General features: G+C 74.7%; 41 protein-coding genes, 1 pseudogene and 1 riboswitch (1 of these 43 only partly in view). Of the genes and pseudogenes, 21 read left to right on the top strand and 21 right to left on the bottom strand.

All coding sequences use genetic code 11. The annotated features are described in order from the left end of the window. The 4 genes from hypF to hypE all read left to right on the top strand — a co-directional run. Positions 1 to 386, top strand: the 3' portion of a protein-coding gene (gene hypF / locus ACFV9M_RS24910) for a carbamoyltransferase HypF (RefSeq protein ID WP_385069184.1). The gene continues 1,999 nt to the left of window position 1, outside the view; 386 of the gene's 2,385 nt are visible here — the last part of the coding sequence; its start codon lies off the left edge, out of view; its stop codon occupies positions 384 to 386. Further along, positions 386 to 688, top strand: a complete 303-nt coding sequence (locus tag ACFV9M_RS24915) for a HypC/HybG/HupF family hydrogenase formation chaperone (RefSeq protein WP_385069182.1) — start codon at positions 386 to 388, stop codon at positions 686 to 688. Before hypF ends, ACFV9M_RS24915 begins: the two co-directional genes overlap by 1 nt. Beyond that, on the top strand, positions 685 to 1,788 hold the full coding sequence (hypD, locus tag ACFV9M_RS24920; protein ID WP_385069180.1) for a hydrogenase formation protein HypD: 1,104 nt from the start codon (positions 685 to 687) through the stop codon (positions 1,786 to 1,788). Before ACFV9M_RS24915 ends, hypD begins: the two co-directional genes overlap by 4 nt. 64 nt (positions 1,789 to 1,852) lie before the next feature. Then, positions 1,853 to 2,842 carry a hydrogenase expression/formation protein HypE gene (gene hypE, locus ACFV9M_RS24925; protein ID WP_385069251.1) on the top strand — a complete coding sequence of 330 codons (990 nt, stop codon included), beginning with the start codon at positions 1,853 to 1,855 and terminating at the stop codon, positions 2,840 to 2,842. A gap of 274 nt (positions 2,843 to 3,116) precedes the next feature. On the opposite strand, the gene ACFV9M_RS24930 is transcribed toward hypE, so the two are convergent. Continuing rightward, the gene (locus tag ACFV9M_RS24930; RefSeq protein WP_385069178.1) at positions 3,117 to 3,428 is read right to left on the bottom strand and encodes a hypothetical protein; all 312 of its coding nucleotides are present in this window, start codon (positions 3,426 to 3,428) and stop codon (positions 3,117 to 3,119) included. Positions 3,429 to 3,602: 174 nt separating this feature from the next. Between ACFV9M_RS24930 and ACFV9M_RS24935 the strand changes: the two genes are divergently transcribed. The 4 genes from ACFV9M_RS24935 to ACFV9M_RS24950 all read left to right on the top strand — a co-directional run bounded on the left by ACFV9M_RS24935 (position 3,603) and on the right by ACFV9M_RS24950 (position 7,540). Beyond that, complete coding sequence (locus ACFV9M_RS24935; RefSeq protein WP_385069177.1) at positions 3,603 to 4,295, top strand: nucleotidyltransferase domain-containing protein; 693 nt, start codon at positions 3,603 to 3,605, stop codon at positions 4,293 to 4,295. Next, the gene (locus ACFV9M_RS24940; protein ID WP_385069176.1) at positions 4,292 to 4,615 is read left to right on the top strand and encodes a BON domain-containing protein; all 324 of its coding nucleotides are present in this window, start codon (positions 4,292 to 4,294) and stop codon (positions 4,613 to 4,615) included. Before ACFV9M_RS24935 ends, ACFV9M_RS24940 begins: the two co-directional genes overlap by 4 nt. Further along, positions 4,612 to 5,337 (top strand): metallophosphoesterase, encoded by a 726-nt coding sequence (locus ACFV9M_RS24945; RefSeq protein WP_385069174.1) that lies wholly within the window; start codon positions 4,612 to 4,614, stop codon positions 5,335 to 5,337. Before ACFV9M_RS24940 ends, ACFV9M_RS24945 begins: the two co-directional genes overlap by 4 nt. Positions 5,338 to 5,539: 202 nt before the next feature. Continuing rightward, positions 5,540 to 7,540 carry a flavin monoamine oxidase family protein gene (locus tag ACFV9M_RS24950; RefSeq protein ID WP_385069172.1) on the top strand — a complete coding sequence of 667 codons (2,001 nt, stop codon included), beginning with the start codon at positions 5,540 to 5,542 and terminating at the stop codon, positions 7,538 to 7,540. Positions 7,541 to 7,702: 162 nt separating this feature from the next. Here ACFV9M_RS24950 and ACFV9M_RS24955 read toward each other — a convergent pair whose 3' ends face one another. The 6 genes from ACFV9M_RS24955 to ACFV9M_RS24980 form a co-directional block, all read right to left on the bottom strand. Beyond that, positions 7,703 to 8,422 (bottom strand): alpha/beta fold hydrolase, encoded by a 720-nt coding sequence (locus tag ACFV9M_RS24955; RefSeq protein ID WP_385069170.1) that lies wholly within the window; start codon positions 8,420 to 8,422, stop codon positions 7,703 to 7,705. 20 nt (positions 8,423 to 8,442) lie between these two features. Beyond that, complete coding sequence (locus ACFV9M_RS24960) at positions 8,443 to 9,414, bottom strand: alpha/beta hydrolase (RefSeq protein WP_385069168.1); 972 nt, start codon at positions 9,412 to 9,414, stop codon at positions 8,443 to 8,445. Between the two features lie 428 nt (positions 9,415 to 9,842). Further along, positions 9,843 to 10,757 (bottom strand): helix-turn-helix domain-containing protein, encoded by a 915-nt coding sequence (locus tag ACFV9M_RS24965; protein ID WP_385069166.1) that lies wholly within the window; start codon positions 10,755 to 10,757, stop codon positions 9,843 to 9,845. Positions 10,758 to 10,870: 113 nt separating this feature from the next. Continuing rightward, entirely contained in the window at positions 10,871 to 12,745 is a 1,875-nt protein-coding gene (locus ACFV9M_RS24970) for a BTAD domain-containing putative transcriptional regulator (RefSeq protein WP_385069164.1), read from the bottom strand. Between the two features lie 96 nt (positions 12,746 to 12,841). Further along, entirely contained in the window at positions 12,842 to 15,736 is a 2,895-nt protein-coding gene (locus ACFV9M_RS24975) for a BTAD domain-containing putative transcriptional regulator (protein WP_385069163.1), read from the bottom strand. Between the two features lie 162 nt (positions 15,737 to 15,898). Next, positions 15,899 to 16,195, bottom strand: a complete 297-nt coding sequence (locus ACFV9M_RS24980; protein ID WP_385069161.1) for an ANTAR domain-containing protein — start codon at positions 16,193 to 16,195, stop codon at positions 15,899 to 15,901. Between the two features lie 283 nt (positions 16,196 to 16,478). Here ACFV9M_RS24980 and ACFV9M_RS24985 point away from each other — a divergent pair, with 283 nt between their 5' ends. After that, the gene (locus ACFV9M_RS24985; RefSeq protein WP_385069159.1) at positions 16,479 to 17,438 is read left to right on the top strand and encodes a helix-turn-helix transcriptional regulator; all 960 of its coding nucleotides are present in this window, start codon (positions 16,479 to 16,481) and stop codon (positions 17,436 to 17,438) included. Between the two features lie 63 nt (positions 17,439 to 17,501). On the opposite strand, the gene ACFV9M_RS24990 is transcribed toward ACFV9M_RS24985, so the two are convergent. Beyond that, positions 17,502 to 18,506: a YihY/virulence factor BrkB family protein gene (locus ACFV9M_RS24990; protein WP_385069157.1), complete on the bottom strand. Its 1,005-nt coding sequence runs from the start codon at positions 18,504 to 18,506 to the stop codon at positions 17,502 to 17,504. Between the two features lie 179 nt (positions 18,507 to 18,685). Further along, positions 18,686 to 19,174 carry a MarR family winged helix-turn-helix transcriptional regulator gene (locus tag ACFV9M_RS24995; RefSeq protein WP_385069249.1) on the bottom strand — a complete coding sequence of 163 codons (489 nt, stop codon included), beginning with the start codon at positions 19,172 to 19,174 and terminating at the stop codon, positions 18,686 to 18,688. Positions 19,175 to 19,339: 165 nt separating this feature from the next. Here ACFV9M_RS24995 and ACFV9M_RS25000 point away from each other — a divergent pair, with 165 nt between their 5' ends. The 4 genes from ACFV9M_RS25000 to cbiQ all read left to right on the top strand — a co-directional run bounded on the left by ACFV9M_RS25000 (position 19,340) and on the right by cbiQ (position 22,831). Then, positions 19,340 to 20,503, top strand: coding sequence for a PP2C family protein-serine/threonine phosphatase (locus ACFV9M_RS25000; protein ID WP_385069156.1), 1,164 nt, complete (start codon positions 19,340 to 19,342; stop codon positions 20,501 to 20,503). 211 nt (positions 20,504 to 20,714) lie between these two features. Continuing rightward, a riboswitch (cobalamin riboswitch) is annotated at positions 20,715 to 20,898 on the top strand. Positions 20,899 to 20,927: 29 nt separating this feature from the next. Continuing rightward, a complete protein-coding gene (locus ACFV9M_RS25005) occupies positions 20,928 to 21,635 on the top strand; it encodes an energy-coupling factor ABC transporter permease (protein ID WP_385069154.1) in 708 nt (235 codons plus the stop codon). Further along, positions 21,632 to 22,072, top strand: coding sequence for an energy-coupling factor ABC transporter substrate-binding protein (locus tag ACFV9M_RS25010; RefSeq protein WP_385069152.1), 441 nt, complete (start codon positions 21,632 to 21,634; stop codon positions 22,070 to 22,072). The genes ACFV9M_RS25005 and ACFV9M_RS25010 overlap by 4 nt, the downstream gene beginning before the upstream one ends. 6 nt (positions 22,073 to 22,078) lie before the next feature. After that, positions 22,079 to 22,831, top strand: a complete 753-nt coding sequence (cbiQ, locus tag ACFV9M_RS25015) for a cobalt ECF transporter T component CbiQ (RefSeq protein ID WP_385069150.1) — start codon at positions 22,079 to 22,081, stop codon at positions 22,829 to 22,831. Here cbiQ and ACFV9M_RS25020 read toward each other — a convergent pair. Further along, positions 22,797 to 24,053: an RNA-guided endonuclease InsQ/TnpB family protein gene (locus ACFV9M_RS25020; RefSeq protein WP_385069149.1), complete on the bottom strand. Its 1,257-nt coding sequence runs from the start codon at positions 24,051 to 24,053 to the stop codon at positions 22,797 to 22,799. The genes cbiQ and ACFV9M_RS25020 overlap by 35 nt on opposite strands. A gap of 149 nt (positions 24,054 to 24,202) precedes the next feature. Here ACFV9M_RS25020 and ACFV9M_RS25025 point away from each other — a divergent pair, with 149 nt between their 5' ends. Further along, positions 24,203 to 25,057, top strand: coding sequence for an energy-coupling factor ABC transporter ATP-binding protein (locus ACFV9M_RS25025; RefSeq protein ID WP_385069147.1), 855 nt, complete (start codon positions 24,203 to 24,205; stop codon positions 25,055 to 25,057). A 183-nt stretch (positions 25,058 to 25,240) separates the two neighbouring features. Beyond that, a complete protein-coding gene (locus tag ACFV9M_RS25030; protein ID WP_385069145.1) occupies positions 25,241 to 26,440 on the top strand; it encodes an amidohydrolase in 1,200 nt (399 codons plus the stop codon). 91 nt (positions 26,441 to 26,531) lie between these two features. Here ACFV9M_RS25030 and ACFV9M_RS25035 read toward each other — a convergent pair whose 3' ends face one another. The 8 genes and pseudogenes from ACFV9M_RS25035 to ACFV9M_RS25070 all read right to left on the bottom strand — a co-directional run bounded on the left by ACFV9M_RS25035 (position 26,532) and on the right by ACFV9M_RS25070 (position 34,322). Then, positions 26,532 to 28,079: an ABC transporter ATP-binding protein gene (locus ACFV9M_RS25035; protein ID WP_385069247.1), complete on the bottom strand. Its 1,548-nt coding sequence runs from the start codon at positions 28,077 to 28,079 to the stop codon at positions 26,532 to 26,534. Next, entirely contained in the window at positions 28,076 to 28,297 is a 222-nt protein-coding gene (locus ACFV9M_RS25040) for a hypothetical protein (protein WP_385069255.1), read from the bottom strand. Before ACFV9M_RS25040 ends, ACFV9M_RS25035 begins: the two co-directional genes overlap by 4 nt. Positions 28,298 to 28,331: 34 nt before the next feature. Beyond that, positions 28,332 to 28,910 (bottom strand): annotated as a pseudogene (locus ACFV9M_RS25045) (class I SAM-dependent methyltransferase); the annotation flags it as partial. After that, entirely contained in the window at positions 28,829 to 30,091 is a 1,263-nt protein-coding gene (locus ACFV9M_RS25050) for an MFS transporter (RefSeq protein ID WP_385069143.1), read from the bottom strand. The gene ACFV9M_RS25050 and the pseudogene ACFV9M_RS25045, both read right to left, overlap by 82 nt. Next, positions 30,075 to 31,127, bottom strand: coding sequence for a dipeptide epimerase (locus ACFV9M_RS25055; protein ID WP_385069141.1), 1,053 nt, complete (start codon positions 31,125 to 31,127; stop codon positions 30,075 to 30,077). Before ACFV9M_RS25055 ends, ACFV9M_RS25050 begins: the two co-directional genes overlap by 17 nt. After that, a complete protein-coding gene (locus ACFV9M_RS25060; protein ID WP_385069140.1) occupies positions 31,124 to 32,212 on the bottom strand; it encodes a PLP-dependent cysteine synthase family protein in 1,089 nt (362 codons plus the stop codon). Before ACFV9M_RS25060 ends, ACFV9M_RS25055 begins: the two co-directional genes overlap by 4 nt. Further along, positions 32,209 to 33,069, bottom strand: coding sequence for a Rossmann-like domain-containing protein (locus ACFV9M_RS25065; protein ID WP_385069138.1), 861 nt, complete (start codon positions 33,067 to 33,069; stop codon positions 32,209 to 32,211). The genes ACFV9M_RS25060 and ACFV9M_RS25065 overlap by 4 nt, the downstream gene beginning before the upstream one ends. Beyond that, on the bottom strand, positions 33,066 to 34,322 hold the full coding sequence (locus ACFV9M_RS25070; protein WP_385069136.1) for an ATP-grasp domain-containing protein: 1,257 nt from the start codon (positions 34,320 to 34,322) through the stop codon (positions 33,066 to 33,068). Before ACFV9M_RS25070 ends, ACFV9M_RS25065 begins: the two co-directional genes overlap by 4 nt. 266 nt (positions 34,323 to 34,588) lie before the next feature. Here ACFV9M_RS25070 and ACFV9M_RS25075 point away from each other — a divergent pair, with 266 nt between their 5' ends. Next, positions 34,589 to 36,148 carry a hypothetical protein gene (locus ACFV9M_RS25075; RefSeq protein WP_385069134.1) on the top strand — a complete coding sequence of 520 codons (1,560 nt, stop codon included), beginning with the start codon at positions 34,589 to 34,591 and terminating at the stop codon, positions 36,146 to 36,148. A 42-nt stretch (positions 36,149 to 36,190) separates the two neighbouring features. Here the strand turns inward: ACFV9M_RS25075 and ACFV9M_RS25080 are convergent, their stop codons facing one another. Beyond that, entirely contained in the window at positions 36,191 to 36,634 is a 444-nt protein-coding gene (locus tag ACFV9M_RS25080; protein WP_385069245.1) for a flavin reductase family protein, read from the bottom strand. Positions 36,635 to 37,255: 621 nt separating this feature from the next. On the opposite strand from ACFV9M_RS25080, the gene ACFV9M_RS25085 reads away from it, so the two are divergent. The 3 genes from ACFV9M_RS25085 to ACFV9M_RS25095 all read left to right on the top strand — a co-directional run bounded on the left by ACFV9M_RS25085 (position 37,256) and on the right by ACFV9M_RS25095 (position 39,768). Further along, positions 37,256 to 37,660, top strand: coding sequence for a DUF4247 domain-containing protein (locus ACFV9M_RS25085; RefSeq protein ID WP_385069132.1), 405 nt, complete (start codon positions 37,256 to 37,258; stop codon positions 37,658 to 37,660). A gap of 63 nt (positions 37,661 to 37,723) precedes the next feature. Beyond that, positions 37,724 to 38,161 carry a DUF350 domain-containing protein gene (locus ACFV9M_RS25090; protein ID WP_385069130.1) on the top strand — a complete coding sequence of 146 codons (438 nt, stop codon included), beginning with the start codon at positions 37,724 to 37,726 and terminating at the stop codon, positions 38,159 to 38,161. A gap of 8 nt (positions 38,162 to 38,169) precedes the next feature. Continuing rightward, a complete protein-coding gene (locus ACFV9M_RS25095; protein WP_385069128.1) occupies positions 38,170 to 39,768 on the top strand; it encodes a polyamine aminopropyltransferase in 1,599 nt (532 codons plus the stop codon). Positions 39,769 to 39,981: 213 nt separating this feature from the next. On the opposite strand, the gene ACFV9M_RS25100 is transcribed toward ACFV9M_RS25095, so the two are convergent. Both ACFV9M_RS25100 and ACFV9M_RS25105 read right to left on the bottom strand, forming a co-directional pair. After that, on the bottom strand, positions 39,982 to 40,800 hold the full coding sequence (locus tag ACFV9M_RS25100; protein ID WP_385069126.1) for an SAM-dependent methyltransferase: 819 nt from the start codon (positions 40,798 to 40,800) through the stop codon (positions 39,982 to 39,984). 117 nt (positions 40,801 to 40,917) lie between these two features. Then, a complete protein-coding gene (locus ACFV9M_RS25105; protein WP_385069125.1) occupies positions 40,918 to 41,577 on the bottom strand; it encodes a TetR/AcrR family transcriptional regulator in 660 nt (219 codons plus the stop codon). 148 nt (positions 41,578 to 41,725) lie between these two features. On the opposite strand from ACFV9M_RS25105, the gene ACFV9M_RS25110 reads away from it, so the two are divergent. Next, a complete protein-coding gene (locus ACFV9M_RS25110; RefSeq protein ID WP_385069124.1) occupies positions 41,726 to 42,667 on the top strand; it encodes an MFS transporter in 942 nt (313 codons plus the stop codon). Between the two features lie 12 nt (positions 42,668 to 42,679). Next, the gene (locus ACFV9M_RS25115) at positions 42,680 to 44,458 is read left to right on the top strand and encodes a glycoside hydrolase family 3 protein (protein WP_385069122.1); all 1,779 of its coding nucleotides are present in this window, start codon (positions 42,680 to 42,682) and stop codon (positions 44,456 to 44,458) included. Positions 44,459 to 44,498: the final 40 nt, after the last annotated feature.

Below are 44,498 nucleotides of genomic sequence, written 5' to 3' on the forward strand. Positions count from 1 at the left end.
CCGCCTGGCCGGAGCCGACCGGGGCGTACGCCTTCGCCGAGGGCCTGGACCCCGGGCCCGCGCTGGCCGCGATCGTGGCCGACCTGCGGCGCGGGGTGCCCGTGCCGGTGATCGCCGCCCGCTTCCACCGGGCGGTCGCCCGGGCCGTCCTGGCGGTCTGCCGGTCCGCGCGCCGGCGGACGGGGACCGGCGTGGCCGCGCTCTCGGGCGGGGTGTTCGCCAACGCGCTGCTCGACGCCGAGTGCGCCGCGCTGCTGGCCGCGGACGGCTTCACGGTGCTGCGCCACCGGCGGGTGCCGCCCAACGACGGAGGTCTCGCGCTCGGCCAGCTGGTCGTGGCGGCAGGCCGTCGCACGGAACTTCCGCAACGACAAGGAGGACGCTGATGTGCCTGGCGGTGCCCGGCCGGGTGGTCGGGATCGAGGACCGGGACGGCACGCGCATGGCGCGGGTCGACTTCGGCGGCGTGGTCAAGGACGTGTGCCTGGCCTATGTCCCGGACGCCGAGGTGGGCGAGTACGTCATCGTCCACGTCGGCTTCGCGCTCCAGCGGCTGGACGAGGAGTCGGCCCGCGCCTCGCTGGAGCTGTTCGCACAGCTCGGCCTGCTGGAGGAGGAGTTCGGCGACGCCTGGGCGCGTGCCGAGGCGGAGGCGGAGGCGGCCACGGAGCAGGAAGGCATCCGGTGAAGTACATCGAGGAGTTCAACGACCCCGCGCTGGCCCGGCGGCTGCTGGCCGAGATCCGGGCCACCGTGACCCGGCCCTGGGCGATGATGGAGGTCTGCGGCGGGCAGACCCACTCCATCATCCGCCATGGCATCGACCAGCTCCTCCCCGACGAGGTGGAGCTGATCCACGGCCCCGGCTGCCCGGTGTGCGTGACCCCGCTGGAGATGATCGACAAGGCGCTGGCGATCGCGTCCCGCCCGAACGTCGTCTTCTGCTCCTTCGGCGACATGCTGCGTGTGCCGGGGACCGACCGCGACCTGTTCCGGGTGCGGGGCGAGGGCGGCGACGTGCGGGTGGTCTACTCGCCGCTGGACGCCCTGGAGATCGCCCGCCGCGAGCCGGACAAGGAGGTCGTGTTCTTCGGCATCGGCTTCGAGACCACGGCCCCCGCCAACGCGATGACCGTGCACGAGGCCCGCCGGCAGGGCATCGGGAACTTCAGCCTGCTGGTGTCGCACGTACGGGTGCCGCCCGCGGTCGAGGCGATCATGCGGGCGCCCGGGTGCCGGGTGCAGGCCTTCCTGGCCGCCGGTCACGTGTGCAGCGTGATGGGCACCGCCGAGTACCCCGAACTGGCCGCGCGCCACCGCGTCCCGATCGTGGTGACCGGCTTTGAACCGCTGGACATCCTGGAGGGCGTCCGCCGCACGGTCCACCAGCTGGAGCGCGGGGAGCACCGGGTGGAGAACGCCTACCCGCGCGCGGTGCGCGAGGCCGGCAACCCGGCGGCGCTGCGCATGATCGAGGAGGTCTTCGAGGTCACCGACCGCGCCTGGCGGGGCATCGGGACCATCCCGGGCAGCGGCTGGCGGCTGTCGGAGGCGTTCCGGGCGTACGACGCCGAGCACCGCTTCGACGTCGGCGACGTGCGGACCGCCGAGTCCCCCGAGTGCCGCAGCGGCGAGGTGCTGCAGGGCCTGATCAAGCCCCACGAGTGCCCGGCCTTCGGCACGACCTGCACCCCGCGCACCCCGCTGGGCGCGACGATGGTCTCCAGCGAGGGGGCCTGCGCCGCCTACTACCTGTACCGGCGGCTGGAGGTGGCCCCCGTTGGCTGAGACGACCGTCGACCCGGCGAACTGGTCCTGTCCGGCGCCCCTGCGCGACCACCCGGTGGTCGTGATGGGCCACGGGGGCGGCGGGGCGCTCTCCGGCGAGCTGACGCGGCATCTGTTCGCCGCGGCGTACGGCAACGAGACGCTCGCCGCGCTCACCGACTCCGCCGCCGTCGAACTGGGCGGGGCGCGGCTGGCGTTCTCCACCGACTCCTACGTCGTGCGCCCGCTGTTCTTCCCCGGCGGCGGCATCGGCGACCTGGCCGTGAACGGCACGGTCAACGACCTGGCGATGAGCGGCGCCCGGGCGGCGTACCTGTCGACGGCCTTCATCCTGGAGGAGGGCGTCGCACTGGACGTGGTCGGCCGGGTCGCCCAGGCCGTGGGGGCGGCCGCCTCCGCCGCCGGGGTGACGGTGGCGACGGGCGACACCAAGGTCGTCGAGTCCGGCCACGGCGACGGCGTCTACCTCAACACCTCCGGCATCGGACTGATCCCGCCGGGCGTCGACATCCGTCCGCAGCGCGCCGCGCCGGGGGACGTGATCATCGTCAGCGGGCCGATCGGCGCGCACGGTGTGGCGGTGCTGAGCGTGCGGGAGGGGCTGGAGTTCGGCTCCGACGTGGTCAGCGACACCGCTGCGCTGGGCGGGCTGGTGGCCGCGATGCTGGAGGTGACACCGGACGTCCACGTCCTGCGCGACCCCACCCGGGGCGGGCTCGCCACCTCCCTGTGCGAGATCGCCACCGCCTCCGGCACCGGTGTCTCCCTCACCGAGAGCGCCGTCCCCGTGCCCGGCTCCGTGGCCGCCGCCTGCGGCTTCCTGGGGCTCGACCCGCTGTACGTGGCCAACGAGGGGCGCCTGGTGGCCTTCGTGCCGCCCGAGCACGCCGACGCCGTCCTCGCCGCGATGCGCGCCCATCCGCAGGGCGCGGGCGCCGCCGTCATCGGCCGCTGCGTGGCCGAGCACCCCGGCATGGTCGTCGCCCGCACCGGCCTCGGCGGCACCCGCGTCGTCGACCTGCCGCTGGGGGAGCAACTGCCGCGCATCTGCTGAAGCGGCGGCGGCCGACCCGGGTGCGGGCCGGGCTCCGGCCGGGGGCCGACGCGGCGGCGCACCCGCCCCGGTACGGCCCGGGGGGCGGCGCGCGGCGCATCCGCCCCGATACGGCCAGGGGTCGGGCGGCGCGGCAGCGCGTCGGCCCCGGTTCGGCCCGGGGGGCGGCGCGGCGTCGCACCCGCCCCGATACGGCCAGGGGTCGGGCGGCGCGGCAGCGCACCCGCCCCCGTCGAGCGGGATCCTCGGGGCAGTCCGCGCCGGGCGGCGGGGGTCAGATCGGGTGGCCCCGGTTCTTCAGCCATCGGTGGACCGCCTCCTTGTCCGCCGGAGTGATCCGGACGGCAGCGCCGATCCACGGGCCCTCGTCCTCGTTGAAGGCCGTGTCGGTGACGCGGGCGGTCACCCAGTGGGCCAGGTCCTGGGCGCAGTGGTCCGGGAGGGTGCCCCGCTCCCAGCCGGTGCGGGCCTCGCGGGCGGCGGCGGCGTCGTGCCGTTCGGTCTCCGCCAGCCAGGCCTCGACGAGCAGGTCGACTCTCCGGCGCTCCCCGCCGGGGGCCGGCCGGTGCGTGTCCTCGCGGTTCATGCGGGCCGGGTGCCCAGGATGCGCGAGCGGGAGACGTGCGGATCCGTCGTCGCGGTCCGTGTCGACGCGGCGCGGCCGGGTACTCGATGAGCTCGCCGTCACGGCCTCGCCGGACGGTCCGCCGGACGCGGGCCGGGCCACGGGGCCGACAGGAACAGGAACAAGGGGGCAGAGGTGACGCAGCACGCGGACGACCACGCTCACGACCAGCACGCCGGTGTCGCGGAGCTGCGTCTGGCATCCGGTGACCTGGGCCTCGTCCCGCGGCACGACCCCCTCGCCGAGGACCTTCCGCTCGACCGCAACCAGGCGATCCTCCAGGCCGCGAAGCAGGTCGGCGCGATCCTGAAGCGGAAGGGGCACCGGTTCGCCCTCGCGGGGAGCGTCGCGGTGTACGCCCACGGCGGCACCCAGAACCTCCAGCACGACGTCGACTTCTGCTTCCGTCCCGAGGACGCGGGGGACGTCGCCGAGACGCTGCGGGACGCCGGGCTGCCGGTGCACGCGCCGCCGGAGGACTGGCTGCTGAAGGCGAGCTGCCTCGGCCAGCAGGTCGACCTGATCTTCGAGCTGGCGCACCAGCCGGTCACCTCGGAGATGCTGGAGCGGGCCCAGGAGCTGTCGGTGGACTCGGTGTTCATGCCGGTGCTGTCGCCGACCGACCTGGTGCACAGCCTGGTGGCCGCCTTCTCCGAGCACCACTGCGACTTCGGGGCGGTGCTGCCGATCGCCCGTACGCTGCGGGAGCGGGTCGACTGGGACCGGGTGCGCCGGGCCTGCGGGGACGATCCGATGCCCGACGCGTTCTTCTACTTCCTGGAACGGCTGGAGGTCATCCCGCCAAGGCCGAAGGAGGAACAGCGATGAGGCCCCTCGCGGAGCACGCGGGCGGAGCCGGGGGCGCCGGCTCAGGCCCGGGGAACCCCGAGAACGCCGGGAACCCCGAGAACCCCGAATACCGCGTCGCCCACCTGCGCGACCGGCTCGCCGCGGAGGAACTGGGCGAGCTGGGCGTACGCGCCGAGGTGCGGGCCGGGTCGGTCGTGGTGACCGGCACGGTGCCGTCCTCGGAGTGCCGGGAGACACTGCTGCGGACCGTCCACGAGGAACTGGCCGGGCTCGCGGTGCACACCGATGTCGTGGTGGCGGAGACCGCCTCCCCGGACCACGCGGAGGACCTGCCATGATCCGAGTCGCCGCCGTCGGGGACATCCACATGGGACCGGACAGCCAGGGCCTGCTGCGGCCCGCCTTCGACACCCTGCCCGAGTGCGCCGACCTGCTGCTGCTGGCCGGCGACCTCACCCGGCACGGCACACCGGAGGAGGCGCGCGTGGTGGCGCGGGAGGTGCAGGGGCTGCCGGTGCCGGTCGTGGCGGTGCTGGGCAACCACGACCACCACGACGAACAGCCCGAGAAGGTCACCGCCATCCTCCAGGACGCGGACGTGACGGTCCTGGAGGGCGAGGGGACGGTCGTCGAGTGCGAGGGGACACGCGTCGGGATCGCCGGGACGAAGGGGTTCTGCGGCGGGTTCGTCGGGCGCAGCGCCGGGGAGTTCGGCGAGCCGCTGATGAAGGAGTTCGTCCGCACCACCCGGCGCAGCGCGGACGCCCTGCGCACGGCCCTGGAGGACCTGGACCGGGAGGGCTGCGACGTACGGGTCGCACTCACCCACTTCTCCCCCGTCGCCGACACCCTCGCCGGGGAGCCGCTGGAGATCTACCCGTTCCTCGGCAGCTACCTGCTGGCCGAGGCGATCGACACGGCGGGCGCCGACCTCTCCGTGCACGGCCATGCCCACGCGGGCACGGAGCACGGGATGACCGCGGGCGGGGTGCGGGTGCGGAACGTGGCCCAACCGGTCATCCGCCGGGCGTTCAACGTGTACCAGTTGCACGCCGACTGACGCCGGGACGGGCGCCCCCGCGCCGTGAGCGCCGACCGAACGCTCCGGCGCGCCCCTCCGGATGTGAGGGGGGCGCCCGGTTGCGCGGCCCGTGTCCCCGGGGCACGGGCCGCGCCGTGCGCACGCCGGGGCGCTGACACGTTGGGGTGGTGATCGCCCGGGACCTCCCCGCCGACCGGCCGATCCCCCGTATCCAGGGCGCATGGATGATCTCCGTGCCTCTGACGATGCCTCTTCCCTCTCCCGCCGGCGGTTCACCGCCGCGGCCGCTGCCGGTACGGCCGGCGCCGCCGCCCTGACCGCGGTCCCGGGCCCGGCGGCCGCCGCCCCGCAGGCCCCGAGCGCCCCGACGTCGACGGCCGACTGGGCCACCTGTCTCGCGGTCGCCCGGGCGCTGCTGGTGGTCGACGGGCAGGACCGGCCGCTCGTCCCCGGTTATCTCAAGATCCTCGACTCCGGTCTGCCGCGCGCCGGGACGCGGACCGCGAAGAAGGTGCTCGTGGTGGGCGCGGGGCCGGCCGGGCTGCTGGCGGCCTGGCTGCTGAAGCGGGCCGGGCACCATGTGACGCTCGTGGAGGCCAACGGCAACCGCGTCGGCGGCCGGATCAAGACCTTCCGCACCGGCGGGCACGAGCGGGCGCCGCGGGCGTTCGCCGACCCCCTTCAGTACGCGGAGGCGGGGGCCATGCGGATCCCCGGCAGCCACCCGCTGGTGATGGCGCTGATCGACAGGCTCGGGGTGGAGCGCCGCCGCTTCCACCTCGTGGACGTCGACGCCGGGGGCAAGCCGGTCAACAACGCCTGGCTGCACGTCAACGGCGTCCGCGTGCGCCGCTCCGCGTACGCCGCGTCGCCGCGCCGGGTCAACCGGTCCTTCGGGGTGCCCCGGAAGTACTGGGACACCCCCTCCTCGGCCATCCTGCGCGCGGCCCTGGACCCGGTCCGCGACGAGTTCAGCACCGTCGGCGCCGACGGCAAGCGCGTCGACAAGCCGATGCCGGAGCGCGTACAGGGCTGGGCCCGGGTCGTGCAGCGGTACGGGGACTGGTCGATGTACCGGTTCCTGACCGAGGCGGCCGGTCTCGACGAGCGGACGATCGATCTCGTCGGCACCCTGGAGAACCTGACCTCGCGGCTGCCGCTCTCCTTCATCCACAGCTTCATCAGCGCCTCGCTGATCAGCCCGGACACCGAGTTCTGGGAGCTGGTCGGCGGCACCGCCACGCTCCCGGACGCGCTGCTGCGGGAGGTCTCCGACGTGCTGCGGCTCGACCGGCGCGCGACCCGCGTCGAGTACTGGGCGCCGGACGGGCGCGGCACCGACGGCACCGCGCACGTGCGCGCGGACGGCCCGCACGTGTGGATCGACACCGTCTCCGAGGGCCGCGACGGCAAGGTCGTGCGCGAGCAGTTCACGGGGGACGCCGCCATCGTCACCGTGCCGTTCTCCGGGCTGCGTCAGGTGCAGGTCAGGCCGCTGATGTCGTACAAGAAGCGGCGGGCCGTGGCCGAGCTGCACTACGACAGCGCGACCAAGGTGCTGCTGGAGTTCGGCCGCCGCTGGTGGGAGTTCACGGAGGCCGACTGGAAGCGGGAACTGGACGCCGTGCGCGCCGGGCTGTACGACGACTACCGGGCGGGCCGGGTGCCCGACGACGGGAGCCTGCTGGGCGCCCACCCGTCCGTGCCGCGCGGCCACATCAGTCCGGCGCAGCGCGTGCACTACGCCGCGCACCGGTGGGTGACCCGCGACGAGCCCGAGGCGGCGCACATCGTCGGCGGGGGCTCGGTGTCCGACAACTCCAACCGGTTCATGATCAACCCGTCGCACCCGGTCCAGGGCAGCGCGGGCGGTGTCGTGCTGGCCTCCTACAGCTGGGCCGACGACGCCTCCCGCTGGGACTCCCTCGACGACGACGCGCGCTACCCGCACGCCCTGCGCGGTCTCCAGCAGGTGTACGGCCGGCGCGTCGAGGTCTTCTACACGGGCGCCGGCCGCACCCAGAGCTGGCTGCGCGACCCGTACGCCTACGGGGAGGCGTCCGTACTGCTGCCCGGCCAGCACACGGAACTCCTGGCGGCGATCCGCACGCCTGAGGGGCCGCTGCACTTCGCCGGCGACCACACGTCGGTGAAGCCGTCGTGGATCGAGGGCGCGCTGGAGTCGGCGGTGCGGGCCGCGCTGGAGGTGCACCGGGCCTGACCCCGCCCGCGCGCGGCCGGGCGGGGAACGCGCGAGCCGCGCGGACGCCGGGACCGGCGGGAACGCCGGAGCCGCGCGGACGCCGGGACCGGCGGGAACGCCGGAGCCGCGCGGACGCCGGTACAGGGGAGTGCGTCCGCGCGGCGGTCCCGGGGGGGCCGGTCAGCTCGTCGCGCGGACGGCCTGGCGGATGAGGTCCGCGACCTCCTTGGGCCGGGACACGGCGACGGCGTGCGAGGCGCCGTCGATCTCGACGACGGTCGCCCCGGCCCGCCGGGCGCCAAAGCGCTCGACCTCGGGGTTGATCGCGTTGTCCCCGCCGGCGATCAGCGCCCAGGAGGGCTTCGTCCTCCAGGCGGCCGCGGTGGCGGTCTCCTCGAACGCGCCGGCGGCCAGCGGGCGCTGGGTGGCGGCGAGGACCTTGGTGACCTCGGCCGGCACGTCGGCGGCGAACACCGACGGGAAGGCGTCCTCGGTGATGGTGACCTCGACGGCCGGCTCGCCGCCCGGCACCGGGTACGTCCACTGCTTGAGGTTGCTGACCAGCGGCGACAGCGGGAAGCGGCCCTGGAGTTCGCCCAGGCTCTCGCCCTCCTCCAGCGCGTAGGCGGCGACGTAGACGAGACCGACGACGTTCTCCGTGACACCGGCGACGGTGATCAGGGCGCCGCCGTAGGAGTGGCCGACGAGGACGACGGGGCCGTCGATCTGCGCGGCGACCGAGGCGACGTACGCAGCGTCGGAGGCGAGCCCGCGCAGCGGGTTGGCCGGGGCGATCACGGGGATGCCGTGGCTCTGGAGCTCGGCGACGACGCCGGACCAACTGGCCGCGTCGGCGAACGCTCCGTGGACGAGGAGGACGGTGGGCGTGGTGGTGGTCATGGTGGTGCGTGCCCCTCGGGTCAGGCGGAGTGCAGGGCGCCGCGCAGGGTGGCGACGGCCTGGTTGATGGCGGCCTCTGCGGCGTGCGTCGACCGCAGGGCGTTGAGCATGACGAAGTCGTGGATGACGCCCTGGTAGCGGACGGCGGTGACGGGGACGCCGGCCGTGCGGAGCTTGTTGGCGTAGGCCTCGCCCTCGTCGCGCAGGACGTCCGCCTCGGCGGTGATGACCAGGGCCGGGGGCAGTCCGGTGAGCTGCTCGGTGGTGGCGCGCAGCGGGGAGGCGGTGATCTGGGCGCGCTCGGACTCGTCGGTGGTGTACTGGTCCCAGAACCACTGCATGCCGTCGCGGCGCAGGAAGTAGCCGGTGGCGAACTGGTGGTAGGAGCCGGTGTCGAAGGCGGCGTCGGTGACCGGGTAGAAGAGGACCTGCTGCGCGATCGGGATGCCGCCGCGCTCCTTGGCCATGAGGGTCAGCGCGGCCGCCATGTTGCCGCCGACGGAGTCGCCGGCGACGGCGAGGCGGGAGGCATCCAGGCCCTTCTCCGCGCCCTCCTCGACGACCCACCGCGCGACCGCGTAGTTCTGCTCGATGGCGACCGGGTAGCGGGCCTCGGGCGAGAGGTCGTACTCGGGGAAGACCACGGCCGCCGAGGCGCCGACGGCGAGTTCGCGGACGAGGCGGTCGTGGGTGTGGGCGTTGCCGAACACCCAGCCGGCGCCGTGGATGTAGACGATCACCGGCAGGGTGCCGGTGGCGCCGGCGGGCTTGACGATGCGGGCGCGGACACTGCCCGTGGGTCCGCCGGAGACGGTGATCCACTCCTCGTCGACGGCCGGCTTGTCGATCTCGCCGGACTGGACCTCGTCGACGGCCTTGCGCCCCTCCGCCGGCGGCAGGTCGAACAGGTACGGCGGGTTGGCGGTCGCCTCGGCGAACGCGGCGGCCTCGGGCTCCAGTACCGGTCGGACCGGTTCGACGACGTCGGACATGGGCGTCTCCTGCTGTTGGCGGTGTGCTGTCCTGCCCCGGCACGCTATGTCGCCCGGGCGGCCGGAAATGGTCCGCGCGTGCACCGGCACTGTCCTCACAGCGCACGGCGGGGCGGTGCGCTGGAGGCCCGGCGCAGTGGTCCGGGGAACGGCCGGGCGCCGTCGTGCCGGTTCGGCCTGTCGGCGCGGGGGGACGGGAAGCGGCGTGGGCCCGGGGATCGCGGGAGCGGTGTCCGGCGTCGTCGACGCCGTGTCCGGTGACGGCGGCGTCGTCGACGCCGTGTCCGGTGACGGCGGCGGCGTCGACGTCGTGTCCGGTGACGGCGGCGGCGTCGACGTCGTGTCCGGTGACGGCGGCGGCGTCGACGTCGTGTCCGGTGACGGCGGCAGGATGTCACACCGTGCCGGCGCGGGGCCGGCGCGGTGGCTCAGTACCGCCCGGCGGTGTCCCGCCCGGCGGTGTCCCGCCCGGCGGTGTCCCGCCCGGCGGTGTCCCGCCACTCGCGCGGGGACATGCCGTAGGCGGCGCGGAAGACCCGGCTGAAGTGGGTGGCGCTGGTGAAGCCCCAGCGGCCCGCCACGGCCGCTATGGTCCGGCCGCCCCGGCCGTGGCGCACCAGGTCCCGCCGGCACTCCTCCAGGCGGCGGCGCAGGATCCAGCTGCCGACCGTGGTGCCCTCGTCCTGGAACAGTCTGTGCAGGTAGCGCACGGAGATGTGGTGGGCGCGGGCGAGGGCCTCCGGGGACAGGTCCGGCTCGGTCAGATGGAGTTCGACGTACTCCAGGATCCGGACCAGCACCGGTGACTGCCCGTCCGGGGTGCGCGGCGCGTGCGCCTCCAGCTGTTCGGCGGCCAGGGTGGCGAGCAGGTTCACGGCGTTCCGGGCGAGCATCTCGCCGACGTGCGGCCGGGCCGCGGAGGCGGTGCGGGCGAGGTCGGACAGCAGCGGCGACAACAGCGTGCCGAGCCGGGACGCCCGGGCGACCGGTGTCCGCGCGATCCGCCGCGCGTCGGCGGGCGTCAGGGCGAGCAGCTCGGCGGGGACCAGGAACACCGTCGCCCGGAACCGCTCGGGGAAGTCGAGTGCCGCCGGGTGGCGGGCGTCGTAGAAGCAGAGGTCGCCCGGTGCGAGGGGCAGGGTGAGCGGGTCGGGGTCGGGGGCTGCCGAGCCGCCCCGCACGCCGACGAAGAGGTACTCCCCGCCCTCGGTGGCGCGCAGCCGGTGCGCGGGGTGCGGCGAGCGCTCCCCCGGCAGCGGGCCGGGGCCGCGCTCGCCGGTCGTGATCTCGACGCCCGGGGGCGTCCGGCGGACCCGCGTGTCGATGATGCTGGTGGTGGACATCCGCCGTTGCCTCCGGAGCGACTGTCGGTCTCGTCGCCCGGACCGTAGGCAGGACAGAGTGCAAAAAGAGTGACATCGCGAAGAGACCCGCAGGTCGGAGCCCTGTCCACGCCTCACGAGGCGGCCTCGGCGCCCTCCTCCTCCGCGCGCTCCGCCGCGAACACCCGCAGCAGGTCGTGCAGCCCGTAGTGGCCCGGTGCGTGCTCGGTGACCAGGTGGGCGTCGGCGAGCTCGGCGAGCAGCAGGCGGGCGCGGCGTACCGGCAGGCCGGTGAGCGCCGCGGCGCCCGCCGGGGTGAGGCCGGGGCCCCGGTGGCGGGGCAGGAGGCGGAACAGGCGGGCGCTGTCCGGCGGGAGCAGCCGGTAGGAGCCGAGGAAGGCGGTGCGCGGGTCGGACGCGAGGCCGGGGGCGGTGAGGGCGTCGAGGATCCGCCGGGGGTCGCGGAGTTCGGCGGAGAGGGCCGCGAGGGGCACGTCGGGGCGGGCGGCGGCGTGTGCGGCGACGGCGGTCAGGGCCAGCGGCAGCCCGCCGCAGCGGGCGACGATCTCGTCGGCGGCGCCCGCTTCGGCGGCCTGCCGGCCGGCTCCGACGCGCAGCGCCAGCGCCTCGCGGGCGTCCTCGGCGGGCAACGGGTCCAGGCGCAGCGGGCGGGCACCCGACGCGATCAGGCCGGGCAGGGCGTGCCGGCTGGTGACCAGCGCCAGGCAGCCCGGTGCCGCGGGCAGCAGCGGACGCAGCTGCTCCGTGCCGGCGGCGTCGTCGAGGAGCACGAGGACGCGGCGGCCGGCCAGCAGGGTGCGGTACCGGCCGGTCAGGGCGGCCAGGCCGTCCGGCAGGCGCGGGGCGGGGACGCCCAGCGCCGCGAGCATGCCGCGCAGCGCCTCCTCGGGCCGCACGGCGGGCCGGCCCGGGGTGAACCCGTCCAGCGCGACGTGGAGCAGGCCGTCCGGGAAGCGGTGGGCGGCGCGGCGCGCCCAGCGCACGGCGAGCGCCGTCTTGCCGATGCCCGCCGTCCCGCCGATCAGCACGGCCGTCGGCGCCCCTCCTCCGTCCTCGGCCGGTCCCGTGTGGGCCGTCAGCCACTCCAGCTCGGCCCGGCGGCCGGCGAAGGCGACGGGGTCGGGGGGCAGCTGGGCGGGGCGGGCGGCGGGGGCGGGCGCCCCGGGGGCGGGGCCGAGCCGCAGGACCGGCACCGCCCGTCCGACGTCCACGGCCGGCCCGGACCGCAGCCTGCCCACCTCCTGGCGCAGCACCCGCGTGTGCGCCGCCGCCAGTTCGGCGCCGGGCGCGATGCCGAGTTCCGCCGACAGCCGCCTGCGGACGTCCTCGTACGCCGTCAGCGCCTCCGCCTGGAGACCGCAGGCCGCCAGCGACAGGACCAGCCGGGCGTGCAGCGACTCGTCGAGCGGGTCGAGTACGGCGGCCCTGCGCAGGGCGGGCAGGACGTGCTCGGCGCGGCCGCACAGCAGGGCGGCGTCGGCCGCGAGCCCGGCCGTGTGCAGGAGTTCGCGCTCCACGGCCGTGAACTGGACGTGCTCGCGCGCGGACGCCGGTATGCCCATCGCCACCGGGCCGCGCCACTGGCCGAGCGCCTCGGTGAAGCGGCCGGCCGCCGTCTCGGGCCGTCCGGTGGCCGCGGCCCGCTTGCCCTGCCGGGTCAGTTCGCGGAAGCGCAGCAGGTCGACCTCGTCCGGGTCCGCCGCCAGGAGGTAGCCGCCGGGGTGGCGCCGCAGCCGTCCGCCGGGGGCGCGGGGCGGCAGCTGAGGTTCCAGCAGCCGGCGCAGCGCACCGGCGTACCGGCGCACCACGTTCAGTGCGCTGGCGGGCGGGCGTTCGGCCCACAGCACGTCGAGGATCTCGCTCGTCGGCACGGGCCGGCCGGTGTGGGCCAGCAGCAGGGCCAGAAGGGCGCGCTGCTGGGGGAACCCCAGGTCGAGCTCGTGTCCGTCCCGCCACGCCCGTACGGGCCCCAGCACCTCGAACCGCACCCGCCGACCATCTCCTTCCGTCCCCGGCACCCGGTGCCATCCTAGGAACGCGTCCGGCGCGGGGCGGGGGCGGGGCGGTGGGGCGCGGGCCGGCGGTCAGCAGGCGCCGGCGCGGCCGGTCGTTCCGGTCAGACGGGCCTCGATCCGTTCGGCGTCGGGGTGGCCGAGGGCCTTGAGCAGGGCGAGCGCCTCCTCCCAGGCGGCGCGGGCGCCGTCCCGGTCGCCCATGGCCTGGTGGGTGTCGCCGACGCGGCCGAGGATGTCGGCCTCGACGTAGGGCACGCCGAGGTCGCGCATGAGGGCGAGGGCGTTGCGGTAGCCGAGCAGGGCGTGCGGGTGGCGGCCCAGGCAGTGGTGGGCGTAGGCGATGCTGTCCCAGGTGGCGGCCTGTCCGTAGCGGTCACCGAGCTCCTGGAGCATGGGCAGGGCTTCCGAGCAGTGGGTGAGGGCCCGCTCGTACGCGCCGAGCAGGGCGTGGTACCAGCCGACGGAGTTCAGGACGGCGGCCTGCGCGGCCCGGTCGCCGAGGGCGCGGAACAGGCCGAGGGCGAGCTGGTTGTGGCGCAGGGCGCCGGGGAGGTCGCCGCGCTGTTCGCTCTCCCAGCCGAGGCTGCGGTGGGTGTGGGCGCGGCCGGTGTCGTCGCCCAGCGCGGTGAAGAGCTCCAGGGCGTGTTCCAGGCGCGGGACGGAGTCCTCGTGCAGTCCGAGGCGGCCCTCGATGCGGGCGAGCGCGCGCAGCCCGCGGGCCAGGAGGGCGGGGTCGTCGAGGCGCCGGGCGGCGTCGAGGGCGGTGCGCTGGACGGCGAGTCCGTCGTGCCAGTGGCCGCGCCGGTCGAAGAACGGCTCCAGCGACCAGGCCAGCCGGCAGGCGAGCCGTTCGTGTCCGCGGGCGGCGGCCGCCTCGACGACGGCGAGCAGCACCGTGTGCTCCGCGGTGAGCCAGTCCAGGGCCCGGCCGACGTCGGCGAGCGGCTCGGGGTGGACGCCGTCCGGGGCGGGCGGCGGGGGCAGCGGGTCGGAGTTGGGGGCGAGCAGCCGGTCCGCGGCGTGGGCGGTGTGCAGGTAGTGGTGGTGGAGCCGGTGGAGGGCCGCGGTTCGCTCGTCCTCGGTGTGCCGCTCGTCGAGCAGTTCGGCGGCGTGGGCGCGCAGCAGGTCGTGGAAGGCGTGGCGGCCGGGGCTGTGCTCGGTGACGAGGTGCAGGGCGGTCAGCTCGGCCAGCAGGGGCCGGGTCCGGCGCACCGGCAGGCCGGCCAGCGCGGCCGCCGCCGGCAGGGAGAAGTCGGGGCCGGGGTGCAGGGCGAGCAGCCGGAACAGGCGGGCGGCCTGCTCCGACACCTCCCGCGAGGACCAGGAGAACACCGTGCTCACGTCGACGGAGGCGTCGGAGCGGGCGAAGGCGTCGAGGCTGCCGTGGGCCTCGCGCAGTTCGGCGGCGATGGCGGCGAGCGGGAAGTGGGGGTGGGCGGCGGCGCGGGCGGCGACACAGGCGAGGGCGAGGGGCAGCCCGGCGCACAGGGCGCCGATCTCGTCGGCGGCGCGCGGCTCGGCCTCGACCCGGCCCGCGCCGAGGCGGCGGACGAGGAGGGCCCGCGCCTGGGCGGCGCCGAACGGCCGCAGCGTCAGCGCGTGGACGCCGGCGGCGGACACCAGTGCGGACAGTCCGTCGCGGCTGGTGACGAGGGCGAGGCAGCCGGGCGAGCCGGGCAGCAGCGGTCGTACGTGGTCGCTGTCGCGGGCGTTGTCCAGGACGACGAGGACCCGCCGTCCGGCCAGCGTGCTGCGGTAGAGCGCGGCCTGCGCGGCCAGGCCGTGGGGCACGCGTTCCGGCGGCACCCCGAGGGCGTCCAGGAACCCGCGGACGGCCTCCCCCGGCTCCACGGCCGCGCCGGACGGGTCGAAGCCGCGCAGGTTGACGTAGAGCTGTCCGTCGGGGAAGCGGTGGGCGATCCGGTGGGCGCAGTGGACGGCGAGGGTGGTCTTGCCGACGCCGGCCATGCCGCCGATGGCGCTGATCACGACGGTGTCCGGGCCCGGACCGTCCAGGCCGGGCAGGGCGATCAGCTCGTCCAGTTCGGTGTCGCGGCCGGTGAACGCCGTTATGTCGTGCGGCAGCTGGGCCGGGGCGGGGAAGGAGGCGGCCGGGGCGGCGGGGGCGCCCGCCCCGGCGGCCGGGGTGGACGGCGGCACCGTCTCCCGCTCCTGCCGCCGTACCGCCTCCCGCGCCTCCCGCAGCTCCGGCCCCGGGTCGATCCCCAGGTCGTCGGCGAGCCGTCGGCGTACGGCGTCGTAGGCGTCCAGCGCCTCGGGGCGGCGGCCCGCGGCCGCGAGGGTGAGGATCAGGCCGGCTTGCAGGGGTTCGTCCAGCGGATGCTCGGCGGCGGCGAGGCGCAGCCGGGGCAGGACCGCGTCCGGCGCGCCCGCGCGCAGGGCCGCTTCGGCCGCCTCGCGCAGGGCCGCGAGCCGCTCCCTCTCGGTGGCGCCGAACGCCGGGTGGGCGCGGGCGTGCGCGGGGATCCCGGCGGCGACCGGACCGTGCCACAGCGCGAGCGCCTCGGTGAGCAGGTCCAGTGCCCGCGCGGGTGACTCCCGCACGCTGTGCCGTCCGGCCTCCCGCAGCGCGCGGAAGGCCAGCAGGTCCAGGGAGTCACGGTCCGTCACCAGGCGGTATCCGCCCGCGTCCCGCACCAGCCACCGGCCCTCGGCGCGCGGGGCGAGCGAGGGCTCCAGCAGCCGGCGCAGCGTCCCGACGTGCCGGCGGACCACGTTGACCGCGCTGCGCGGCGGTTCGGCCCCCCACAGCACGTCGACGATCTCGTCCACGGCGACCGGCTGTCCCGCCCTGACCAGCAGCAGCCCCAGGAAGGCCCGCTCCTGGGGGCCGCCGGGCTCCAGTTCGGCGCTCCCCCGCCACACCCGCACGGGCCCCAGGACCGCGAACCGCACGGACTCCGGGCGCGCGTCGTCCCCGCGTAGGTTCCGTTCGTGCCTCACGCGATCCGACTGTACGACAGGAAGATCACCGAGAGTCACCCAGGGGAACGGGGGGACGGGGGACGGGGATCCGAGGTGCGCCGGAGGACACGGGTGCACCGGAGGACATCGGTGCATCGAAGGACATCGGTGCACCGGGCCGGGAGGAGGCCCCGGAGGGGCTCATCCCTCCTGCGCGCGTCGCAGGGCGTCCACGAGCGCCCGGTGGATCTCGTCGGGCAGCCAGCGGCAGTGGGCCCCCTGGACCACGTACTCCGCGACCTCGCGCAGCTTGGTGTTGGTGTGCTGGGAGATCTCCTTGAGGACCTCCCAGCCCTGCTCGGGGCGGAGGTGGCCGACGGCGACGACCACGCCGATCGCCTGGTCGACGACGGCATGGGAGACGACGGCGTGCCTCAGCTGGCCGATCTCCTCCTCGAGGACCCCGATCCGCTCGTTGAGCTCCTCCTCCGTGGCCATGGCGAGCCGCCTCCCCTCCTCGTCCGGTCTCCGTGCGGGCGATCCACGACGATCACACCGTGCCACGCCGTTCCATCCTGCCCCTGCCGGGACCGCCTCGTCCGCCCCCGGAACGAACGGCATCACCGGGTCCGTCCGGAAAACGAATGCGGTCCCCGATGCCGGGCAGGCGAGGAGGGCGGACGGCCGGCGCCCCGTGCCCCCCGCCGCGGGCGGGCGGCCCGGCCGCCGGACCTCACGCCCTGCGCGGCGCAGGGCACCACGGACACCGGACGGGGCCGAGATGAGCACACTGTTCTTCGACAGCGACGACCTGGGGCTGACCGAGGACTTCCTCAGCCGGGCCTACGCGCGCATGCACATCGGCAGCAGCGCCCCGGGGACCGGGCGGGCCCGGATCACCCGGACCGGCATCCCGTCGGTGACCGTGGACGAGCTCGACCTGGACTTCGAGATGAGCTACTCGGTCACGCCCCTGGGCCGGATCTGCCTGTGCCTCGTCCACGACGGGACCATCCGGGACCACGCCGTCGACGGCGGCGCCGAGGACGCCTTCGGCCCGGGGGACGTGGTGTCGTTCGCGCCGCCGGAGCTGCCGTACTCGGGCCGCGTCTGCAACGCCCGCTACAACATCACGATGCTGGATCCCGGCCTGCTCACGCAGGTCGCCGCCGGCGCGCCCGGACACCGGGCCGAACCGGTGCGGCTGACCGGCCACCGGCCGCACTCCCCGGCCGCGGCCCGGCACCTCGCCCGTTCCATCGGCTACCTGCGCGACCACATCCTGTCCGACCCCGAGCTCGCCGGCCAGCCGCTGATCACCTCGACGGCCGCGCAGCACCTGGCGGCGGGAGTGCTGGCCGCCTTCCCCAACACGGCGCTCACCGACCCCACCCCGGCCGACCGCAACGACGCGCACCCCGCCACCCTGCGCCGCGCGCTCGCCTACCTGGACGACCACGCCGACGAGCCCCTCACCGTCGCCGACATCGCCGCGGCCGCCCATGTCACCGTACGGGCCCTGCAGTACGCCTTCCGCCGCCATCTGGACACCACGCCCCTGGCCCATCTGCGCCGGGTGCGCCTGTCCCGCGCCCACGCCGACCTGCTGGCGGCGGACCCGGCGGACGGCACCACGGTCACCGCCGTCGCGGCCCGCTGGGGCTTCTTCCACCCGGGCCGCTTCGCCACCCTGTACCGCGGCGCCTACGGACGTTCGCCGCGCCGCACCCTCAGCGAATGAAGCGGATAAGCGGGCCCCCGCGGGGCGTCACGAGCCCGCGGGGGCCGGGGCCGCGCCGCCCGCTCACTCCAGGCGGCGCTGGTCCTCCTCGCTCCACGCCCGGGTGTCGCGCGGCGGTACGTACGGCTCCTCGTCCTTCGGCAGCCCGCCCGCCACGGCACGCTGGCGGGCCATCTCCGCGTCGAACTCCAGACCGAGCAGGATCGCGATGTTGCTGATCCACAGCCACACCAGGAAGACGATCACACCGGCGAGCGTGCCGTAGGTCTTGTTGTACGAGGCGAAGTTCGCCACGTAGAACGCGAAGCCGGCGGAGGCGACCAGCCAGATCAGCAGTGCCAGCACGCTGCCCGGGGTGATCCAGCGGAAGCCGCGCCCCTTCACGTTCGGCGTCGCCCAGTACAGCAGCGCGATCATCATGGTGACCAGGACCACCAGCACCGGCCACTTCGCGATCGACCAGACCGTCAGCGCGGTGTCCCCGATGCCGAGCGCCTCGCCGGCCCGGCGGGCCAGGCCCCCGGTGAACACCACGATCAGGGCGCTGATCACCGCCAGTACGAGCAGCACCACCGTGACGCCGACCCGCACCGGCAGCACCTTCCACACGGGACGGCCCTCCGGCATGTCGTACACGGCGTTGGCGCTGCGGATGAACGCGGCGACGTAGCCGGAGGCCGACCACACCGCGAGGACGATACCGACGAGCGCCATGATCGAGCCGACGCCGCCGCGGCCCTGGAGCTGCTGCACCGCGTCGCTGATGATGTCGCGTGCCGAGCCCGGCGCCAGTGTCCGCACGTTCTCCAGGACCTGGTCCGTGGCGGATCGGCCGGCGACGCCCAACAGGGACACCAGCACGAGCAGCGCCGGGAACAGCGACAGCACTCCGTAGTACGTCAGGGCGGCCGCGCGGTCGGTGAGCTCGTCGTCCTGGAACTCGCGCACCGTGCCCTTCAGCACCGCCAGCCAGGAACGTCTCGGCAACTGGGTGGGCTCGTCGGGTGCCCGTCGCTCCACCTGCTCGTCCGGGCCCGGCGTCAGTCGGGGTTTCGATGTCCGTGCCATGGGACCGGAGTAACCCGCACGGCCCGTCGCATGCGTCGGCCGGGCCGCGGGACCGTGGATCACGCGCGTCCGCCGAGAGCGCGTCCGCCGACATTCCGTCGTCGGCGGCGCAGGTCGGGGCGGGTTCGGGGTATCCGCATCTCCGGAGACGGCCACGGAGCGGGAGGGAGCGGGAATGGTCAGGCGATCCGGCTGCCGGAGTTCCCGGCGTCGTCGTGTATCAGCGTCGCCGCCGCGTCGCAGAAGGCCTCCAGCCCCTCCAGCAGCGCGACCCGCCGGGCGGCGGGCATCACCGCCAGCACCGCCTGCACCTGCTGCTCCCGGCGCACGCGCAGATCCGCGAGGAAGGCCCGCCCCCGGCCGCTGAGACACAGCCGCACCTCGCGCCGGTCGGCCGGGCTCACCGCCCGTTCGACGAGCCCGGAGGCCTGCAACCGGTCGCAGAGCCGGCTGGTCGACGGCGGGGTCGAGGCGAGCGAGTCGGCGAGGGTGCGCAGATTGATGCCCTCGTGGTGCTCGAGGATCAGCAGCACGCGCAACTGGGACGCGGAGGCGGGGGCGGTCGAGGCCCTGCCCCACAGGACTTCCAGCAGCTCCGCGGCCGTCGCGGTGACCCGTGCGACCTCTTCGGGCTCCGGGCGATGGCGGAAGGCAGTCACGGTCCACACTCTCGCAGGCACTGGGTCGACCGCCAGCGTACTAGGGACCGCGTGAGCGGGCCTCGTCGCGCGCCCGGGGAGGGGGCGGCGGCACGGCGGGCGCGGCCGCACCGAGGGCCCCGTGCGCGCACGGGGCCGCCAAGGATTCGACGGATTCGACGAAAGGTTGATGTTGTGACCACCGTGAACGCACTGGCGACCGCCGAGCGCGCGCTGCGGACGGCGGCCCCCCACGAGGTGCTCGACGCGGTCCGCGGCGTACTGCTCCGTCAGTACGCGGCGGACTCCGTCGAGCTGTACCTCGCCGACTACGGTCTGACGGTGCTGCAACCGGTGTCCGAGCTGCCGCACACCGCGGAACCGGTGTCCGTGCACGACGGCCCGGCCGGCCGGGCGTTCGGCTCGCAGGAGCCGTTCGTGGAGGCCGTCCGGGACGGGCGGGTGCGGGCGCACCTGCCGGTCTCCGTGCGCGGCGACCGGCTCGGCGTGCTGACGGTGACCCTGCCGCGGCCGGCCGACGACGTGCTGGCCGAGCTCACGGAGATCGCCCGGGCGCTGGGGCACGAGCTGATCGTGGCCGAGCGGGACACCGACCTCTATCTCCAGGCGAGACGCAAGGACCGGCTCACCCTGGCCGCCGAGATGCAGTGGCACCTGCTCCCGGGCCGGTCGTGCAGCCGCCCCGAGTTCGATCTGGGCGCGCAACTGGAGCCCGCCTACGCGGTCTTCGGCGACAACTACGACTGGTCCGTGACGGCCGACCGCCTGATGCTGTACGTCACCAACGGTATGGGCGAGGGCACGGAGGCCTCCCTGCTGACCGGCCTGGCCATCACCGCGCTGCGCAACGCCCGGCGGGCCGGCCTGTCCCTCGCGGACCAGGCGGCCCTCGCCGACCAGGCCGTGCACGCCCACTACCGGGGCCGCTGCTACCTGTCGGTCCTCATGGTCGACCTCGACCTCACGACGGGACGCGCCCGGGTGGTGGACGCCGGTTCGCCGCGCATGCTGAGGCTGCGCGGGGGCAGCGTGGAACGGATCCCCCTCGACGCCCAGTTGCCGCTCGGCATGTTCGAGGAGACCGACTACGTGGAGCAGGAGGTCCGGGCCGAGCCCGGCGACCGCCTAGTCTTCGTCAGCGACGGCGTGCACGCGGTCGCCTCCCCCGGCGGAGAGACGTACGGCGACGCCCCCCTCGCCCGGGCGATCCAGGCCACCCGCCTGCTGCCGGCGGCCGAGGTACCGCACGCCGTCCTGCGCGAACTCACCCGCCACCGCGGCGAACGGACTCCGGAGGACGACGCCTTGGTGGTCTGCCTGGACTGGCGGGGCCGCTGATCCGGGAGGGCGGGGGCCCGGAGGCCCGGAGGCCCGGAGGCCCCGCCGGGCGGGCGTATGCGGTCGGTGGCGTGCGCGGTCGGGCGGCGTACCCGGGGCGGGCGTACGGCGATTCGGGCGGCGCGCCCGGGGCGGGTGTGCGCCGGGGCGTGAGCCGTCGCCCGCCGTTCGCGCGCCCCCGTTGCCGCTTGTCACCGCCCCGGTCCGCGCACTACTGTCACCACGCCTTGGTGAACGGGAAATCCGGTGTGATGCCGGTGCGGCCCTCGCCACTGTGATCGGGAAGTCCGGCTCCGGCCCTCGCGGGCAGCCACTGGGTCCTCGGACCCGGGAAGGCGGAGCACGGGCGGTGGTACCCGTCAGCCAGGAGACCGGCCAAGGCGCGTCAACCATCCACGAGGTGCTGGAGAGGGTCTGCTGAGCCATGCACATAGCCGAGGGTTTCCTTCCTCCGGCGCACGCGGTCGCCTGGGGCGTCGCGTCGGCGCCGTTCGTCGTCCACGGAGTCCGCGCACTGAGCCGTGAGGTGCGGGAGCACCCGGAGAGCACTCTCCTCCTCGGCGCCTCCGGAGCCTTCACGTTCGTCCTGTCCGCTCTCAAGCTGCCCTCGGTGACCGGCAGTTGTTCGCACCCCACCGGGACCGGCCTGGGCGCCATCCTCTTCCGGCCGCCGGTCATGACGGTGCTGGGCACCATCACCCTGCTCTTCCAGGCGCTGCTGCTCGCGCACGGCGGGCTGACCACGCTCGGCGCCAACGCCTTCTCGATGGCGATCGTCGGTCCCTGGGCCGGCTACGGCACGTACCGGCTGCTGCGGCGGCTCGCCGTACCGCTGATGGTCACGGTGTTCTCCGGCGCGTTCGTCGCCGACCTGTCCACGTACTGCGTCACCAGCGTGCAGCTGGCGCTGGCGTTCCCCGACCCGGGCAGCGGGTTCCTGGGCGCGCTCGGCAAGTTCGGCTCCATCTTCGCCGTCACGCAGATCCCGCTCGCGGTCAGCGAGGGTCTGCTCACCGTCCTCGTGATGCGCCTGCTGGTGCAGTCCAGCAAGGGCGAACTGACCCGGCTCGGCGTGCTCGTCACCGGGCGGCGGACGGAGCAGCCGACCGGGACGGAGGCGGTGGCCCGGTGAGCCGCAACACGAGGATCAACGCCCTGCTGCTGCTCGTGGTGGTCGCCCTCGCGGTGCTGCCGCTGGCCCTGGGCCTGGGCGACGGCAAGAAGGAGCCGTTCGCGGGCTCCGACGCCGAGGCGGAGACGGCGATCACCGAGATCGAGCCGGACTACGAACCGTGGTTCTCCCCGCTGTACGAGCCGCCGTCCGGTGAGATCGAGTCGGCGCTGTTCGCCGTCCAGGCGGCGCTGGGCGCGGGCGTCCTCGCCTACTACTTCGGCCTGCGCCGGGGCCGGCGGCAGGGCGAACTGCGGGCGAGGGCCCTGCCGGACGCCCCGGAGACCGCGCACCGGACGGCCCCGGACGACGGCCCGGACGGCGCGGAGCGTGCGGAGGGGACCGCGACGGCGGACGGTGCCCCCGGCACCGGGAAGTCCGCGCGGGGACGGGCCTGAGACTTCGTGCTGCCGATCGACGCGGCGGCGCACAGCAGCCGCTGGCGCCGCCGTCACCCCGTGGACAAGGCCGTACTCGGACTCGGGCTGACCCTGCTCGCGATCTCCCTGCCGCCCTGGCCGGGCGCGGCCCTGGTGCTGGTGACGGCGCTCGCCCTGCTGCTGGGCCCGGCGGGGGTGCCGGCCCGCCGGCTGTGGCGCGCCTACCGGGTGCCGCTGGGCTTCTGCGTCACCGGTGCCCTGCCCTTGCTGGTGCGGGTGGGCGGGCCCGGCGCCTTCGTGGGCCTGGCCGACGGCGGGCCCACGCGGGCCGGGGAGCTGATGCTGCGCACCTCGGCCGCCTCCCTCGGCGTGCTGCTGTTCGCGTTCACCACCCCCGTGTCAGACCTGCTGCCGCGGCTGGTGCGGGCCGGCGTGCCCGCGCCGGTCGTGGACGTCGCCCTGGTCACGTACCGCATGAGTTTCCTGCTGCTGGACTCCGTGCGGCGGATCCGGGAGGCCCAGGCGGCCCGGCTCGGGCACACCTCGCGGGCCGCCGAGTGGCGCTCCCTCGCGGGGCTCGGCGCCACCGCCTTCGTGCGGGCCTTCGACCGGGCGGCGCGGCTCCAGACCGGGCTCGCCGGGCGCGGCTACGACGGCACCCTGCGCGTCCTGGTGCCCGAGGCCCGCGTCTCCGTCCGCTTCACGGCCGCGAGCTGCGCGCTCCTCGCAGCGGTGGCCGCCCTCACCCTCGTCGTCGTGGAAGGGCCCCTGTCTTGACTTCCTCCCCCGCCTGAAGGCGGGGGATTCCAGCGGTCGCCCGCTGGGGTTCCTGCTTCATCGACGACCGCCCCGTCCGGGAGGACTCCCGTTGAGGTCTTACACCGCCTCCACAGGCAGACGCCGCCAGCCCGGCGGCCAGGATGTTGCGTGCCGCGTTCACGTCGCGGTCATGCACCGCGCCGCAGGCGCACGTCCACTCGCGGACGTTCCACGGCAGCTTCTCGCGGACCGTGCCGCAGGTTCCGCACAGCTTGGAGCTGGGGAACCAGCGGTCGACCACGACGAGTTCGCGCCCGTACCAGGCGCACTTGTACTCCAGCATGGAGCGGAGTTCCGTCCACGACGCGTCGGAGACGGCGCGCGCGAGCTTGCCGTTCTTCAGCAGGTTGCGGACGGTGAGGTCCTCGATCACGACCGTTTGGTTCTCACGGACGAGTCGAGTCGACAGCTTGTGGAGGAAGTCGCGGCGCCGGTCGGTGATCCGGGCGTGGACGCGGGCGGCCTTGCGGCGGGCTTTCTCCCGGTTCGCCGAGCCCTTCGCCTTGCGCGACAGCTCCCGCTGAGCCTTCGCGAGACGGGCGCGGTCACGGCGCTCGTGCTTGGGGTTGGTGACCTTCTCCCCGGTGGACAGGGTCACGAGGGAGGTGATCCCGGCGTCGATGCCGACGGCCGCCGTGGTGGCGGGCGCGGGGGTGATGGTGTCCTCGCACAGCAGGGACACGAACCAGCGGCCCGCACGGTCGCGGGACACGGTCACCGTCGTCGGCTCCGCCCCTTCGGGAAGGGGACGGGACCAGCGGATGTCCAGGGGCTCCGCCGTCTTCGCCAGCGTGAGCTGCCCGTCACGCCACTTGAAGGCGCTGCGGGTGTACTCGGCCGACGCGCGGGACTTCTTCCGCGACTTGTACCGCGGGTACTTCGACCGCTTGGCGAAGAAGTTCCCGAACGCCGTCTGGAGATGGCGAAGCGCCTGCTGGAGCGGGACGGAGGACACCTCGTTGAGGAAGGCCAGTTCCTCGGTCTTCTTCCACTTCGTCAGCGCGGCGGACGACTGCACGTAGGAGACACGACGCTGCTCGCCGTACCAAGCCCGCGTGCGCTCCTCCAGCGCCTTGTTGTAGACGAGGCGGACGCAGCCGAACGTGCGGGACAGCTCAGCCGCCTGCTCGTCCGTGGGATGAAAGCGGTACTTGAAAGCCCGCTTGACCTGCTGCTTCACGCCTCACGCTCTATCAGTTTCCGTGTGAGCAGGGTGTCGGCCGGTGGTCGCAGACGCCGAATCGCCCTAGCTCTATTGCTCTGTCGTGCTCCGCAGGAGCTTCGTTTCCTCCCCGGCCTGAAGGCCGGAGTATCCACGAAGGAGTTCTGATGAGCGAGCCGGTGGCCCTGCGGGGCGTCTCCTTCGCGTACGAGGACGGCCCGGCCGTGCTCGACGGCCTCGACTTCGCGGTCCGCGAGGGCCGCGCGCTCGCCCTGCTCGGCCGCAACGGCAGCGGCAAGACGACCCTGATGCGGCTGCTCAGCGGCGGACTGCGGCCGCGCGCCGGGACGGTGACGGTCGACGGGCGGCCGGTGGTGTACGACCGCAAGGGGCTGACCGGGCTGCGGACGACCGTCCAGCTGGTGGTGCAGGACCCGGACGACCAGCTGTTCGCCGCGTCCGTCGCGCAGGACGTGTCGTTCGGGCCGCTGAACCTCGGGCTGCCCGACGCCGAGGTACGGGCCCGGGTGGCGGAGGCGCTCGCCGCCCTGGACATCACCGCCCTCGCCGACCGGCCCACCCATCTGCTCTCCTACGGGCAGCGCAAGCGGACGGCGATCGCGGGCGCCGTCGCGATGCGGCCGCGCGTGCTCGTCCTCGACGAGCCGACCGCGGGACTCGACCCGGACGGCCAGGAGCGCCTCCTGGCCACGCTCGACGCCCTGCGCGCCACCGGCACCACGGTCGTGATGGCCACCCACGACGTCGACCTGGCCCTGCGCTGGGCCGACGACGCGGCCCTCCTCACCCCCTCCGGCGTCCACACCGGGCCCGCCGCCCCGACCCTGGCCCGCGCCGACCTGCTCGGCGCGGCGGGGCTGCGGCTGCCCTGGGGCGTCGCCGCGGCCCGGCTGCTGCGGGCGCAGGGCGCGTTGGCCGAGGGCGAGGCCGGCCCGCGCAGCCCGGAGGAACTGGCTGCCCTGGCGGCGGCCGTCGCGTCCCCCCTGCCGGCCGACGGCTGAGGCGGGCCCGTCCGGTTCCCGGCGGTGGCCGCCCTCGTCGGGCACGACGGCGCGCACGGCACCGGGCTCGCGGGACCCGTCGGCGTCCCGCGCCGCCGGGCCGCCGCGCGGACGGGGTGTCGACGCGCCGCCCGGTGGAACCCGGTGGGTCGGAAGGACACCCCCCGACGCCCGGGAGGCCGTGTGCACCGCGATCCCGACGCCCTCCACCGCCGCGTCCACCAGGAGGTGACGGAGCGGGCGGACGCCCTCTGGGGCGTCGCGTCGGCACTGCACGCCGACCCCGAGTACGCCTTCGCCGAGCGGCGGGCCTGCGCGCTGCTGACGGGTGAGCTGCGCCGGGCCGGGTTCGAGGTGCGGCAGGACGTGGCGGGCCTGCCGACCGCGTTCACCGCGCGCCACGGCCGGGGGCGGCCCGCGGTGGCACTGCTGCTGGAGTACGACGCCCTGCCCGGCCTCGGCCACGCGTGCGGGCACAACCTGATCGCCGCCGCCGGCCTGGGCGCGGCGATCGCCGCCCGCGCCGCGCTGGGGCCGGACGCCGGGTCGGTGCTGGCGGTGGGCAGCCCGGCCGAGGAGGGCGGCGGGGGCAAGGTGCTGGAGGTGGAGGCGGGCGTCTTCGACGACGTCGACGCCGCGCTCATGTTCCATCCGGGGGTGTACGACTGGGTCCGGGCGCCGCTGACGGCGCAGGAGCAGTACCGGGTCGGCTTCCACGGCCGCGCCGCCCACCCGACGGGCAACCCCACGGAGGGCGTCGACGCGCTCGCCGCCCTCGTCGAGCTGTTCAACGTGCTGGCCGCGCTCGGCCGGCGGCTGCCCGAGGCCTCGCACGTCCAGGGCATCGTCACGCACGGCGGCAAGGCCACCAACATCGTGCCGGAGTACGCCGAGGGGCTGTTCGGGCTGCGCGCCGCCACCACGGAGGCCCTGGACGACCTCGCCGGGCGGGTGCGGTCCGCCGCCGAGGGCGTGGCGCTCGCCACCGGCACCACGTGCGTCGTCGAGCGTGCCACCGTGCGCTACGAGCACTTCCGCGACAGCGGGGCGCTGTCGGGGCGGTTCGCGGCGCACCTGCGCCGGGCCGGGATCACCGTGACGCCGCCGGTGCCGGGGGTGTACCTCGGCTCGTCGGACATCGGGAACGTCAGCGGGCGGGTGCCGGCCATCCACCCCTTCGTCGCGATCATGAGCGAGGACGGCTCCGACCACACACCCGAGTTCGCCGCCGCCGCGGCCTCCGACCGGGCCCGGCGCGTCCTCCTGGCGGCCACGGAGGCCCTGGCGTGCACGGCGGTGGACGTCCTGTGCGACGCCGACCTGCGGGCCGAGGCGTGGCGCGGGCACGCCCACGGGACGGCCGCCGGCACCGCCCCGCGCTGAGCGGGCACCGCCCCGACACCCGCCCGGGGTCCGCCCACCCGCCCGTGGTCCCGCCGACCCTCCCGGACCCTCCCGGGCAACGTCCCGCCGGTCATGGCCGTGTGCCCGTCTCCAGGCGGGCCGTCGTGCGCGTCAGGGAGACGGTGAACGGGTGGCGCGGGTCGGTCAGGACGCGGTGGGCGGGTCCCTGTTCGACCAGTTCGCCCGCGTCGAGGACGGCGACGTGGTCGGTCAGGCGGGCGGTGTCCAGGTCGTGGGTGACGAGGACCAGGGACAGGTCCTCGCGCTCGCGCAGCAGACCGGTGAGGACGTCCAGGATGCCGCGCCGGGTGACGGTGTCGAGCCCGGAGGTGATCTCGTCGCAGATCAGGACGCGGGGCCGGGCGAGCAGGGCCCGGGCGAGGGCCGCGCGCTGGAGTTCGCCGCCGGAGAGCCGGGCCGGCCGGCGGTGGGGCAGGCCGGGCGGGAGACCGAGACGGTTCAGGGTGGTCAGGGCCTCCTCGCGGGCGGCCGCCGGGTCCGTGCCGCGCAGGCGTACCGCGGTGCGGGCGACCTGGTCGAGGACGCGCCGGTGTTCGTCGAAGGCGGCGCGCACGTCCTGGAACACGTACTGCACGGCGGCGAGCTGGGCGCGGGTGCGGTGGCGCAGGCTGCGCGGCAGCGGGGTGCCGTCGAGGAGGATCTCGCCGTCGTGGTCGCGGTGGAGGCCGGCCAGGCAGCGCGCCAGGGTGGTCTTGCCGCTGCCCGAGCGGCCGACGACGGCCAGCGAGGTGCCGGGGTGGAGGGTGAGTTCCGGCGCGCGCAGCGCCACGGCACCGTGGTGGCGGGCGGTGAGGTCGCGCACCCGCAGAGCGGGCGGCCGGCCGGTGTCCGGGACGGGCCGGGCGCCGGCGGGCGGGCGCCGGGCGTCGAGGAGTTCCCGGGTCCACGGGTGGCGGGGAGCGGGCCACAGCCGTTCGGGCGGGCCCGACTCCACCACGCGTCCCGCCCGCAGGACGAGGACGTCGTCGGCGAGGGCGCGGACCACGTCGAGGTCGTGGCTGAGCAGGACGACCGCGATGCCGCGGGCGGCCAGAGCCGCGAGCTGGTCGACGACGCCGCTCTTGGTCAGGGCGTCCTGGCCGGTGGTGGGTTCGTCGGCGACGACGACGCGCGCCCCCAGCAGGAGCGCCTGGGCCAGGACGAGGCGTTGCTGCTGACCGCCGGAGAGCTGGTGCGGGTGCCGCCGCACCAGCGTCTCGCCGTCGGGGAGCTGGGCGTCGGCGAGGGCGCGCAGGACGAGCGCGCGGGCCGCGGCGCGGCGCTGCCCGCGCGGCAGGTGGCGTACCCGGAGGCGGGCCAGGTCGTTCAGGAGCGCGCCGGCGCGGCGGGCGGGGTTGAGGACGGCGGCGGGGTGCTGGGGCACGTGGCCGACCGGGCCGTCGCAGGTCAGGCGTACCTCCCCGGTGACGCGGGCGCCGGGCGGGAACTCCCCCAGCAGCGCCAGGCCCGTCGTGGTCTTGCCGCTGCCGGAGGCGCCGACCAGGGCGGTCACCCTGCCGGGCAGCACCCGCAGGCGCACGCCGTCGACGATCGCGCGGCCGTCGACCTCCACCCGCAGGTCGCGCAGTTCGGCGAGCGGGTTGTTGCCGAGGCTCATGGACGGGGTCCCCCCTTCTTCGGTGTCCTCTCCAACACGGCGTCGAAGAGCAGGTTGGTGCCGGTCGTCAGCGCGACGATCAGCAGGGCGGGCACCACCACGGCCCAGGGCTGCACCCACAGGCCGGTGCGGTTGCGGTCGACCATGACCGCCCAGTCGGCGGCGTCCGGTGCGACCCCGACCCCGAGGAACGCCGCCGTGGACACCAGGTACAGCACGCCGGTCAGCCGCGTGCAGGTCGGCGTGGACGTAGGCGGGGCCCGGGTGGTGGGTGCGGGCGTGCGCCAGCATCGCGTCGGAGAGGTCGGCGCCGGTGACCGTGCGGCCGGCGGCGTGCAGGTGGGCGGCGTCGCGGCCGGTGCCGCAGCCCATGTCCAGGACGCGCGGCCCGGCGCCGTACCGGCGCAGGCGGTCCTCGGCCCAGCGGCCGGCGATCCGGCCGGGGTCGGGGAAGCGGGCCTCGTACAGGGCGGGGTGGTCGGTGAGGAGGTTGCCGGTGGGAGGGCTCCCGGTCGTCACGCGATGCTCCCCGCCGGTGGAAGGCTGCCCGGTCGTCACGCGATGCTCTCCGCCGGTCGGAGACTGCCCGGTCGTCACGCGATGCCCGCCGCCGGTCGGAGACTGCCCGGTCGTCACGCGATGCTCCCCGCCGATCGGAGACTGCCCGGTCGTCACGCGATGCCCGCCGCCGGTCGGAGACTGCCCGGTCGTCACGCGATACTCCCCGCCGGCAGCAGACTGCCCGGTCGTCACGCGATGCTCCTCTGCTCGGCCGGCGCCGCGGCGGCCGGCACCGGACTGCCGGGCAGTGCGCCGCGCCGGTGCAGCCACGCCACGCCGGCCGCCGAGGCCAGCCCGAACAGCGCGCAGCACACCCACGGCAGCCATCCGGAGCCGCCCCGCTCGCCGGTGTCCATGGCCCAGCCGACGGCCGTGTTGCCGACGGCGGCGGCGACGCCCGAGACGACGTAGAAGACGCCGAAGTAGGTGCCGGTCAGCTCGGGGCGGCCGAAGCGGGGGATCAGCTCCATGACGAAGGGCGTGGCGACCATCAGACCGACGTACAGCAGGAGGGCGCCGAGCAGGACGGGGACGGCGTCGAGCCACCCGCCGGGCGCCGAGCCCGCCACGACCGCCGGGGGCAGGAACGCCAGGCCCGTCAGGGCGAGGCCGGCGGCGATCCAGCGGGACCGGCTGCCCCGCGTCTTGAGGGACCGGGTGATGCGCAGTTGGAGGGCGAGGTTGGCGAGCGTTCCGACGAGGAAGACGAGGCCGGCCGCGCCGTCCCAGCCGGTCGCCCGCCGGACGCCGTCAGGCAGCAGCAGGTAGAGCTGGCTCTCCAGGGTGAACAGGCCGACCATGGCGAGGGCGAAGGCCAGGAAGGTCCGGTTGCCGACGACCTCGCGCCAGTCCGTGAGGACGCTGCCCGCGCTGGGCTCCGCCTTCCGCGCGGGCAGCACGAGGGCCTGCGCGACGGTGAGCACCGCGAAGATCCCGGCGGCGGTGAGCGCGCAGGTGCGGAAGTCGGTCAGCAGCAGGGCGCCGCCGAGGAGCGGCCCGACCAGCGCGCCGGCGGTGGCGAACACGTTGAACAGGGCGAACGCCTCCGCCTTCCGCTCCCCCGCCTCCTGCGTGAGGTACGCCCGCACGGCCGGGTTGAACAGGGCCCCGGCGAAGCCGCTGAGGACGGACGCGGCGAGCAGCACCGGCAGCCCGTCGCCGAGGGCGAACAGCGCGAAGCCGAGGGTGCGCAGGGCGCACCCGGCGATGATCACGCCGCGGGCGCCGAGCCGGTCGGCCGCCGAACCGCCGATGAGGAACAGGCCCTGCTGGCTGAGGTTGCGCACGCCGAGGACGAGGCCGACGACGGCCGCGGACAGGCCCAGGTTCTCGCCGAGGTGGGTGGCGAGGTAGGGGACGAGGAGGTAGAAGCCGGTGTTGACGCCGAACTGGTTGACGAGCAGCAGCCGGACCGCGAGCGGGAAGCGGCGGATCTCATGCCACGTCCTCACGCGCCCCCACCTCCTCGACGCCGAGTCCGGGGCGGCCGTTCGCCCGGACGACGCCGTCGGCGCCGCCGATGCCGGTCCACGGGTCGTGGGCGAGCAGCAGATGGCCGTCGAGGTCGGCCCAGCGGGCGCGGTCGGCGAGGTGGACGGCGGGGGCCAGCCCGAGGGTGCTGGCGGTGAGGCAGCCCAGCATCAGCTCGGTGCCGCTGCCCTCGATCGCCTCCGCGACGCGCAGTGCGGCGTGGACCCCGCCGCACTTGGCGAGCTTGACGTTGATGCCGTGGACGCGTCCGGCCAGCCGGCGGGCGTCGTCGAGGCCGACGGCGTCCTCGTCGGCGATGACGGGGAGCGGGGAGCGCGCGGCGAGGGCCGCCAGGGATTCGGGGTCGCCGGGCGCGAGGGGCTGTTCGACGGCCTCCACGCCGAGGCCGGCGAACCGGGGCAGCAGGGCCTCGGCCTGCCGTCGGGTCCAGGCGCCGTTGGGGTCGAGGAGCAGCCGTACGCCGGGCGCCGCGTCCCGTACGGCCCGTACGCGCCGTACGTCGTCCTCGGGGTCGGGGGAGCCCGCCTTGACCTTGACGATCCGGAAGCCGCGCGCGGCGAGGCGGCGGGCCTCGGCCGCCGCGTGCGCGGGCGGGGTGATGCCGATGGTGCGGGCGGTGGCGGCCGCGGGGGGCTCCGGGGTGCCCAGGAGCCGGTGGACGGGGGTGTCCGCGCGCCGGCCGGCCAGGTCGAGGAGCGCGGCCTCGACGGCGGCGGTCACGGCGGGCGGGGTGCCGGGGGCGGTCGCCTCCCCGTGCCGCAGGGCGTCCAGGGCGCTCTCCGGGCCGGCGTAGCGGCCGAGGTCGACGGCGGTGAGGAGCCGCACCAGTGTGTCGGTGTCGAGGCCGTAGTACACGCTGGTGACGGCCTCGCCGTGGCCGTGCTGTCCGTCGTGTTCGACGGTCAGCCAGACGGCGTCGCGGGCCGTCATGGTGGAGCGGGAGATGCGCAGCGGCTCGGCGAGCGCGAGCCGCACGGTGCGCAGTCGGGCCTTCACGGGGTGCCCTTCCAGGAGGGGAGGTCGGTGAGCGGATCGGTCACCTTCGTGCAGCGCGCCCAGCCGGTCGCCTCCGCCGCGCGGGGGTGCGGGATCTCGACGGGCCGGGTGGCCGCGGTGGCCGGGTCGAGGCCGTGGCCGGTGGTGAAGTCGTCGTCGTAGACGGTGCCGAGGTAGCGGTGCGGGCCGTCGGGGAAGACGGTGGCGACGACCGCCCCGGGGTGGACGCGGGCGGCCCAGGCGGCGACGCGGGCGGCCGCCCCGGTGCTCCAGCCGCCCGTGACGAAGCTGGTGCGGGCCAGGGTGCGGCAGGTGTCCACGGCTTCGGCGGGGCCGACCCAGTGGACCTCGTCGAAGGCGTCGTGGGCGACGTTGCGGGGGTGGATGCTGGAGCCGAGGCCGCGCATCAGGCGGGGGCGGGCGGGCTGTCCGAAGATGGTGGAGCCGGTGGCGTCCACGCCGATGAGGCGCAGGGCGGGCCAGCGGCGGCGCAGGGGGCCGATCAGGCCGGCGCTGTGGCCTCCGGTGCCGACGCTGCACACCAGGATGTCCAGGTGGTCCAGCCGGTCGGTGAGTTCGGCGGCCAGGGAGGCGTAACCGGCGGTGTTGTCGGGGTTGTTGTACTGGTCGGGCCAGTAGGCGCCGGGCAGGTCGGTGAGCAGGTCCCGCAGCCGGGCGAGGCGGGCGGCCTGCCAGCCGCCCTGGAGCGCGGGACGGTCGACGATCTCCAGCCGCACCCCGTGGGAGCGCAGCAACTGTCGCATGGACGGTTCGAGTTCGCGGTCGCCGACCAGCACGACCGGATGGCCGAGCGCCTGCCCGGCGAAGGCGAGGCCGAGGCCGAGCGTGCCGGAGGTGGACTCCACCACCGGTGCGCCGGGCCGCAGTTCGCCGCGTTCGCGGGCGCCCAGCAGCATCGACACGGCGGCCCGTGCCTTCATGCCCCCGGCGGCGAGTCCTTCCAGCTTGGCCCAGAAGCCGGGGTGGGGGGCGGGCAGGTCGGCGGTGACCCGGACGAGGGGGGTCCGGCCGAGCAGCGCGAGCAGTTCCGGGCGCGCGGCGGGGCGTACGGCGGTGACGGTCATCGTCCACCTCCGGCCGACCGGTACCGGTGGACGGTTCCGGGGCCGCCGTCGAGCCAGAAGAAGGGGTACGGTTCCGCGCACACCGCGCTCACCCCGTGTCCGAGGAAGCGGGGCAGGACGGCGCTGCCGGTCTGGGCGAACATCACCAGTTGCTTGCCGTGTGCGAGGGCGTGCCGGCGCAGGGGTTCGAAGGTGCCGTTGCCCAGGGTCATGCCGGAGACGAGCAGCGCGTCGCAGTGGGCGGCCGCGGTGAGCGCGTCGGGGACGACCGGCTCGTCCCACTCGGTGACCCCGCCCTTGAGGTCGCAGGGGACGTAGCCGAGGCCGCGGGCGCGCAGGCCGTCCAGGAGGGAGTTGACGACGCCGACGACGAGCACGGTGGCCCCGGCCGGCAGGTCGAGCAGTCCGACGACGGCCTCGGCGCGGGCCCGGGACTTCTCCAGGGACGACCCGGCGGGCAGCGCGAGGGTGTGGGCCCCGCTGCCGGGGCCGTGCGGGGTGACGTGCATGAGGTAGGCGTCGAGCGCGGCGACCCGCACCGGTGGCAGGGGGTGGTCCAGGAGGCGGCGCACGTCGGTGCCGACGCAGTCGTCGAGGACGCTGTCGGGCAGTTCGCCGGGCTCCACCGCGCAGGAGCCGACGGCTTCGGCCAGGCGCAGGCTGAGGACCTCGTTGCGGTAGCCGGTGCCGCGCCCGTCGTGCCGTACGGCCTGGCGGGTGGTGAAGGCGACGGCGATCCGCCGGGTGGCCGGGTCGGGGCCGAGGGCGCCCGACCGGACGCGGTCGACGAGGTCGTCGTACGACGGGTGCACGAGGTCGTCGTACGACGGGTGGGCGGGGGTGCGGACGGCGGTCATCGGATCACCAGCTCCGTGCGCAGCGTGGACAGCAGGTGCTCGACGCGGGTGCGGGCGCCGAGGCCGTCGGGGTCGCCGGCCATGACGTGGCCGAGGTACTCGTTGTTGCTGCCCGCGGCCCGCACGGTGCGGCCGGGTTCGGCGAGCTCGGCCTCCAGCACGTCCTGCTCCCGGGCGAGGTGGGCGCCGTCGAGCCGGTCGAGGGTGCCGGCGCGGTCGGGGACGAGGAAGCCGATGGCGGCGCTGCGCAGCCCGGTGTCCGTGCGCCGCAGGTCGGGTGCGCGGCCCAGGGCGACGTCGACGAAGGCGGCGGCGAGGTCGACGCCGGTGACGTGGCGGACGAGTTCGGTGATGCGGTTCCCGGCGGGACGGGGGTTGACCTCGACGACGCGGGGACCGGCGGAGGTCAGTTTGATCTCGGTGTGCGCCACGACGCCGTCGGTGAGGCCGAGTGCCTTCAGCGCGTCCAGGGCGGTGTCCACGGCGGCCTCGGTGTCGGCCGAGGTGAGGGCCGCGGGGAACATGTGGCCGGTCTCGACGAAGGCGGGCGCCCCGCCGACGCTCTTGTCGGTCACGCCGACCACCTGGACCGCGCCGGCGTGCGACACGGTCTCGACGCTCACCTCGGGGCCGTCGAGCAGTTCCTCGAGCAGCACGGCGGGTTCCCGGCGCTGCCCGCGGGCGTTGACCGGGAAGTCGGCCAGGGCGCGTACGGCGTCGGCGAGCTGCTCCTCGTCGTCCACGCGGCGCACGTACATGCCGGCGCACAGGTCGACGGGTTTGACCACGAGCGGATAGCCGATCTCCCGTGCGGCGCGGGCGAGTTGCGCCCACTCCTCGTGCAGGGCGAAACGCGGGCCGGGCAGTCCGGCGTCGGCGAGGACCCGGCGGGTGGCGTCCTTGCGGCAGGCGTTGTGGACCGCTTCGGGCCCCGGGCCCGGCAGGCCGAGGTGTCCGGCGATGCGCGCGACCACCGGCAGGTAGTAGTCGCAGGAGGTGAGCACGCCGTCGAAGCCGAACACCGCGTGCAGCCGTTCGGCCTCGGCGACCAGGGTGTCGGGGTCGTTGGTGTCGGCCGTGACCACGTTGCGGGCGCCGAGCAGCGGGTGCGCCGCTCCCTCGGGTGCCGCGCGCAGGTAGTGGTGCAGGTCGCGGGTGAGGAAGGTGAACTCGTGCCCGCCTTCCCGGACGGCCCGTGGCAGCAGTCTGCTCATCGACCCGACCCAGCTCTCGACCATCAGCAGATGAGCCACGACTCCCCTTCGCTTCACATGAGTTGAGACGCGGGCGGCCCCGTGGGCCCTCGGACGGGAGGGGGCCTGGCCCTGCGCACCGACACGCTAGCGATAATCATTTTCATTTACCAGTCCCCCGTGGCCCCGGTGCACGGCGCGGCGGCACGGAACGCCGCCGGAAGGAACCCCCGACCGCGGCCGGACCGGGCCCTGTTCGGCTGTCAGTGCCCGCCCGTAGACTGACAAACCACAGAAGTACGGGCGCAGTTGACGGGGGGCCAGACATGTCCGGTGACGGGTACGGCAGATACGACCACGGTTTCCCCGTCCCACCGATGCCGTCGTCCCCGCCGCCGCCCCCGGCGGACGGCGCGCGGGCCGTCGCGGTGGCGGTGCTCAACCTCAGCGGCCTGGGGCTGGGGTACGCCTGGGCACGCCGCTGGGGCCTGATGCTGCTGTGCTGGATCGCCACCGCCGCCCTGCTCCTCGTGGCACTGCCGGCCGACCCGGACGGCGTGCCGGGCCTCGCCCTCGTCCTGTACGCCGTGTTCCTCGCCCTGGCGGCGGCGCACGGCGCGCGGGTGGGCCTGCGCGCCCGTACGGCGGGACCGGCGCCGCTGGCGCTCGTGCTGGGGCTCGTCCTGCTCGCCGTGCCGGCCGGGGGCGTCGTGCTCTACGACGACGCGCGCGACGAGGCGGTGCAGCAGATGCTGCTCGACCGGCTGGAGGAGGCCGACCGGCTGGTCGAACGATCCGGCAGACAGGCGTTCAGCATCGGCGAGGACGGCTACCGCGAGGCGCTGGACCTGTACGAGGCCCTGAGCGCCGACCATCCGGACTCCCGCGCCGCCGGCCGGGTGCCGAACAGGATGAAGACCTTCTACTCGACGGTCGGCGCCTCCTACGCGAACGGCGACAAGTGCTCCGCGATCGAGCCGCTGACCTTCCTGCGCAAGGTCCCCGACAGCATGCCCCGCACGGACCTGGGGGAGCTGGAGGAGTGGCCCGACGACCGCCTCGCCACCTCGCTGTACACCTGCGCCTCCCAGGCCCTCACGGCCGGCGACACCGGCTGGGCGACGCACTTCGGTGAGCTGCTGACCACCTTCCCCGACTCCGAGCAGGCCGCGAAGGTCGAACCGGCGGTGGGCGCCGCCGTCACCGCGGCGTCGAAGGAGCTGCGCGGCGGCGAACCGTGCACGGCGGTCGAACGGCTGCGGAGCCTGAGCTCCGACATCGACGGCCTGCCCGGCGAGGAGGCGGGCGTCGACGACACCCTCGCCCAGGACGCCGGACGGGCCACCGCCAACGCCGACTCGGGCACCTACCTGTGCGGCGTGGACCAGTACAAGGACGGCGACTTCGAAGCCGCGCAGACGACCATGAACGAGTTCGTCAAGGAGAACAAGAACAGCAAGAACCGCGCCCTCGCCCAGAAGATCGCGATCGCGGCGGAGATCGCCCAGACGGTGCCGGCCGCCGGGAAGCGCCTGCCCACGACCCGCAGCGGCGGCAGCATCTCGGTCACCGTGCAGAACGACAGCCCCGACGACATCACCGTGCTCTACACGGGCCCGGTCACCGGCAGCTTCACCCTCAAGGCCTGCGGCAGCTGCACGACCTACTCCCTCAGCAGCACCCTCTCCCCGAGCTTCGAGCCGTGCAGCAGCGGCAAGAACTACCCGGAGCGCACCATCAGCCTGCCGCCCGGCACCACGTACTTCCTGCACAAACCGCAGGGCGACAGTCTCTCCTCACCCGCCTCGGACACCGCCAAGCTCTCGTCGGGCTACATCTACACGGAGTGCGCCTACGCGACGCAGACACTGGGGTCGGACTTCTGACCGGCGGTCGCCGCCCGCCCCGGACGGTGACGGGTGCGCCGGTCAGTCCACCGGGTGACCGGGCCTGATGCCGAGGGCGTCACCGAGCCGCAGCAGGGGGGCGTCGCCGGCCCGTGCGCCCCACCGCACGGGTTCGAGGACGAAGCCGACGTGGTCGCCTCCGTCGACGCACCCCACGACCGCGCCCACGAAATGGGCCGCCGCGTCCTCCAGCACGACCGCCCCGCCGTGCCCCGGCGTCCAGCGGACCCGTTCGAACTTGTCGACCCGGTCACCGGTCTCCCCGCCGAACAGCTCGGCCAGTCCGTACTGCTGACGGGTCAGCAGATGGACGGCGAGGAAGTCCGCGGCACGGGCCACCCCGTAGGTGTGGTTGGCCTTGGACAGCCACACCACGTACCGCACCGGCCGCATGGAGCACTGCGAGGAGAACCCGACCAGGCACCCCGCCCGCTGCCCGTCCGCCGCTGCCGTGACCACGCACATCTGCGGGTCCAGCCGGTCCGTGAACGCGTCGACGTCCACCGCTCCCCCTCACTCCGGTCCTCGCGGCCGCCGGCCGTCATGTGACGCCGGGTCACCGCCTCCACCCGTCCGAGTGCCCCGCCCCGCCCGTTCGGTGCCGAGCCCCGGAAGTCGATCATTCATTTACTGGTCTCTTAAACCACCTGCGTCTCATGTGCCATACTCAGCGCGCTTGTAACACAATCCGACCGGGGGGGTCCGTGTGTACGCCTGTTCCCTGGGCGCCCCCTGCCCGGACGCGAACGCGGACCGGCTCGGCTTCCCGCCGCCTGCGGCCGGGCGGCCCGGGTCCGCCATGAGCCCGTCGGCAGCGGGCCTTCCCTCGGCATCCGCCCCGACGGCAGGCGCCTCACCAGGCGCCACACCGGCAGGCGCCCCGACGGCAGGCGCCACACCGGCAGGCACGCCGGACCCACGCCGCCCGCGCTCCCCGCGAGATACCCGCCGGTCCACCGGAGCCGGTGACGCCCGCGCACGCCGGGCCCCGTCCCGCACCGCCCCGGCGGCGGCCGTCCCGCGCCACCCGGCACACGCGTCCGCGCAACGGCCAGAACGTACGACGTACCCCCGGCTGGAGGCCCGATGAAGAGCTCCCGAACCGTCCGCGCAGCGGTGGCGGCCCTGCTGTCCGCGGTGCTGCTCACCGCCTGCTCCTCCGACGGCGCGGACAACGGGGTCCCGCGCGAGTGGATCAGCAAGACGTACACCGCGAGCGGAACGGGCTGGCTCGACGCCGACAGCGCCCCGACCAAGGTCGCCGACGCGATCCACGGCCACCGCGAGGCACTCGACCGGGCGTACGGCGACAGCATGGTGTTCCTGCGCTACGGCGACGACATGGTCACCCTCTCGCCGCAGCGGACCGGCAGCCGGATCGAGATCGAGGACTACCGCAACGGCTACCACCGGCACAGCCAGTACCTCTCCGGCTGGCCCGACCCGGACAGCTCGAGCTTCCGCGGCGGCGGCCCCGGGGAGGGCAAGTGACACCCCGCCCCCGACGACGCCCCGCGGACCTGACGACCTGATGACCTGAAGAAAGGCAACGCAGTGACCGAGATCTTCGAGTCGACCGGCCAGGCCCTGCTCTACGGAGTCGTGGGCCTCGTCGTGATGGCCGTCGGCTTCCTCGCCCTCGACCTCGTCACGCCCGGCAAGCTCTACCACGTGGTCTGGACGGACCGCAATCGCGGCGCGGCGGTGCTGCTGGGCAGCCAGTCCGTCGCCGTGGGCCTGGTCGTCATGGAGGCCATCCAGGCCAGCGAGTCCGAACTGGGCCTCGGCTACGGCCTGGTCAGCACGCTCCTCTACGGACTGGCCGGAGTGCTGGTGATGACCCTGGTCGGCATCGTGATCGGCGTGTTCACTCCCGGCCAGATGGGCGCGGTCGTCCTCGACGACAACGACGGCCGTCCGCACCCCGCCGCCTGGGTCCAGGGCGGCATGTACCTGGGGACCGCCTTCATGGTCGGCGCCGCACTCTCCTGAGCGCCCCCGTGACCACCACCCTGCACGACCGCGACACCGCGGCACCCGCCCGCCCCCCGGCCGTCCGGCACTCCCGGGGGGCCCGCTTCCTCCTGCTGCTCGCCGTCTTCCTCTGCGCCGCCTGCGGCCTGGTGTACGAACTGGCGCTCACCGCGCTGGGCAGCTACCTCATCGGCAACTCCGTACTCCAGACCTCCGTCGTCATCTCCGTGATGGTCTTCGCGATGGGCGTGGGCTCGCTCGCCGCGAAACCCCTGCGCCGCCGCCCCGTGGGGGCGTTCGCGCTGGTGGAGGGGGCGCTGGCACTGGTCGGCGGACTGTCCGTGCTGGTGCTGTACGCGGCGTTCGCCTGGCTGCGGCTCTACACCCCGGCGATGGTCGTCGTCGCCCTCGCGGTCGGGCTGCTGATCGGGGCCGAGATCCCGCTGCTCATGACGCTGCTCCAACGCATCCGGCGGCAGGAGGCGGGCAGCGCCGTCGCCGACATGTTCGCCGTCGACTACATCGGGGCGCTCGTCGGCGGCCTGTGCTTCCCGCTGGTGCTGCTGCCGACGTTCGGCCAGTTGAAGGGCGCGCTGGTGGTCGGCGCGGTCAACGCGGTGGCCGGGGTCGTCGTGGTGGTGTTCATCTTCCGCCGGCAGACCCGGCGGGTCGTCCGCGTCGGCCTGCTCTGCGGGGTCTCGGCGGTGCTGGCCGTGCTCGGCACGGCGTACGTGCTGGCCGACGACCTGGAGGTCACCGCGCGGCAGCAGATGTACCGGGACCCGATCGTCCACGCCGAGACCACCGCGTACCAGGAGATCGTCGTCACCCGCTCCACCGCCTTCACGGGCGAGCCGGACCTGCGGCTCTTCCTCAACGGCGACCTGCAGTTCAGCTCCGTCGACGAGTACCGCTACCACGAGTCGCTGGTGCACCCCGCGCTGTCGGGCGGCCGGGACAACGTGCTGATCATGGGCGGCGGCGACGGGCTCGCGCTGCGCGAGGTGCTGCGGTACGACGACGTGCGGCATGTGACGCTCGTCGAACTGGACCCGGCGATGATCCGGCTGGCGCGCGGCTTCGCACCGCTGCGCGAGCTGAACGACGGGGCCCTGGACGACCCGAGGGTCGAGGTGGTCGACGCCGACGCGTTCAACTGGCTGCGCGACGCCCGGCAGCGGTACGACGCCGTGGTCGTCGACTTCCCGGACCCGGACACGGCGGCGCTGGCCAAGCTGTACTCGGTGGAGTTCTACAGCCTGCTCGGCCAGGTGCTGACCCCGCAGAGCAAGGTGATGGTGCAGAGCGGGTCCCCGTTCTTCGCCCCGAAGACGTACTGGTCGATCGCGGCGACGATCGAGGCGGCGGGATACGCGACGACGGAGTTCCAGGTCGACGTGCCGAGCTTCGGCAACTGGGGGTTCGTCCTGGCCACCCCCGGCGACGGCGCGCCCCCGCCGCTGCGGCTGGCGTCCGACGCGCCGCCGCTGCGCTACCTCGACGACGCGGTGCTGGAGGCGGCCACGGTGTTCCCCGTCGACCGCCGCCGGGTGGACGTACGGCCGAGCACGCTGATGGATCCGGCGGTGCTGGAGTACGTGCGGAACGAGTGGCGGAACTACTGATCCCGGCCCGCTCCCGACGGACCGGCCCCGCCGCCCGACGGACCGGCCCCCCACCGTGCCGGCGGCGAGAACGCGGCGCGGGGCCGTCTCCCGCGCCGGTGCGGGGCCTGGATCCACCTGGCGCGACCGGAGGCCGGGGTACGGGTGGACGGTGCCGTACGGGCCGTCGTCCCCGGGTGCCGTCGCACCGCCGGGGACGCGGCCGGTGGCGGGTCAGCCGTTCTTGCGGGCCACCGCGCCGTAGATGCCGATCGGCGGGGTCCCCTGCCGGGGGGACTCCTCGGGACGCCAGTCCGGCACCGGCACGAGGCCGGGCTCGACCAGGGAGAAGTCGCCGAAGAAGTCCAGGATCCGGGAGTGCGACCGGAGGTTCATGGTGGCGCTGGCGCTGTTGTAGACCGCCGCGGCGTCCTCGCGCCGGTCCGCGTGGACGTCGCCCGTCGCGTGCGACAGAACGAGGTAGGAGCCGGTGGGCAGGGCGTCGCGCAGGGTGGCGACGATGCCGTCCGGGTCCTCCGCGTCGGGCACGAAGTGCAGGAGGGCCACCAGCATCAGCGCCACCGGCCGGTCGAAGTCGATGATCTTGCGCACGTCGGGGTGGTCCAGGAGGGCCCGCGGGTCGCGCACGTCGGCCAGGACGACGGAGGTGTCGGAACCCGCCATGAGCGCCCTCGAGTGGGCGCTCACGATCGGGTCGTTGTCGACGTAGGCGATCCGGGTGTCGGGCGCGATGGCGTGCGCTATCTGGTGGACGTTGGGCTCGGTGGGCAGGCCCGTGCCCACGTCGAGGATCTGCCGGACGCCGCCCTCCGCGACGACGTACCGGACGGCGCGGTGCATGAACCGCCGGTTCGCACGGACGCCGACGCGTACCTCGGGCGCGGACTTCATGAACTCCTCGGCGGCCTCCCGGTCCACCTCGTAGTTGTCCTTCCCGCCGAGGAAGTAGTCGTACATCCGGGCGGGATGGGGCTTGCTCGTGTCGATCTCGAAGGGCTGCGGGCGGCTGCCGCCGCCGCTGGGGGAGGTCATGATGCCTTGCTCCGTCCTGGACTCGCACCCGGCCACCGGCGGAACACCGCGGTGACTGACTGTCAGAACGGTATCCTGGCACGTCTCGTGGGCCGACACGTACCGGCGGACAGCGGTTCAGGCGCGTGCGGGCAGACCGGAGCCGTCGACGGTGAGGGTGCGCAGCAGACGGTCGAGGTAGACGCGCAGCCGGCCCGTCATGTCGTACGTGCTCAGCGCGAGCGCCCACTGGAGCTGGAGCCCGTCCATCACGGCGGCGATCTCGGAGGCCGTGCCCTCGCAGTCGGTGTCCGCTCTGAGTTCGCCCTGGGCGACCGCGGCGCGCAGGCTCTCGGCGACCTGATCGATGACCAGGCGGTAGCGGTGGACGAAGTACGCGTGGGCGGGGTGCCCCGTCTCGCCGGCCTCGGCGGCGAGGACGTTGAACATCTTGGTGCGTCCGGGCCGCGCCGCGTTGTACCGGGCGAGTTCGATCAACGTCTCGAAGGCTTCGACGGCGGTGTGCGGGCCCGGCGAGAAGCACCGCGCGACATCCTGCTCGTCACTGTGCCGCAGGACCGAGACGAGCAGGTCCTCCTTGCTGCGGAAGTGGTGCAGGAGACCGCCCTGGGTGATGCCGACGTCCTTGGCGATGCGCGCGAGCGAGGAGGCGTGGAAGCCCCACTGGGCGAAGTGCTCGACGGCGACGTCCAGGATCCGGGCACGGCGCTCGTCGCCCACGGCGTAACCGCCGCGCGCGACGGATCTGCGGGCTCTGGTGTCCTGCTTGCGGTCCATACCGGTCACCCTAATCCGTGCGCACGCGACGCTCGGGGGGATGTGATTCAAGCCACGAGCGAAAACCTACTACCTACTCGGTTTTTTGCTTACGGTGAGGTCGCCGGGACGGCGAGGAAGCCGTTCCCCCTGCCACTGGAGAGCTGCCATGGCCGTCATCGCCGACGCCGCGCAGAGAGCCGAGTCCCCCGCTCAGGCCTCGCCCGCCCCACCGTCCCGAGCCCCCGGAACGCTGGTTCTCGGCCTCGCCCCCGACCTGGTGCCCGAGCAGCAGCGCGGCAAGGTCTCCGGCATCGTCGGCATGATGACGTCGGTGGCGATGGTGGCGGGCACGTTCCTGGCGAACGCGTTCAGCGACAGCCTCGCCCTGGCGTTCGTCGTGCCGGCCTTCTTCGGCCTGGCCGGCGTGGTCTACCTGGCCGTGGTCATGAAGGACCGCCCGGCCGCCGCGGGCGCCTTCGCGCCGTACACGCTGCGCGAGTTCCTCCGCTCGTTCTGGGTCGACCCCCGGCGCCACCCCGACTTCGCCTGGAACTTCGCCGGCCGCTTCCTGGTCTTCGTCGGCATCTCCTGCGTGACCAGCTACCAGGTCTACTTCCTGATGGACCGGCTCGGCTACGACGGCTCCGAGGTCTCCGGCAAGATCCTCGTCAGCACGGTCGTCATGGTCGCGGCCGTCGCCGCCGGCTCGCTCCTCGGCGGTGTCCTCTCCGACCGGTCGGGCCGCCGCAAGCCGTACGTGCTCGGCTCCGCGCTCCTCCTGGCCGTCGGCCTGCTCCTGGTCGCGACGGCCTACTCCTTCCCGTTCTTCCTCGCGGCCATGGTCGTCTTCGGCTTCGGCGAGGGCCTGTACCTCTCGGTCGACGTCGCCCTCGCGGCGGCCGTCCTGCCGAACCCGGAGGAGTCCGCGAAGGACATGGGCGTGCTGAACATCGGCAACGCGCTCCCGCAGTCCCTCGTCCCCATCGCCGCCCCCGCGTTCCTCGCCATCGGAGGCGGCGCCCAGAACTACGGTGCGCTCTTCCTCTTCGGCGGCATCGCCTCCGTGCTCGGCGCCCTCGCCGTCCAGTTCATCCGCAGCGTCAAGTAAGGCAGCCCGGTCATGACATCCGCGTCCCAGGTCCGCAACGAGGGCCACCCGTACCAGAACGCCGAACTCCCGGTGGAGCAGCGGGTGGAGGACCTCCTCGCCCGTATGACGGTCGCCGAGAAGGCGGGCCAGCTCTTCCACACCATGCTGGCCATGAAGCCCGACGGCTCCACGGTCGAGAAGGGCGACCCGGGCATGGTGGCCCTGGACACCACCCACATGGTGCACGGCCAGTACCTGACCCACTTCAACCTGCTGGGCAGCCATGATCCGGCCGCCATCGCCCGCTGGCAGAACACGCTCCAGGCGATGGCCGCCGACACCCGCCTCGGCATCCCGGTCACCCTCTCCACCGACCCCCGCCACGCCTTCACCGACAACGTCGGCGCCTCCTTCGACGCCGGCGCGTTCTCGGCCTGGCCCGAGCCGCTGGGCCTGGCCGCGCTGCGCGACCCGCGGCTCGTGCACGAGTTCGCGGACACGGTGCGCCGCGAGTACCTCGCCGTCGGCTTCCGGGTCGCCCTGCACCCCCAGATCGACCTGGCGACCGAACCGCGCTGGTCACGGCAGAACGGCACGTTCGGCTCGGACGCCGCCCTCACCTCCCGGCTCGTGCGCGCCTACGTCCGCGGACTCCAGGGCGACCGGCTGGGCCGGCGGTCGGTCTCGGCCATGGTCAAGCACTTCCCCGGCGGCGGCCCCCAGAAGGACGGCGAGGACCCGCACTTCCCGCACGGCAAGGAGCAGGTCTACCCGGGCGGCATGCGCGACCTGCACCTGGAGCCGTTCAAGGCGGCGATCGACGCCGGCTGCGCGCAGATGATGCCGTACTACGGCCAGCCCGTCGGCACCGACTGGGAGGAGGTCGGCTTCGGCTTCAACAAGGACGTCGTCCAGGGGCTGCTCAGGGACCGGCTCGGCTTCGACGGCATCGTCTGCACCGACTGGGGCCTGATCACGGACGCGGAGATCTTCGGCGAGACGCACCAGGCCCGCGCCTGGGGCCTGGAGTCGCTGTCGGCGGCCGAGAAGGCGGCCCGGGTGCTGGACGCGGGCTGCGACCAGTTCGGCGGCGAGGCCTGCCCCGAACTCGTCGTGGAACTCGTCGAGTCGGGACGCGTGCCCGTGTACCGCCTCGACGCGTCCGTGCGGCGCGTCCTGCGCGAGAAGTTCGTCCTCGGCCTGTTCGACGACCCCTACGTCGACGTGGACCGGGCCGCCGAGACCGTCGGCCGCGCCGACTTCAAGGACGCCGGCGCGCGGGCCCAGCGCCGCTCGCTCACCCTGCTGACGAACGGCCGCGGGACCCTGCCGGTGACCGGACGGCCGAAGCTGTACGTGGAGAACGTCCAGGCCGCGGCGGCGGGCGCGTACGGGCAGGTGGTCGCCGACCCCGCCGACGCGGACCTGGCGGTCCTGCGGCTGCGCACCCCCTACGAGCCGCGCGCCAACAAGTTCGAGTCCTTCTTCCACTCCGGCTCCCTCGCCTTCCCCGACGAGGAGCTGAAGCAGATCCTCGGCCTGCTCGACACCGTCCCCACGGTCGTCTGCGTCAACCTGGAGCGCGCGGCCGTGATCCCGGAGATCGCCGAGCGGGCCGCCGCCCTGATCGCCGACTTCGGCGCGAGCGACGCCGCGCTCCTCGACGTGGTCTTCGGCCGGGCCAGGCCCGAGGGCCGGCTGCCCTTCGAACTCCCCCGCTCCATGGAGGCGGTCGCCGCCTCCCGGCCCGACGTCCCCGACGACACGGCGGACCCCGTCTTCCCGCACGGAGCCGGCCTCTCCCTGTGACCGGCGCCGCCGCGGACGGGCGGGCTCCACGGGGCCCGCC

Origin of the sequence: Streptomyces sp. NPDC059895, from assembly GCF_042731035.1 — a bacterium.
Classification (GTDB): domain Bacteria; phylum Actinomycetota; class Actinomycetes; order Streptomycetales; family Streptomycetaceae; genus Streptomyces.

Excerpts from the sequence above, each read along its gene's own strand:
- ACFV9M_RS24980 (WP_385069161.1), bottom strand. The coding sequence starts at position 16,195 with ATGGCCACGGAGGAGGAGCTCAACGAGCGGATCGGGGTCCTCGAGGAG.
- ACFV9M_RS25115 (WP_385069122.1), top strand. The coding sequence starts at position 42,680 with ATGACATCCGCGTCCCAGGTCCGCAACGAGGGCCACCCGTACCAGAAC.
- ACFV9M_RS25035 (WP_385069247.1), bottom strand. The coding sequence starts at position 28,079 with ATGAGCCTCGGCAACAACCCGCTCGCCGAACTGCGCGACCTGCGGGTG.
- ACFV9M_RS25060 (WP_385069140.1), bottom strand. The coding sequence starts at position 32,212 with ATGACCGTCACCGCCGTACGCCCCGCCGCGCGCCCGGAACTGCTCGCG.
- ACFV9M_RS25075 (WP_385069134.1), top strand. The coding sequence starts at position 34,589 with ATGTCCGGTGACGGGTACGGCAGATACGACCACGGTTTCCCCGTCCCA.
- ACFV9M_RS24965 (WP_385069166.1), bottom strand. The coding sequence starts at position 10,757 with ATGTCCACCACCAGCATCATCGACACGCGGGTCCGCCGGACGCCCCCG.
- ACFV9M_RS24990 (WP_385069157.1), bottom strand. The coding sequence starts at position 18,506 with ATGGCACGGACATCGAAACCCCGACTGACGCCGGGCCCGGACGAGCAG.
- ACFV9M_RS24950 (WP_385069172.1), top strand. The coding sequence starts at position 5,540 with ATGGATGATCTCCGTGCCTCTGACGATGCCTCTTCCCTCTCCCGCCGG.
- ACFV9M_RS24940 (WP_385069176.1), top strand. The coding sequence starts at position 4,292 with ATGAGGCCCCTCGCGGAGCACGCGGGCGGAGCCGGGGGCGCCGGCTCA.
- ACFV9M_RS25110 (WP_385069124.1), top strand. The coding sequence starts at position 41,726 with ATGGCCGTCATCGCCGACGCCGCGCAGAGAGCCGAGTCCCCCGCTCAG.
- ACFV9M_RS25005 (WP_385069154.1), top strand. The coding sequence starts at position 20,928 with ATGCACATAGCCGAGGGTTTCCTTCCTCCGGCGCACGCGGTCGCCTGG.
- ACFV9M_RS25065 (WP_385069138.1), bottom strand. The coding sequence starts at position 33,069 with ATGACCGCCGTCCGCACCCCCGCCCACCCGTCGTACGACGACCTCGTG.
- ACFV9M_RS24960 (WP_385069168.1), bottom strand. The coding sequence starts at position 9,414 with ATGTCCGACGTCGTCGAACCGGTCCGACCGGTACTGGAGCCCGAGGCC.
- ACFV9M_RS25105 (WP_385069125.1), bottom strand. The coding sequence starts at position 41,577 with ATGGACCGCAAGCAGGACACCAGAGCCCGCAGATCCGTCGCGCGCGGC.
- ACFV9M_RS24915 (WP_385069182.1), top strand. The coding sequence starts at position 386 with ATGTGCCTGGCGGTGCCCGGCCGGGTGGTCGGGATCGAGGACCGGGAC.
- ACFV9M_RS25080 (WP_385069245.1), bottom strand. The coding sequence starts at position 36,634 with ATGTGCGTGGTCACGGCAGCGGCGGACGGGCAGCGGGCGGGGTGCCTG.
- ACFV9M_RS25085 (WP_385069132.1), top strand. The coding sequence starts at position 37,256 with ATGAAGAGCTCCCGAACCGTCCGCGCAGCGGTGGCGGCCCTGCTGTCC.
- ACFV9M_RS24930 (WP_385069178.1), bottom strand. The coding sequence starts at position 3,428 with ATGAACCGCGAGGACACGCACCGGCCGGCCCCCGGCGGGGAGCGCCGG.
- ACFV9M_RS25025 (WP_385069147.1), top strand. The coding sequence starts at position 24,203 with ATGAGCGAGCCGGTGGCCCTGCGGGGCGTCTCCTTCGCGTACGAGGAC.
- ACFV9M_RS24945 (WP_385069174.1), top strand. The coding sequence starts at position 4,612 with ATGATCCGAGTCGCCGCCGTCGGGGACATCCACATGGGACCGGACAGC.
- ACFV9M_RS25100 (WP_385069126.1), bottom strand. The coding sequence starts at position 40,800 with ATGACCTCCCCCAGCGGCGGCGGCAGCCGCCCGCAGCCCTTCGAGATC.
- ACFV9M_RS24955 (WP_385069170.1), bottom strand. The coding sequence starts at position 8,422 with ATGACCACCACCACGCCCACCGTCCTCCTCGTCCACGGAGCGTTCGCC.
- ACFV9M_RS24985 (WP_385069159.1), top strand. The coding sequence starts at position 16,479 with ATGAGCACACTGTTCTTCGACAGCGACGACCTGGGGCTGACCGAGGAC.
- hypE (WP_385069251.1), top strand. The coding sequence starts at position 1,853 with ATGGGCCACGGGGGCGGCGGGGCGCTCTCCGGCGAGCTGACGCGGCAT.